The 53,382-nt window shown below is 51.8% G+C and carries 73 protein-coding genes and 2 other RNA genes (2 of these 75 running past the window's edge); 32 read left to right on the top strand and 43 right to left on the bottom strand.

What is annotated here, in order from left to right; translation table 11 throughout:
* The 11 genes from F5I99_RS03595 to F5I99_RS03550 all read right to left on the bottom strand — a co-directional run.
* Window positions 1–1,566 carry the 5' portion of a terminase large subunit domain-containing protein gene (locus F5I99_RS03595; RefSeq protein WP_151053689.1) on the bottom strand. 3 nt of this gene lie to the left of the window's left edge, so the window shows 1,566 of its 1,569 coding nt (coding positions 1–1,566); its start codon is at window positions 1,564–1,566; the stop codon falls past the left edge of the window.
* Window positions 1,563–2,135 (bottom strand): DUF3486 family protein, encoded by a 573-nt coding sequence (locus tag F5I99_RS03590; RefSeq protein WP_151053688.1) that lies wholly within the window; start codon window positions 2,133–2,135, stop codon window positions 1,563–1,565. The genes F5I99_RS03595 and F5I99_RS03590 overlap by 4 nt, the downstream gene beginning before the upstream one ends.
* Window position 2,136: 1 nt before the next feature.
* The gene (locus F5I99_RS03585; RefSeq protein WP_151053687.1) at window positions 2,137–2,433 is read right to left on the bottom strand and encodes a VpaChn25_0724 family phage protein; all 297 of its coding nucleotides are present in this window, start codon (window positions 2,431–2,433) and stop codon (window positions 2,137–2,139) included.
* A gap of 7 nt (window positions 2,434–2,440) precedes the next feature.
* The gene (locus F5I99_RS03580) at window positions 2,441–2,749 is read right to left on the bottom strand and encodes a DUF2730 family protein (protein WP_191905940.1); all 309 of its coding nucleotides are present in this window, start codon (window positions 2,747–2,749) and stop codon (window positions 2,441–2,443) included.
* Entirely contained in the window at window positions 2,739–2,960 is a 222-nt protein-coding gene (locus F5I99_RS03575; protein WP_151053685.1) for a TraR/DksA C4-type zinc finger protein, read from the bottom strand. The genes F5I99_RS03580 and F5I99_RS03575 overlap by 11 nt, the downstream gene beginning before the upstream one ends.
* On the bottom strand, window positions 2,957–3,145 hold the full coding sequence (locus F5I99_RS20005) for a hypothetical protein (RefSeq protein ID WP_456093918.1): 189 nt from the start codon (window positions 3,143–3,145) through the stop codon (window positions 2,957–2,959). Before F5I99_RS20005 ends, F5I99_RS03575 begins: the two co-directional genes overlap by 4 nt.
* Entirely contained in the window at window positions 3,078–3,470 is a 393-nt protein-coding gene (locus tag F5I99_RS03570; protein WP_151053684.1) for a hypothetical protein, read from the bottom strand. The genes F5I99_RS20005 and F5I99_RS03570 overlap by 68 nt, the downstream gene beginning before the upstream one ends.
* Window positions 3,455–4,069 (bottom strand): transglycosylase SLT domain-containing protein, encoded by a 615-nt coding sequence (locus F5I99_RS03565; protein WP_151053683.1) that lies wholly within the window; start codon window positions 4,067–4,069, stop codon window positions 3,455–3,457. The genes F5I99_RS03570 and F5I99_RS03565 overlap by 16 nt, the downstream gene beginning before the upstream one ends.
* A 1-nt stretch (window position 4,070) precedes the next feature.
* On the bottom strand, window positions 4,071–4,322 hold the full coding sequence (locus F5I99_RS03560) for a putative holin (protein ID WP_225307535.1): 252 nt from the start codon (window positions 4,320–4,322) through the stop codon (window positions 4,071–4,073).
* Window positions 4,323–4,571: 249 nt separating this feature from the next.
* Window positions 4,572–5,030, bottom strand: coding sequence for a hypothetical protein (locus F5I99_RS03555; RefSeq protein WP_151053681.1), 459 nt, complete (start codon window positions 5,028–5,030; stop codon window positions 4,572–4,574).
* Window positions 5,031–5,053: 23 nt separating this feature from the next.
* Window positions 5,054–5,278 (bottom strand): hypothetical protein, encoded by a 225-nt coding sequence (locus F5I99_RS03550; RefSeq protein WP_151053680.1) that lies wholly within the window; start codon window positions 5,276–5,278, stop codon window positions 5,054–5,056.
* A gap of 73 nt (window positions 5,279–5,351) precedes the next feature.
* Between F5I99_RS03550 and F5I99_RS03545 the strand changes: the two genes are divergently transcribed.
* Window positions 5,352–5,654, top strand: coding sequence for a hypothetical protein (locus F5I99_RS03545; RefSeq protein ID WP_151053679.1), 303 nt, complete (start codon window positions 5,352–5,354; stop codon window positions 5,652–5,654).
* Between the two features lie 115 nt (window positions 5,655–5,769).
* Here the strand turns inward: F5I99_RS03545 and F5I99_RS03540 are convergent, their stop codons facing one another.
* The 3 genes from F5I99_RS03540 to F5I99_RS03530 all read right to left on the bottom strand — a co-directional run bounded on the left by F5I99_RS03540 (window position 5,770) and on the right by F5I99_RS03530 (window position 6,943).
* Complete coding sequence (locus tag F5I99_RS03540; RefSeq protein WP_151053678.1) at window positions 5,770–6,189, bottom strand: PH domain-containing protein; 420 nt, start codon at window positions 6,187–6,189, stop codon at window positions 5,770–5,772.
* Window positions 6,190–6,316: 127 nt separating this feature from the next.
* On the bottom strand, window positions 6,317–6,562 hold the full coding sequence (locus tag F5I99_RS03535) for a hypothetical protein (RefSeq protein ID WP_151053677.1): 246 nt from the start codon (window positions 6,560–6,562) through the stop codon (window positions 6,317–6,319).
* Window positions 6,563–6,568: 6 nt separating this feature from the next.
* A complete protein-coding gene (locus F5I99_RS03530; protein ID WP_151053676.1) occupies window positions 6,569–6,943 on the bottom strand; it encodes an XRE family transcriptional regulator in 375 nt (124 codons plus the stop codon).
* 100 nt (window positions 6,944–7,043) lie between these two features.
* Here F5I99_RS03530 and F5I99_RS03525 point away from each other — a divergent pair, with 100 nt between their 5' ends.
* Window positions 7,044–7,253, top strand: a complete 210-nt coding sequence (locus F5I99_RS03525; RefSeq protein WP_151053675.1) for a DNA-binding protein — start codon at window positions 7,044–7,046, stop codon at window positions 7,251–7,253.
* Window positions 7,254–7,368: 115 nt separating this feature from the next.
* Here F5I99_RS03525 and F5I99_RS03520 read toward each other — a convergent pair whose 3' ends face one another.
* On the bottom strand, window positions 7,369–7,638 hold the full coding sequence (locus F5I99_RS03520; protein WP_151053674.1) for a hypothetical protein: 270 nt from the start codon (window positions 7,636–7,638) through the stop codon (window positions 7,369–7,371).
* A gap of 123 nt (window positions 7,639–7,761) precedes the next feature.
* Here F5I99_RS03520 and F5I99_RS03515 point away from each other — a divergent pair, with 123 nt between their 5' ends.
* The 18 genes from F5I99_RS03515 (at window position 7,762) to F5I99_RS03435 (ending at window position 17,414) form a co-directional block, all read left to right on the top strand.
* Window positions 7,762–8,229: a hypothetical protein gene (locus F5I99_RS03515; RefSeq protein WP_151053673.1), complete on the top strand. Its 468-nt coding sequence runs from the start codon at window positions 7,762–7,764 to the stop codon at window positions 8,227–8,229.
* Window positions 8,230–8,231: 2 nt separating this feature from the next.
* The gene (locus tag F5I99_RS03510; RefSeq protein ID WP_151053672.1) at window positions 8,232–8,480 is read left to right on the top strand and encodes a hypothetical protein; all 249 of its coding nucleotides are present in this window, start codon (window positions 8,232–8,234) and stop codon (window positions 8,478–8,480) included.
* A complete protein-coding gene (locus F5I99_RS03505; protein WP_151053671.1) occupies window positions 8,477–8,785 on the top strand; it encodes a helix-turn-helix domain-containing protein in 309 nt (102 codons plus the stop codon). The genes F5I99_RS03510 and F5I99_RS03505 overlap by 4 nt, the downstream gene beginning before the upstream one ends.
* 10 nt (window positions 8,786–8,795) lie before the next feature.
* Entirely contained in the window at window positions 8,796–9,788 is a 993-nt protein-coding gene (locus tag F5I99_RS03500; protein ID WP_191905939.1) for a hypothetical protein, read from the top strand.
* Complete coding sequence (locus tag F5I99_RS03495; RefSeq protein WP_225307534.1) at window positions 9,788–11,572, top strand: integrase catalytic domain-containing protein; 1,785 nt, start codon at window positions 9,788–9,790, stop codon at window positions 11,570–11,572. The genes F5I99_RS03500 and F5I99_RS03495 overlap by 1 nt, the downstream gene beginning before the upstream one ends.
* The gene (locus F5I99_RS03490) at window positions 11,566–12,711 is read left to right on the top strand and encodes an ExeA family protein (protein WP_151053670.1); all 1,146 of its coding nucleotides are present in this window, start codon (window positions 11,566–11,568) and stop codon (window positions 12,709–12,711) included. The genes F5I99_RS03495 and F5I99_RS03490 overlap by 7 nt, the downstream gene beginning before the upstream one ends.
* Before the next feature lie 10 nt (window positions 12,712–12,721).
* The gene (locus F5I99_RS03485) at window positions 12,722–12,988 is read left to right on the top strand and encodes a hypothetical protein (protein WP_151053669.1); all 267 of its coding nucleotides are present in this window, start codon (window positions 12,722–12,724) and stop codon (window positions 12,986–12,988) included.
* Entirely contained in the window at window positions 12,985–13,257 is a 273-nt protein-coding gene (locus tag F5I99_RS03480; protein ID WP_151053668.1) for a hypothetical protein, read from the top strand. Before F5I99_RS03485 ends, F5I99_RS03480 begins: the two co-directional genes overlap by 4 nt.
* Window positions 13,254–13,889, top strand: coding sequence for a DUF3164 family protein (locus F5I99_RS03475; protein ID WP_225307533.1), 636 nt, complete (start codon window positions 13,254–13,256; stop codon window positions 13,887–13,889). The genes F5I99_RS03480 and F5I99_RS03475 overlap by 4 nt, the downstream gene beginning before the upstream one ends.
* Window positions 13,890–13,899: 10 nt before the next feature.
* Window positions 13,900–14,070: a hypothetical protein gene (locus tag F5I99_RS19415; RefSeq protein WP_191905938.1), complete on the top strand. Its 171-nt coding sequence runs from the start codon at window positions 13,900–13,902 to the stop codon at window positions 14,068–14,070.
* Window positions 14,070–14,132, top strand: an RNA gene (locus F5I99_RS03470) — hammerhead ribozyme type II. The genes F5I99_RS19415 and F5I99_RS03470 overlap by 1 nt, the downstream gene beginning before the upstream one ends.
* Window positions 14,133–14,147: 15 nt before the next feature.
* Window positions 14,148–14,441: an HU family DNA-binding protein gene (locus tag F5I99_RS03465; protein WP_151053667.1), complete on the top strand. Its 294-nt coding sequence runs from the start codon at window positions 14,148–14,150 to the stop codon at window positions 14,439–14,441.
* Window positions 14,440–14,509, top strand: an RNA gene (locus F5I99_RS03460) — hammerhead ribozyme type II. The genes F5I99_RS03465 and F5I99_RS03460 overlap by 2 nt, the downstream gene beginning before the upstream one ends.
* 9 nt (window positions 14,510–14,518) lie before the next feature.
* Window positions 14,519–15,247, top strand: a complete 729-nt coding sequence (locus tag F5I99_RS03455) for a DUF2786 domain-containing protein (protein WP_151053666.1) — start codon at window positions 14,519–14,521, stop codon at window positions 15,245–15,247.
* On the top strand, window positions 15,247–15,720 hold the full coding sequence (locus F5I99_RS03450) for a hypothetical protein (protein WP_151053665.1): 474 nt from the start codon (window positions 15,247–15,249) through the stop codon (window positions 15,718–15,720). Before F5I99_RS03455 ends, F5I99_RS03450 begins: the two co-directional genes overlap by 1 nt.
* The gene (locus F5I99_RS03445) at window positions 15,717–16,277 is read left to right on the top strand and encodes a gp16 family protein (protein ID WP_191905937.1); all 561 of its coding nucleotides are present in this window, start codon (window positions 15,717–15,719) and stop codon (window positions 16,275–16,277) included. Before F5I99_RS03450 ends, F5I99_RS03445 begins: the two co-directional genes overlap by 4 nt.
* Before the next feature lie 2 nt (window positions 16,278–16,279).
* Complete coding sequence (locus tag F5I99_RS03440) at window positions 16,280–16,639, top strand: Mor transcription activator family protein (RefSeq protein ID WP_225307532.1); 360 nt, start codon at window positions 16,280–16,282, stop codon at window positions 16,637–16,639.
* Entirely contained in the window at window positions 16,623–17,414 is a 792-nt protein-coding gene (locus F5I99_RS03435) for an NAD(+)--dinitrogen-reductase ADP-D-ribosyltransferase (RefSeq protein ID WP_151053664.1), read from the top strand. The genes F5I99_RS03440 and F5I99_RS03435 overlap by 17 nt, the downstream gene beginning before the upstream one ends.
* 83 nt (window positions 17,415–17,497) lie before the next feature.
* Here the strand turns inward: F5I99_RS03435 and guaA are convergent, their stop codons facing one another.
* On the bottom strand, window positions 17,498–19,078 hold the full coding sequence (gene guaA / locus F5I99_RS03430) for a glutamine-hydrolyzing GMP synthase (RefSeq protein ID WP_151053663.1): 1,581 nt from the start codon (window positions 19,076–19,078) through the stop codon (window positions 17,498–17,500).
* 108 nt (window positions 19,079–19,186) lie between these two features.
* The gene (gene guaB / locus F5I99_RS03425; RefSeq protein ID WP_151053662.1) at window positions 19,187–20,656 is read right to left on the bottom strand and encodes an IMP dehydrogenase; all 1,470 of its coding nucleotides are present in this window, start codon (window positions 20,654–20,656) and stop codon (window positions 19,187–19,189) included.
* Between the two features lie 138 nt (window positions 20,657–20,794).
* On the opposite strand from guaB, the gene xseA reads away from it, so the two are divergent.
* Together xseA and F5I99_RS03415 are read left to right on the top strand one after the other, a co-directional pair.
* Window positions 20,795–22,147 carry an exodeoxyribonuclease VII large subunit gene (xseA, locus tag F5I99_RS03420; protein WP_151053661.1) on the top strand — a complete coding sequence of 451 codons (1,353 nt, stop codon included), beginning with the start codon at window positions 20,795–20,797 and terminating at the stop codon, window positions 22,145–22,147.
* On the top strand, window positions 22,144–22,908 hold the full coding sequence (locus F5I99_RS03415; RefSeq protein WP_151053660.1) for an alpha/beta fold hydrolase: 765 nt from the start codon (window positions 22,144–22,146) through the stop codon (window positions 22,906–22,908). The genes xseA and F5I99_RS03415 overlap by 4 nt, the downstream gene beginning before the upstream one ends.
* On the opposite strand, the gene F5I99_RS03410 is transcribed toward F5I99_RS03415, so the two are convergent.
* From F5I99_RS03410 to bioB, 7 genes are all read right to left on the bottom strand, one after another.
* Window positions 22,905–23,867 carry a putative metalloprotease CJM1_0395 family protein gene (locus tag F5I99_RS03410; protein WP_151053659.1) on the bottom strand — a complete coding sequence of 321 codons (963 nt, stop codon included), beginning with the start codon at window positions 23,865–23,867 and terminating at the stop codon, window positions 22,905–22,907. The two genes, F5I99_RS03415 and F5I99_RS03410, sit on opposite strands and share 4 nt — an antisense overlap.
* 53 nt (window positions 23,868–23,920) lie before the next feature.
* Window positions 23,921–24,172, bottom strand: a complete 252-nt coding sequence (locus F5I99_RS03405; RefSeq protein WP_151053658.1) for a hypothetical protein — start codon at window positions 24,170–24,172, stop codon at window positions 23,921–23,923.
* Between the two features lie 103 nt (window positions 24,173–24,275).
* The gene (gene bioD / locus F5I99_RS03400) at window positions 24,276–24,959 is read right to left on the bottom strand and encodes a dethiobiotin synthase (protein ID WP_151053657.1); all 684 of its coding nucleotides are present in this window, start codon (window positions 24,957–24,959) and stop codon (window positions 24,276–24,278) included.
* A gap of 14 nt (window positions 24,960–24,973) precedes the next feature.
* The gene (gene bioC / locus F5I99_RS03395; RefSeq protein ID WP_151053656.1) at window positions 24,974–25,780 is read right to left on the bottom strand and encodes a malonyl-ACP O-methyltransferase BioC; all 807 of its coding nucleotides are present in this window, start codon (window positions 25,778–25,780) and stop codon (window positions 24,974–24,976) included.
* The gene (locus tag F5I99_RS03390; protein WP_151053655.1) at window positions 25,774–26,538 is read right to left on the bottom strand and encodes an alpha/beta fold hydrolase; all 765 of its coding nucleotides are present in this window, start codon (window positions 26,536–26,538) and stop codon (window positions 25,774–25,776) included. The genes bioC and F5I99_RS03390 overlap by 7 nt, the downstream gene beginning before the upstream one ends.
* Window positions 26,522–27,694: an 8-amino-7-oxononanoate synthase gene (gene bioF, locus F5I99_RS03385; RefSeq protein WP_151053654.1), complete on the bottom strand. Its 1,173-nt coding sequence runs from the start codon at window positions 27,692–27,694 to the stop codon at window positions 26,522–26,524. The genes F5I99_RS03390 and bioF overlap by 17 nt, the downstream gene beginning before the upstream one ends.
* Complete coding sequence (bioB, locus tag F5I99_RS03380; RefSeq protein WP_151053653.1) at window positions 27,694–28,752, bottom strand: biotin synthase BioB; 1,059 nt, start codon at window positions 28,750–28,752, stop codon at window positions 27,694–27,696. The genes bioF and bioB overlap by 1 nt, the downstream gene beginning before the upstream one ends.
* Window positions 28,753–28,868: 116 nt before the next feature.
* On the opposite strand from bioB, the gene F5I99_RS03375 reads away from it, so the two are divergent.
* Window positions 28,869–29,573, top strand: a complete 705-nt coding sequence (locus tag F5I99_RS03375; protein WP_151053652.1) for a ComF family protein — start codon at window positions 28,869–28,871, stop codon at window positions 29,571–29,573.
* A 72-nt stretch (window positions 29,574–29,645) separates the two neighbouring features.
* Window positions 29,646–31,496, top strand: a complete 1,851-nt coding sequence (locus tag F5I99_RS03370) for an ABC transporter ATP-binding protein (RefSeq protein ID WP_225307531.1) — start codon at window positions 29,646–29,648, stop codon at window positions 31,494–31,496.
* Window positions 31,497–31,549: 53 nt separating this feature from the next.
* On the opposite strand, the gene F5I99_RS03365 is transcribed toward F5I99_RS03370, so the two are convergent.
* The 4 genes from F5I99_RS03365 to F5I99_RS03350 form a co-directional block, all read right to left on the bottom strand.
* Window positions 31,550–31,705: a DUF3096 domain-containing protein gene (locus tag F5I99_RS03365; protein ID WP_151053650.1), complete on the bottom strand. Its 156-nt coding sequence runs from the start codon at window positions 31,703–31,705 to the stop codon at window positions 31,550–31,552.
* A gap of 155 nt (window positions 31,706–31,860) precedes the next feature.
* On the bottom strand, window positions 31,861–32,910 hold the full coding sequence (locus tag F5I99_RS03360) for an extracellular catalytic domain type 1 short-chain-length polyhydroxyalkanoate depolymerase (protein ID WP_151053649.1): 1,050 nt from the start codon (window positions 32,908–32,910) through the stop codon (window positions 31,861–31,863).
* A 91-nt stretch (window positions 32,911–33,001) separates the two neighbouring features.
* A complete protein-coding gene (locus F5I99_RS19515) occupies window positions 33,002–33,142 on the bottom strand; it encodes a glycine zipper 2TM domain-containing protein (RefSeq protein WP_225307530.1) in 141 nt (46 codons plus the stop codon).
* A gap of 237 nt (window positions 33,143–33,379) precedes the next feature.
* Window positions 33,380–34,291, bottom strand: a complete 912-nt coding sequence (locus F5I99_RS03350) for a LysR substrate-binding domain-containing protein (RefSeq protein WP_151053647.1) — start codon at window positions 34,289–34,291, stop codon at window positions 33,380–33,382.
* An 88-nt stretch (window positions 34,292–34,379) separates the two neighbouring features.
* On the opposite strand from F5I99_RS03350, the gene F5I99_RS03345 reads away from it, so the two are divergent.
* Window positions 34,380–35,444, top strand: a complete 1,065-nt coding sequence (locus tag F5I99_RS03345) for a tartrate dehydrogenase (RefSeq protein ID WP_151053646.1) — start codon at window positions 34,380–34,382, stop codon at window positions 35,442–35,444.
* Between the two features lie 569 nt (window positions 35,445–36,013).
* Window positions 36,014–36,565, top strand: coding sequence for a DUF3087 family protein (locus tag F5I99_RS03340; protein ID WP_225307529.1), 552 nt, complete (start codon window positions 36,014–36,016; stop codon window positions 36,563–36,565).
* Between the two features lie 24 nt (window positions 36,566–36,589).
* On the opposite strand, the gene F5I99_RS03335 is transcribed toward F5I99_RS03340, so the two are convergent.
* Entirely contained in the window at window positions 36,590–37,150 is a 561-nt protein-coding gene (locus tag F5I99_RS03335; protein ID WP_151053645.1) for an LOG family protein, read from the bottom strand.
* A gap of 183 nt (window positions 37,151–37,333) precedes the next feature.
* On the opposite strand from F5I99_RS03335, the gene tsaA reads away from it, so the two are divergent.
* Genes tsaA through F5I99_RS03320 form a run of 3 tightly spaced genes read left to right on the top strand, consistent with a single transcriptional unit; the run spans window position 37,334 to window position 39,855 of the window.
* Window positions 37,334–38,038, top strand: coding sequence for a tRNA (N6-threonylcarbamoyladenosine(37)-N6)-methyltransferase TrmO (tsaA, locus tag F5I99_RS03330; RefSeq protein ID WP_151053644.1), 705 nt, complete (start codon window positions 37,334–37,336; stop codon window positions 38,036–38,038).
* A gap of 40 nt (window positions 38,039–38,078) precedes the next feature.
* The gene (gene bioA / locus F5I99_RS03325; protein WP_151053643.1) at window positions 38,079–39,374 is read left to right on the top strand and encodes an adenosylmethionine--8-amino-7-oxononanoate transaminase; all 1,296 of its coding nucleotides are present in this window, start codon (window positions 38,079–38,081) and stop codon (window positions 39,372–39,374) included.
* Between the two features lie 49 nt (window positions 39,375–39,423).
* On the top strand, window positions 39,424–39,855 hold the full coding sequence (locus F5I99_RS03320; RefSeq protein ID WP_151053642.1) for an acyl-CoA thioesterase: 432 nt from the start codon (window positions 39,424–39,426) through the stop codon (window positions 39,853–39,855).
* Between the two features lie 2 nt (window positions 39,856–39,857).
* Here the strand turns inward: F5I99_RS03320 and dnaB are convergent, their stop codons facing one another.
* From dnaB to F5I99_RS03275, 9 genes are all read right to left on the bottom strand, one after another.
* Window positions 39,858–41,243, bottom strand: coding sequence for a replicative DNA helicase (gene dnaB / locus F5I99_RS03315; protein ID WP_151053641.1), 1,386 nt, complete (start codon window positions 41,241–41,243; stop codon window positions 39,858–39,860).
* Window positions 41,244–41,369: 126 nt separating this feature from the next.
* Entirely contained in the window at window positions 41,370–41,816 is a 447-nt protein-coding gene (rplI, locus tag F5I99_RS03310; protein WP_151053640.1) for a 50S ribosomal protein L9, read from the bottom strand.
* Between the two features lie 37 nt (window positions 41,817–41,853).
* On the bottom strand, window positions 41,854–42,684 hold the full coding sequence (locus F5I99_RS03305; protein ID WP_225307528.1) for a hypothetical protein: 831 nt from the start codon (window positions 42,682–42,684) through the stop codon (window positions 41,854–41,856).
* A gap of 40 nt (window positions 42,685–42,724) precedes the next feature.
* A complete protein-coding gene (rpsR, locus tag F5I99_RS03300) occupies window positions 42,725–42,952 on the bottom strand; it encodes a 30S ribosomal protein S18 (protein WP_036547161.1) in 228 nt (75 codons plus the stop codon).
* A 23-nt stretch (window positions 42,953–42,975) separates the two neighbouring features.
* The gene (gene rpsF / locus F5I99_RS03295; protein WP_151053638.1) at window positions 42,976–43,398 is read right to left on the bottom strand and encodes a 30S ribosomal protein S6; all 423 of its coding nucleotides are present in this window, start codon (window positions 43,396–43,398) and stop codon (window positions 42,976–42,978) included.
* Window positions 43,399–43,517: 119 nt separating this feature from the next.
* Window positions 43,518–43,916: an OsmC family protein gene (locus tag F5I99_RS03290; RefSeq protein WP_151053637.1), complete on the bottom strand. Its 399-nt coding sequence runs from the start codon at window positions 43,914–43,916 to the stop codon at window positions 43,518–43,520.
* 29 nt (window positions 43,917–43,945) lie between these two features.
* Window positions 43,946–44,755, bottom strand: a complete 810-nt coding sequence (trpC, locus tag F5I99_RS03285) for an indole-3-glycerol phosphate synthase TrpC (RefSeq protein WP_151053636.1) — start codon at window positions 44,753–44,755, stop codon at window positions 43,946–43,948.
* Window positions 44,752–45,795: an anthranilate phosphoribosyltransferase gene (gene trpD, locus F5I99_RS03280; RefSeq protein ID WP_151053635.1), complete on the bottom strand. Its 1,044-nt coding sequence runs from the start codon at window positions 45,793–45,795 to the stop codon at window positions 44,752–44,754. Before trpD ends, trpC begins: the two co-directional genes overlap by 4 nt.
* A gap of 16 nt (window positions 45,796–45,811) precedes the next feature.
* The gene (locus tag F5I99_RS03275) at window positions 45,812–46,408 is read right to left on the bottom strand and encodes an anthranilate synthase component II (RefSeq protein ID WP_151053634.1); all 597 of its coding nucleotides are present in this window, start codon (window positions 46,406–46,408) and stop codon (window positions 45,812–45,814) included.
* A gap of 193 nt (window positions 46,409–46,601) precedes the next feature.
* Here F5I99_RS03275 and F5I99_RS03270 point away from each other — a divergent pair, with 193 nt between their 5' ends.
* On the top strand, window positions 46,602–47,423 hold the full coding sequence (locus F5I99_RS03270; RefSeq protein ID WP_151053633.1) for a M48 family metallopeptidase: 822 nt from the start codon (window positions 46,602–46,604) through the stop codon (window positions 47,421–47,423).
* A gap of 69 nt (window positions 47,424–47,492) precedes the next feature.
* Here the strand turns inward: F5I99_RS03270 and F5I99_RS19870 are convergent, their stop codons facing one another.
* Complete coding sequence (locus F5I99_RS19870) at window positions 47,493–47,942, bottom strand: cold-shock protein (RefSeq protein WP_151053632.1); 450 nt, start codon at window positions 47,940–47,942, stop codon at window positions 47,493–47,495.
* Between the two features lie 208 nt (window positions 47,943–48,150).
* On the opposite strand from F5I99_RS19870, the gene F5I99_RS03260 reads away from it, so the two are divergent.
* Window positions 48,151–48,357, top strand: a complete 207-nt coding sequence (locus F5I99_RS03260; RefSeq protein ID WP_151053631.1) for a SlyX family protein — start codon at window positions 48,151–48,153, stop codon at window positions 48,355–48,357.
* Window positions 48,358–48,364: 7 nt separating this feature from the next.
* Window positions 48,365–50,638 carry a 1-acyl-sn-glycerol-3-phosphate acyltransferase gene (locus tag F5I99_RS03255; protein WP_151053630.1) on the top strand — a complete coding sequence of 758 codons (2,274 nt, stop codon included), beginning with the start codon at window positions 48,365–48,367 and terminating at the stop codon, window positions 50,636–50,638.
* Here F5I99_RS03255 and F5I99_RS03250 read toward each other — a convergent pair.
* The 4 genes in view from F5I99_RS03250 to F5I99_RS03235 are tightly spaced (at most 1 nt apart) and all read right to left on the bottom strand, a layout consistent with a single transcriptional unit that may run on beyond the window.
* The gene (locus F5I99_RS03250; protein WP_225307527.1) at window positions 50,635–51,438 is read right to left on the bottom strand and encodes a class I SAM-dependent methyltransferase; all 804 of its coding nucleotides are present in this window, start codon (window positions 51,436–51,438) and stop codon (window positions 50,635–50,637) included. The genes F5I99_RS03255 and F5I99_RS03250 overlap by 4 nt on opposite strands.
* 1 nt (window position 51,439) lies before the next feature.
* Window positions 51,440–52,261 carry an undecaprenyl-diphosphate phosphatase gene (locus F5I99_RS03245; protein ID WP_151053628.1) on the bottom strand — a complete coding sequence of 274 codons (822 nt, stop codon included), beginning with the start codon at window positions 52,259–52,261 and terminating at the stop codon, window positions 51,440–51,442.
* Entirely contained in the window at window positions 52,261–52,947 is a 687-nt protein-coding gene (gene tsaB, locus F5I99_RS03240; RefSeq protein ID WP_151053627.1) for a tRNA (adenosine(37)-N6)-threonylcarbamoyltransferase complex dimerization subunit type 1 TsaB, read from the bottom strand. Before tsaB ends, F5I99_RS03245 begins: the two co-directional genes overlap by 1 nt.
* Window positions 52,944–53,382, bottom strand: the 3' portion of a protein-coding gene (locus F5I99_RS03235) for a flavin prenyltransferase UbiX (RefSeq protein WP_151053626.1). The gene runs 185 nt beyond the window's last position; 439 of the gene's 624 nt are visible here — the last part of the coding sequence; its start codon lies beyond the right edge, outside the window — the gene reads right to left on this strand; its stop codon occupies window positions 52,944–52,946. Before F5I99_RS03235 ends, tsaB begins: the two co-directional genes overlap by 4 nt.

Genomic DNA, 53,382 nt, shown 5'->3' with positions numbered 1-53,382 from the left:
CCAGGCACCGCCTTTGTAGCTGTTAAAGTTGTCGTCGTCGGCATCGGTTGAGTCGGCGCGTCGATTCGGTAGCGCCATAAATTCGATAGGTGCACCTTCCATATAGCTTGCACGTACCATCATGCACAGCGCCACGGCTGCATCCCCATGGCGCTGTTTACCGTCAGCCCCTTTACCACTGCCTTTCTCGATCTGGGGCACACCCCGATTCATCTGGATTTTGCGCAGGTCTGTCAACACGTCATCGTTTTTGGGGATCTCGATATCGGCATCTTCAAACTTGGCCTTGAACTTGGGCATCCATTCCCGGTACCAGTTGAGGCTGAGCTGCACTTGTTCCACCAGCTCGGTGCCGTATTTTAGTGCCGCCTGTTCAGCCAGATAGCCACCGTTACCCGTAGCATCAAAGGACGCGCCAATCAATCGCGGCAGGCCATCCATGATGTAGAACACCACCTGGCGCTGTTGTTCGTAGGTCAGGTTGCGTAACTCCACCAGGAACGCCGTGCGGATCCGGGTGTCTTTCATGATCATGCCGGGGGACAGTACGGTCAGGTCACCACTGCGGGCAAAGTCTTCACCGAAGACATGATTGAGTTCTGGGTTCAGCTCGGCCAGGTGTGGCGCTATTTCCTCATAACAGAAGGCTTTCATTTCGGCTTCGCGCTGTGCCTGGCTCCACTGGGTGAAATCGCCTGGGGCCTCATAACGCAGAATAGGAATGTCTGGACGCATGGCCCGCTCGATCAGGCCACGCGGGATGTAGGCACCACCGCCTTGTTTGGGTACGCAGTAGTACTCTTCCAGGGCGTCCTCTTCAGTGGCGGTATCTTTAAGCAGATCTGCTTTCCACTTGTCTTCGGCTTCCTGTGTCCATTCTTTGCGCGTTATTTGGCAGATACGACGGTAGAGACCATCAGCACAAGCGTCGTCTAGCGTGGTTGTATGAATGCTGTAGCGCTTGCGCCCGGCTAGGCTGTCCTGGATGAGTTGATTAAACAGGTTGTCGATGCCGTTGTGGGTGCTGATCAGGCGAACCTTTGAACCCCACATGGTCAGTGCCAACGCAGCTTTTAGTACTTCAGCAAGACGATCATGGAAAGCGGCCTCATCGATTGTGACGTTCCCTTGCATACCGCGCAGGTTGCTGGGGTTGGAGCTGAGCGCTTGCACTTTAAAGCCGCTGGCAAAGTAGACCACGAAGGTGAGGATATCTTTGTCGTCGTCCTGGAGTACTTCCTCCTGGATCTCGCCAGCCGCACGGTCAAACGCTCTGGCCCACATAGCCACCGCGTCGATAAACTCCCGTGCCATCTCTTTGTTTGAGCCAACATAGAAGTGATTGCAACCGCCCTCGCTCTTTGCGGCACCGGCACACAGCGTTGCATCAGCCGCCTCTGCCCAGGTAATACCTGTACGGCGTGACTTCTGATGAATCTTTAATGGTGAGTCATCTGCAATCCAACGCTTCTGATAACCGAGCAGCACTTCGTCTGCGCTGAACTGTTGTAGATCTGCGAGACTGGTGGCGACAGCTTGACTGATGGCGGTTTGTTGGAGGTTCATACAATCCCCAGTATCTGCTGCTTGATCTGTGACACGCTTTCAGCGGTTAAGCCCTGCGCCTTGCCCACGGTTTCAGCGGCGGCAGCGGCTTCTTCAGCGAATGCCTGACGGATCTCTTTCTCACGCTTGTGGGCATTCATGGCAGTGGATTCCAGGCGCTGAGCGGCCAGCATCGCATCTTTCAGCATGCCGATATCGACTGACTCTTCCGGGTTAAGCATCTGGTCACGCATGGCTTTGAACAGCTGGGTGCGGGCAATCTCCAATATCAGTTTGGTGGTTTCACCCTGGGGGGCTTCGCCCAGATCGGCCACCAGTGCACTGGTCTGCTCACGCAGTTCGCGTAGATCCTTGCCGATCTGCTCCATCTCGGTGGCGTAGCGGTTCAAACCGGAGCGGGACAGTTTCTGCTCTTCGGGCAGCCCGTGCTCTTCAATGACTTCATTGATGGCGTCCAGGATCTCGGCTTGTGTCCACTTACCGTTGCGCAGCATTTCATCCAGGGATTTCCGGACAGGGGCTGGCAGCAGGTCAATCTTGGAACGTCGGCCTCGCGTGACTTTTGTCATGTCAGGCTCCTGCAGACGGACGCTTAATGCCTGGCAACGTAGCCAGACCCCTTGATACATCTTGACCACGCTGGGTGATACTGGCGATGGTAGTGCTGCCCAGTTGTTCTGTAGTGATCAGACGCTGTTCAGCCAGCCAGGCAAGCTGGGTACGGAGCGCATCACGAGACAGGTCCAGCGCATAGCGGCTCAGCACGTCCATCAGAAACGACTCGTTGGCGCGATATCCAGTCTGCTCATTGAGCGTGCGCAGGATGCACAGGCGCTGGTGTTGCTCTCGTTCTTCTTGATAAGTCATGGCATCCTCACTTCTTGTTCAGTAAATAGTCTTCGATGCGACGCAATGTCATAGTTGCGGTCTCCATCTGCGCCTTCACAGCGGACATTTCACTGCGCAGCTGTGATACATCTTCATGCGTGGGCATGTGAGCCAAGGCCTCTTCAACGCGTGTTACACGCTTGCTGATACCGTCAATGTCCTTTTTGGTTTCTGATATCACTGTTCTGTGGTCGTTGCGCACGCGGTCAACGGCGACGTATAGAGCAACCCCGAGGGTGATGATCCATTGCAGGACCGAAAACCAAAAACGCCAGGCGCTGTAATCAATTTCCATTGCGTCGCTCCCAGGTTGTTTGGCAGTGGATGCAACGGGCGGCGTTAGGTTTCGCTGCAAGCCGTTCTTGGCTGATCTGATCACCACAGTCGATGCAGTACACAACGCCATCGAACACATCTTGCATTGGTTCGAATACGACGCGCCTAGCCAGCGCCTGATCCCTTTGTTGTTGCTCTCGCTCAGAGGCGTGGTCGACTATATCTGTCACGGCCTGCGCTCCATTATCCAGTTAATTAAATCGACCTTTTCCCCGGCACATTTGCCGTATTGGTCGTACAAAATTTTCAAAGCTTCGACGGCATCGTCAGCATGGCTACCCCTGCGCTCAATTGGCTCCGGGCACGGCAGCACCAGTGCCGCCGGAAGCGGCTGCGGCGGCACGTGCTCTGGCATCGTCAACGAGCCGCATGATGTCGTTGCTGTACTCACAATGAGCACGCATATGAGCCGTTTGAGCGAGTACATTCTGCAACTCCTGTGTTGTCTGCCGATCAATTCGGTCTCGCGCTTGCTGTGCGCTGTATATCAGCTTGCTGGCTGCATGCGCTTCCTGAGCCATCTCTGCCAGCTGATCTAGCGCCGTGCGGGCTGAGTCAGCATTGGCGGCTTGGCATTCTGCTTGTGCCTGCTGATGGCCAGCCTGCCATGCAAACCAGTGCGACGCGCTGACAAACAGCAGCGCAGCACCACCTACAAGCAGCGTCAGTGAGAGGCGCATACACTTGGCCCCCATGTTGCGTAGTGAGACTGGTGGCGGTGGATGATGCGCTGTACGTAGTCGCGGTTTTCACGGAAGTTGGCGGCAGATCGTCCGGCGTTGTAGCGCTCGGTATGATCCCAATAGAGCCACCGACTATCGCCGTTTTCTGCTGCACGAGCCTTGTCTCTCAGCACCCAGCCCAACCCGCCGTTGTATGCGCTGAGCGTGAACGCCCAACGGTCACAGTCGGTGTCGGCCTTAATGCGCTGAAAGTGCCAATAGTTGTAACGGGCCAGCGCTCTGAACGACCATGTGGGGTTGAATGGTTGCGGATTGGCCAGTGATCGGTCGATATCCGGCATCCATGCGGCTGTTGCTGGCATAAACTGAGCCAGCCCCTTAGCACCAACCGGACTGACAGCACGCACGTTCCAGGCACTTTCTTGATGCACTTGTGCCGCAAACAATGCAACCGGCGCATTCAGCCCCCAGATCAGTCGCGCTTGACGAGTCAGGTCGTTGCGGTACTGGTGCGCACTGTGAGGGATCTGAGCCTGTGCTGGCTGACAAGCAACCAGTAGCAACAGCAGGCACAGAATCATAGCCAGGGAACGCATGCTATGCTCCCATCGCCACGGCAAGGATAGTTGCACCCACGATGATTGCTCGGCGTAGCATGTACCAGCAGGCGTTGGGTGCTAGTTCCGTATGCTCTCCACCTGGCAACACCATGTGTGGGCGTGCATACGGGAAAATCCAGCGGTCTAGCCAGTAGCCCAGCCAGCCACCAAGGGTGACAACGCTCAGCTTATAGAGGGTTACCATCAGCTGGAAGGGGCTCATCCAGATGATGGCCATGCTGAGCAGCATGACGATCAGCCCGAGGCCGGAAAGCCGTGGCGCGGTTGGTTTGTCCATAATAAAAATCCCCGGTAGTTTGGCTGGAATCGGTTGCTTTCGCTAAGGATTCCAGACTACCGGGGATGTTTAGATGGGTCTTTTGAACAGGGGCAAAAGATCCAGGTTGTGACTAAAAGCTACATTAGCCATGTTACATAAATGGCATGTATCCAGGGGCACATATGATAGAGCATGACCGAGCAATTACTACAGCAAAGCTTAGCGATCCGGGACTACAACGTCAGGTTCAAATGAAGATCGATCAGCTACTTCAAAGGGGAGCGTCATTTGTTGAAGCAAAAACAGAATTGCAGCCCCTGTTCTTGCCTCACTCCGTAAGCGATCAGGAACAGACATAAGCGGATATCCCGCCGCTTCATTTAAAAGCGCCACATTTAGAGACTGCTGGTGGCGTTCAAGTATCACTCGCCAGGTCTCAATACTGACAACACCCCAATTCCCGCTGAAAACAAACCTTTTCTGTGCTGCATCAGCCTGAGTCTCAAATGCGGGATCATAAGGCAGAGTACAAAAGTTGCGATAATATCTTTTAAAATACTTGTTCAATGGCCATAAGGCCTCTACAACTTCCCAGCCGCTGAGCTTTATCGGATCTGAAGTTTGCCAATTAGGCCCGATAACTCGATCATAAAACTGAAACAGTAATTCGCGATCCATAAGACATTCCTTGTCTGGCTCCATCACTCACCATAGTGCCGCACTGCCCAAAGGCCGTTTGCATTACCAACAATCAACAAGTGATCGCCCATATCGTACACAGCAACATCATTATCATAGTCTGATGCAGCCTTGATTAGTGAACCACCAATATCGTCGGCCAGTTCGTTGATGTCAGCATCCTGATCACCAATTTCAAAGCCCAGACCCTGGTCGTTCAGACCTCTATAAATCTCTTCATAGTCCATGATATGCCTCATCTTTTGGTAATATTAACTGACTCAGCTAAACTTAAACCCTATTAATCGAATGGAGATACATATGAAATATATTATTTTAGTGTTGCTGCTGTTGTTTGCAAGCGTCAATACCAACGCCAGCACAATGCAGCTTAGGGGTGGCCAGGTATCAGTCAGCGCGGGCAGTCCTGCACACTTAATTACCGAGAGTCTAGGAGAACCTCGCTCTAAAGGTGTAGAAACTGTATGTAAAGACCGCGCCAGAAACGGCAAATGTAACTCATGGGTCGAAAGAGAAACATGGTTTTATCGATACCGCGATTTGAACTGGACCATCATTGTTCAGGAAGGCATCGTTCAAGACATTAAGTGGAGCCGTTTTTAGTAATTTATCCACCTCTTCAATAAATCCCCAGCAGTCTATAGACGCTCAAGTTAAAAGAGCCACTCTAGACTTCTGGAGATTTTTAAATGTGCTTGATCATTAGGCAACAGCAGATTTAGGCTGCAACACGTTGCCGATCAATGTACTCCATAAAAGAGCGTCTAAAGACCATCGGCATAGAGATGCCAGGGATAGGGGCTTGTGGGTTTCCTGCCCCTGATATTATTAGCGTTCCATAATCAAAAATTCGACCTATGATGCTTTGATCTACCTGCATGCTTTCTACTTTTGGCAGACTTAACTCAACTGTACGCCTGCTGATGAATCCAAACTTGGCTATGACGCGCTTATTGGTAAACGCCAATTCAGTGGTTTTATAACGGAGATATGCAATCACCCAGAAGATAGGGCCAATGTATAAAAACAATGTAATAAACCCAAGTAAAATCAGCGGCAGCAAAGACCACTTACTAACTCGGCCTTCGTAAATCACTTTCTCATCACTAATCAGCGTGCTTTCAATGTACTTTGCCATGCGGCATCTCCTTGCATCATCACCAAACCCCAAACCGTTTGGAGTTTTTATATTTCTGAATATATAAATAATTGATTTTTATATACTTATGTTTTTATAAATACCAAACCGTTTGGTATTTTATCAATCAATCGTCATTAGCAGCATTATTTTCTAACATCCAAAGCAAAGCAATGTCTGCCAAAATAGCTAAAATAGAAGCCTGCCGCGCATCTCCAACCGAACGAAAGTGGTACAGCAATGCTTTCTCTCTAGGCGTCAGCATCTCCATATTCGCAAGCTGCGAGAACAGTAATTCAGATGCTTCCGGCGACAATCGCACGTCGTAGTAATCACGCCCGGCAACACGATTGAAGTCTCCCTGAATCTCCATGCAATACTACTCCTTTTCACGATAATCCCTTCCCGCTACACGGTTACCTACTCCAGTTACACTTATATCTGCTCCACCTTTAGCATCCTGACCCGCCGTTAAAGCCCCCAATACAGCGGCTTTAACGGCAAGAGGGGCTGTTTTAAAAAGCTCAAGCAACTCCTGCTCATCAGAGCTTAAGCTGGTAGTAGACCTTTCCCCACTCACAATGTAATGAACGTCCGCACCGAACCCTTTCAGTGCAACCAAATAATTTAATGGCACATTAGCCTTAGCCAGCCAGTTATAGATCGTGTTTCTAGCTACTCCAAGGCCTGTTGATATGGCTGTGACGCCTATCTTATTTATCTCTTCCTCAAGCCTGTCGCGCGCGCTGCTCATATTTTTGCACTCATAACCTTGTATTGCTCAATATTTTTAGCAATACTTACACCCAAGAAACACCAATTAACTTTAGTAAACACACAAGGAGGCCACTGCCATGGCTACCAAGATACTCACCCCCGATCAAGTTAAAGCCAAATTCCGTGAGAATGGCATCACCATCTCACAGTGGGCCAAAGACAACGGTTATCAGCGCAATGCTGTTTATCGTGTCCTCAATGGATTCGATAAAGGTTTTTATGGCCAGTCTCACGAGATCGCCGTGAAGCTGGGCATAAAAAAACCTGCCGAATCCATTGCCGCCTAATTACTGGAGATCGCCGCCATGTCTCATACACCCCCGGCCATGCACCCATTATCGCCAACTGACGATCAGTGCAAACACAACCGCCAACCAATGACGCTCGCTCAGGCCAAAATGATCACTCCTGCTTTGGAAGACTCTCGTCTAAAGCGCGAAGAATTTCTGCGGTCGCTATCAGCGCCGTCTGCCACTTCTGGTCTGACCGCACCAGGCATAGCTGATCAAGATCGTCGCACAGCTCAGGAATGTAGAGCTGGTTGCCCTCTGCGAAATACCGGGTCAGCGCGACAAACAGTGAGCGATTCACCTCCACCTGAATATCCATTAATGAGAGCTGCTGCTGCAGCTCGGCGACTTGTTGCTTCAGTGCTTGGATCTCGGCGTTCATGATCGTTTTTGCTCCTATTCAGAATGTACCTGAAATAGTAGGAGTTTTGAAACACTTTTGCCCAGAGGCAAAACAGTTTTTTGTTTGGAAGCGGCGATCAGTCCGCGATTAAAGGAGGGTCCAATGGCTAAGCGACGTTGGAAACACTATCAGCCCAGCACACTGCGTGACGCCCTGAAAGGCTGCAAGGACTATGCACGTGAGCGCCATAACCTGAGTTCTGAGCAGATCGCAGAACGTATGGGGTTGGTGGATCACTGGGTGCTGTACAAGTGGATTCAAACCGGACGCATGCCTATTCCTTTATTGCCTGTATATGAGCAGGTGTGTGGGATCAACCTGGTATCGCGCTGGATCGCTGCAACGGCAGGTAAGTTATTGATCGACATTCCCAGTGGACGCAGTGCCGATGCAAAAGACATTCAGGAATTGCAACTGCAGTTGCACCATGTGACCGGCATGCTGATGGCCTTTTACAACGGCGAGAGCAATGCAGAGGAAACCCTGGGCGGCATCCAGTCAGCGCTGCAGAGCCTGGCGTGGCATCGGGGAAATGTTAAACAGCATGCACAACCACAACTGGAGTTTTAGCCATGAAAACACCGTTGCAAATTTTCAATGAACGCTTTGATAGACCGCATGAACCCCGCAGCAAACCCTACAAAGAGGGTGTGCTGTACATCCTGTGCCTTAAGGCTGGGGAGATTGAACGCCAGGCATGCTGGTATCCGATCGGTTCAGCTGAGGCAGACGCTTTTTTCGCCGGTATGGATGAGGGTCTGTTGATGTGGCGTATCGCCGAACCCCCCCTGAAAGCCTATGCAGTAGGAGTTGAAGCATGACAGATAAGACCCGCAAAAGTGACTCTGGTGGCCGTGTGCTACGTGTCATGAAAGCGTTAAAGGGGCACAGCCTGGTGGGGTTAAGCAATGGCGAGTTAGCCAAGGCACTGGGTGAAAGCCCGGCAACGATCAACCGCTGCGTTAATACGCTGATTGCTGAGGGTATGGCGGTGCGGCTGGATACCGGGCGCTTTGCATTGAGTGTGGCTGCCCTGCAAATTGCCCAGGCGCACGCTACAGAGATGAGCCGTGCCAGTGATCGACTTAATGAACTAACACAGCGCGTGGCCGCTGGCAGCTACTGAGGAAAAGAGCATGGAAACAACACAACAACCTAACGATCTACCGGAACTAGATACTGGTAAAGTGCATGAACTGCAGAACACTGCGGCTCTTATGCAACAAAACACCCAAGAGCATGCGTTAGTCAACCAGCTGCTGGGGCAGGCTCAAATGGCTGATGCTTTCGGCAAATTTTCAAATACTGTTTTCACTTCCAAGCTGGCATATGTAAAGGAAAACAAACTTTACAAAGCCCTTTCCGGCCAGGTAAATGCCGATAATCTTCAGCTGTCCGGCACTTGGCAGGAGTTCTGTGCACTACTGGGGATGTCTGACGAAAAAGCAAACCAAGACATAGCCAATCTAAAAGCCTTCGGCGAGGAAGCTCTTGAGTCCATGTCACGCATGGGTATCGGCTACCGCGAAATGCGCCAGTTCCGCCGCCTACCTGATGATGAAAAATCAGCATTGATTGAGGTTGCCCAGTCGGGCGACAAGGAAGCATTTGTCGAGATTGCTGAAGAGTTCATCAGCAAACATCACAAAGAAAAAGAACAGCTAACACTGCAGCTGGATGAGTCACAGGCTGACTATGAAGCGATTCAGCAGATCACGCAGCAGAAAGACCAGAAGTTGAATGAACTCGCCCAGGAGCTGGAGAAGACCCGCAAGCGGGTACAGACCATGCCTGCTGACGAGATCACCAGCGAACTGCGGCAGATCGCCACCGCCTCGGCATACGAGGCCGAAGTGGCTGTGATGGGTAAGCTGCGCAACACCGTGGCCGCTTTGATCGAACACAGCGAGTTGACCGCCTCTCTTGCCGATAGCCACACCCAGCGTGTGTTCCTGGCTGACCTGGTACGGCAAGTTGAGGTGCAGCTGATTGCCATCCGTGAAGACTACGACCTGCCCGATCAGCCGCTATTTACTGAACCTAGCTGGATGCAACCTGGTGCGGCTGATGCGGCGGCGGATTCTTTGGGTATTACTGAAGAGCAACTGACGCTGGTTGGAGCAGAGTAATGAAGAATGCCGTGATGACCGAACGCCTGGTTGCCGTCATGCACGCAGTGAGATCTGCGGATCACGGCAGTAAACAATCCATTTACGATGCCGCCTGTCAGGATTTGCAGATATCCAGAGCCACGCTGCACCGCAATCTGAAGAGGTTGACCGTGAAAACAACAACCCGAAAACAACGCAGTGATGCCGGTAAATCATGCCTGACGCGGGATGAGGCGCTGATTATCAGCGGCACCATTCAGGAATCTATTCGCGGCCAGGGTAAGAAAATGTTCAGCCTGACCGATGCCGTGGCGGCGCTGCGTGCTAATAATTTTATCCGCGCTGAACGGATTGATGAAACTACCGGTGAAATTATCCAACTGAGCGACAGCGCTATATACCGGGCACTGCGCAGCTACGGCCTGCACCCGGATCAATTGGCAGCACCAGACCCTCACCTGGAGATGCGCAGCAAGCACCCTAACCATGTGTGGCAGATCGATGCGTCGCTGTGTGTGCTGTATTACCTGAAGCCGCAGAAGAACAGCGCGAATGGCCTGCATGTTATGGCCCAGGATGAGTTTTACAAAAACAAACCTAAGAACCTGCAGCGCGTGATGGCTGACCGTGTGTGGTCGTATGAGATCACCGATCACGCCAGTGGCTGGATTTATGTTGAGTATGTGATGGGGGCCGAGAGTGGCCTGAACCTGTGTAACGTGCTGATCAACGCCATGCAGGAGCGCGGCCGTGCGGATCTGATGCATGGTGTGCCGCAGATTCTGTATATGGACCCTGGTAGTGCGAACACAAGTAGCATGACGCTGAACCTGTGTAAGTCGCTAGGCATTAAAGCCATTGCCCACGCCGCTGGTAATGCAAGAGCTACGGGGCAAGTTGAGAATGCCCGAAACATTATAGAGCGCAAGTTCGAGAGCGGCCTGCGGTTCCGGCCAGTGGCGGATCTGGATGAGCTGAATAGTCTGGCGGCGCAGTGGCGTGCTGTGTTTAACGCCACGGCTGTGCATCGTCGACACAAGAAGAACCGCAGTGCGATGTGGTTGAGCATCACTGCTGAGCAGTTGATCAAGGCCCCGAGCATTGAGGTGTGCCGAGAGCTGGCCGTGTCTACGCCGGTTGAGCGCAAAGTAACAAGCAATCTGCGTATCAACTTCCAGGGTAGTCAGTTCAGTGTGAAAGATATTCCAGGGGTGATGGTTGGCGAGATGGTGATGGTTACACGCAACCCCTGGCGTGATGATGTTGCGCAGCTGGTACTGACTGACCTGGATGGTGCTGAGGTGTTCCATGTTATCCCTGAGATTAAGAAGGATGAGTATGGATTCGATGAGCAGGGTCCGATTTATGGCGAAGGTTATAAGCAAATGGCCGCTGGCCCGGCTCAGATCGCTAAAGCGGCTATTGAACAAATCATGACTGGCACCGAAACCCAGGGGGCTGCGGAAAAAGCCCGTAAAGCTAAAGCCCTGCCGCTGGGTGGAAAGTTCAACCCTTACAAGCCTATGCAGGACACCTCGCTGCCAGAGTATATGCCGCGTCGCGGTACCGAACATTCATTGATTACCCCAACCGTTGAAGTGCCACGGCTGACGCTGGTGCAGACAGCTATGCGGTTGCGCACTCGCATGGGCGATGAGTGGAAACCAGAGGAGCACTTTGGCTGGCTGCAGCAGCGCTACCCAGACGGTGCTCATGAGCATGAACTGGATACGATCGCTGAGCAGCTGGCTAAGCCGCAATCCAAAACCCTGCGCGTTATGAATGGAGGCACCGCATGCTGAAGTTAAAAAGTTTGTTGGGGCGACTCGGTAAAAAACAGGCTGAGTTAGCCAGAAATGTAGACCTGAGCCAGGCATCCATTGCTCAGATTATTAATCACGATATTTGGCCTGCATCACTGAATCAGGAGGATATAAAGGCTGGTATACGGGAATTTTTACTAACGGCAGGAGCCACGGAAAACGATCTGAAAGACGCTTTTGAATTGGCGGGGGCTGCCACTAACAGCCCCACGCCGGATAAAACATCCATAGAGGACGACATTATGTTACTACGCAAACAGCAGTTAACGCCAGCCGCACGGCGTGCATTCAACCTGGTGCGCGATCCCTTCGAGGACGTTCGTCAGTCAGACGATGTCTTTATGACACCAGATAGCCGCTATGTGCGCGAGTCGCTGCGCATGGCGGCCAAGCATGGCGGCTTTATTGCCGTGGTGGGTGAATCAGGCGCGGGTAAGTCGACACTGCGCCGCGATCTGATTGACTGGATCAACCGTGATCATCAGTCAGTTATTGTGATTGAGCCTTATGTTTTGGGTATGGAAGACAACGACATTAAGGGTAAGACGCTGAAGGCCAGCCATATCGCGGAAGCAATCATGGCTGAAGTGGCCCCCGGCGTGCTGCCAAAGCGGAGCCCCGAAGCCAGGTTCCGCCAGGTGCATCATGCGCTGCGGGAATCACAGCGTGCCGGTAACCGTCATCTGTTGATCATTGAAGAGGCGCATGGGATCCCGATCCCTACGCTGAAGCACCTCAAGCGGTTTTTCGAGCTGGAAGATGGCTTTCAGAAATTGCTGGGCATCGTGCTGATAGGACAAACCGAACTGGCTGAAAAGCTGGATGAGCGCAACCCTACTGTGCGCGAAGTGGTGCAGCGGTGCGAGGTTGTCACGCTGCGTCCGCTGGATCTGGAGCTGGAAGGCTATCTCCAGCACCGCTTCAAAATGGCAGACAAGGTGCTGGCAGACGTGATGGACAACAACGCTATTGAGGCGCTGCGTGCAAAGCTAACTGGCCGGGGCTCATTCTCAGTGCTGTATCCGTTGGCAATTCATAACGTACTGACAGCGGCGCTGAATGAAGCGGCAGCGATCGGTATCCCTCGTGTGACATCTGACCTAATTAGTGAGGTTTAAGGAGATGGCTATGGCTATTAATAAACTGGACCAGATTATCAACGAGCAGATGCTTCGCGCCAACATGGCCGTGAAAACACTACATGCCATGGGGTTGTCAGTCACCAATATCAGTATTGGTGAAAGTTGCCATCCAATGATTCAAATCACTCCAGGGATTGCCTGTAGCACTCTGCCCAATGCGTACTCAAAGCGCATGACCCGATCAGGTCGACGCATTATTGAGCGCGTTGCGTTCGTAGCGGACTGCGAGATTAAGTGGGAGGAGTTTTCATGAATGACTATCTGATCATTAATCTGCTGGCTACGCGTGCCGCTGGGTGCCTGATGTATTTTGGACTGGGTCTGCAGCAAGCCCCGATCTATAGCACCCCAAACCATAACGACGGGTTGATCGTGTCTGAGCAAGATCTCAACCTCTTTCTGGACGTGTACGACAACGGCACCACTACACGTGCCGTGCTGCGTAGTGTCGTCATCAACAAGCCGTGGGAAGTGAAAAACATCCTGCTCAGCATTACTGGTAAACAGGAGAACGCCGCATGAACACCATGCCTCATCAAGTACAAAAGAAAATCCCCGAAGGTTACCTGGAAGATCAGGCAGGCCGCTTGGTACCCATCGATATGATTAGCGAGATCGACTTAACCCGCGATGAGCTGGTGAATGAGATCGTCAACAAGGCCAGAGAGCTGCAGGCAAAAATGCGCGAGTTCAAGCTGGCTTTGTTGGGTGATATTAATGCGTTTGTTGAACTGAGTGCAGAGCGCTACGACGTCCAGCTAGGGGGGCGTAAAGGTAACGTCACCCTGGTTACGTTTGATGGTCGCTACAAAGTCCAGCGGGCCATCAGCGACAGCCTGGTCTTTGATGAGCGCCTACAGGTTGCTAAAGAGCTGATTGATCAGTGTATCCACCGCTGGTCAGAGGGCTCACCCGCTGAACTGAAGGTGATTGTGGATGATGCATTCCAGGTAGATAAAGAAGGCAAAATTTCAACCGGTCGCGTATTAGGCCTGCGACGCTTGAAAATCACCGACCCTATCTGGCTGCAGGCGATGGATGCTATTGCAGACAGCATCCAGATCACTGGCAGTAAGACCTATGTCCGGCTGTATCAACGCACGGGCGATGCTGACCAGTGGCGTCCGATCGCGCTTGATTTAGCCAGTCTTTAAGGGGGCCGCTATGTCATTAACAGTAAAAGTTGAAGAGACGGAGATTCAGGAGGTGCTGGCTTGGGCCTTTGAACACGGCGAACAAATGACAACAGACCATGAAGAGGGAACTTATGAACAAGGCGTCTTTGACGCAATCAATTGGATCCTCGGATACATATCAAGCAGACCGGATCATTAACGCGAAACGCCCTGATCGGGCGTCTGCAGACATGGCACCCCTGCACTGATGAGCAGCCACTATATATAGGTATCAACATGAAAAAGACTGAACTTATTGAAGCCGTAATGCAAAAAATGAAGTTTACCCATGACCGTGCTGTTAGCAAAGCAGACGTGAACGCACTACTGGACAGCCTGGGCGACGTCTGTTCTGAAGCGCTGCAGACAACCGGTGAGTTCACGCTACAAGGTATCGGCAAGCTGAAGGTTTCCGCTCGCGCCAGCCGCACCGGCCGCAACCCACAAACCGGCGCACAGATCGAGATAGCTGCCAAGCGCGTGGTGAAGTTCTCGACAACCAAAACCCTGGATGAAGCCCTGAACAAATAAGCGAAACCGGCAGGCCAGCCCTGCCGGTCTGCCGAGCGTAGTGGTTTGGTACTGATGAGCAGCTAAAGGGGTTAGAGATGGACCGTAAAATACTAGAAAAAATCAAAAAGTGTTTGCGCTTAGCAAAGTCTAGCAATGCCAACGAGGCAGCAACAGCTATGCGCCAAGCACAGAAGCTGATGGAAATGCACGGCATCACTTCAGATGATATATCAATCAGTGATGTGGAAACCGCTACAAGTAATGCGGGCGCAGGGAAAAATCCGCCAACGTATATTGCCATGTTGGCAAACATGATTGCAGACGCTTTTGGTGCAGAGCTTGTCTATGGTGCAAAGCATGATGGCTATAAGTGGAGCGGCTATTTTGAGTTTTATGGTCTTGGAGGAAATGCTGAAATTGCCGGATATGCATTTGAAGTACTAGGCCGTCATCTCAAGCGTGACCGGAGCAACTATATGTCTGGCTTGAATAAAAGAATTAAACGAACCACAAAAGTACGCCGTGGAGATTTATACGCCGAGGCATGGATATATGCGGTAGCGATGCAGGTATCAAAACACCAGCGCAGTGAATCTGAAAATAGCATCATTGCTGCCTATAAGGCTAAGCGCTGGGACAAGCCACTTGAAAACCTCAAAACGCGAGATAACACAAAGGGCAGAAGCAACCACGACTATGATGCGTTGCGTCAAGGGGGTCGAGATGGCCAAAAAGTCAGCTTTCACCAAGGCGTTAAAGGTGACAAAAGAACCGGTATAGGCCGTGACAAATTGGCATTAGCGCATAGCGCTGGAGGGTATTAATGAACCTTAGCCGTTGCCCCGTATGCCACAGCCGCCTGCACCTGGATGCGTTAGTGCAGGATGAGTCTGGCCGTGACCTGCTGGCGTTGCTGGCCAAGCTGGATCGTAGCGCCGGTGCTGCACTGGTCAGCTATCTGAGTCTATTCAGAAGTAAACAGCGGGATCTAGCAAATGACCGCGCATTACGCATCGCTAACGAAGCGTTAGCACTGGCTCCGCTTAACATACTGGTTCCAGCATTAGTGCAAACGGTGGAGCAACTGCGTAGCAAACAACAAGCCGGTGACTTCAAACCATTAAGTAATCATCGTTATCTGACAAGGGTTTTGGAGGGATATGGACACAGCCAGGCCCAACCCGAGGGCGACATCTTACAACTTCCATCTGACATGCAGACTGAAAATGTAACTCGTGCCGGAAGGCGCTCAGCAGTTAGCGCTGCAGTAATGGACATAAAGGATACTGACTGGTGAACAATAAAATAAAGCTGATAAAAGTCATCCATGTTGCCAAGCGTGAACTAGGCATGGATGACGACACCTATAGAGCGTTTTTGGGCTCCATTCCTGAATTGGAAGGAGCTACCTCAAGCGCCAATCTGAGTATTCCAAAACTGAAAGCAGTATTGGAAGCCATGAAAAAGCTAGGCTTCAAGGTTCGTCCAAACAACAAAACCAAGGGTAAACCACATAACTTTGACCATAGTGCCATGCCAGTAATGATCACAAAAATTGAAGCGCTCCTGGCTGACATGGGCTTGCCCTGGGCTTATGCGGACAGCATCGCTAATCAGATGTTTGGCATAGAGCGCTGCGCGTGGATACGTACTGAAAAGCAACTGAAAGCTATTATAGCTGCCCTCGATAACGAGCATAAAAAACAGTGCTTAAAGGTCGGCTGTGAAGAGCTAATGGCAGCTCTGTGTGAAAGCGATCGCAACCAGGTTATAGCCCAGCTGCCTGATAAGTGGGACCGCAATATTAGATTCATGCAGAGCCTGATTGTTTATCTACAAAGCCGAGGGGTATGACTATGTCCAGTTATATGGAGCATCGACGCCACGAACTATTAGAAGATGTTGCGGATCACGCTAGTAGAATAGTGACTGACCACGGTATCGATACAGAGACTGCTACGCAGGTCGGCGCTGCAATTGCTGATCATCTATGCCAGCACTGGGGCGGGCAGATGATCACAATCCCAAAGGACTACCGCTTCGGTATCGCTAAACGCGATGCTGAGATCTGGGCCAAGTTTAATGGCCGCAATCATTCTGAGTTGGCCCGTGAGTTCAATATGACTACGCGTGGCATATATAAGGTGGTTGAACGGATGCGCCAAAGGGACAAAACCCAGCCAGATTTTTTCGCGCCAAATGATTGCCAAGATTGAAAACGTTTTTCAATCACCCTCCCATTTGTTTCAGCCAATTCCCATCTGTTCCCACACTTATCACGCTTTCACTGGTATATTTATCTCACTCTCTCTCATTTTTACCACGCTGAATGCCTTGGCAGAACCCGCCGTACGGGCGCTGCACTTTCGCCAGTACATGTGTTCAGCTTTTTTGCTGGATCACCTGGATAGTGCAGGTGCGAATCCACAGCGCCAACGCCTGAAACGACACAAGGCCGATTATCTGAGACTTTTGCGTGGCTGGATGTTTAATGCCGATGGTATGGAAGCGGCAGTACTGAAACATTGGGTCGAGTCACGCTTCGGGCTCTTGCCGCGTAACCATCGGGGGTCACTCAAAGACGTCAACAGCCCCTGTTATGCCGCCTATCTGGCCGATGTTTCACGAGGACTGTACAACGCCAATGCCCTGGAGGCACAACTGGATCTGCTTTACAGCTTCTGCCAATACGAGCTGGAGCGGCGTTATCCAGAACAGCAACACTGGCGGCTTTATCGTGGAATCAATCGGATTGAAGCTCACGAACTGCTAAACCCACCTGAAGCCGGTCATTATCAGTTGGTGCTAAATAACCTCAGCTCGTTTAGCAGTGACCGAGACACCGCCAGTGCCTTCGGCGATGCCATTCTGGAAACCCAGGTGCCCGGTCCAAAGCTCCTCTACTTTCCCGGTCTGCTACCCGGTATTTTACAAGGAGAGCAGGAGCATTTGGTCATAGGTGGGGTGTATGAGGTTCAACTGGGCTGGTGATGATTCATAAACGGAAAAGCCCAGCGAAGACGCTGGGCTTTGAAGACTTTTCCTGCTGCTAGGCTTAGCTAGATATCAGTATGTCATTCCCACTCAATCGTAGCCGGTGGCTTACTGGACACATCATAGGTCACACGGGAAACCTGCGCGATTTCATTGATAATACGTCCAGACACGGTTTCCAGAAAGTCATACGGCAGGTGTGCCCAGCGGGCGGTCATGAAGTCGATGGTTTCTACGGCACGCAGTGCAATAACGTATTCGTAACGACGACCGTCACCCACTACACCGACTGATTTGACGGGCAGGAAGACGGCAAAGGCCTGGCTGGTTTTATGATACCAGTCGGCTCTGTGCAGCTCTTCAATGAAGATGGCATCGGCTTCACGCAGGATATCGGCGTATTCTTTTTTCACTTCACCGAGGATACGCACACCCAGGCCAGGGCCGGGGAAAGGATGGCGGTAAACCATATCGTACGGCAGACCCAGTTCCAGGCCTATCTTGCGGACTTCATCTTTGAACAACTCACGCAGTGGCTCAACCAATTCCAGATTCATATCGTCTGGCAGGCCACCGACGTTATGGTGCGATTTAATCACATGCGCTTTGCCGGTTTTGGAGGCGGCGGATTCAATCACATCCGGATAGATGGTGCCCTGTGCCAAAAAGCGGCACTCGGTCAGTGTCTGCGCTTCTTCATCAAACACTTCAATAAAGGTGTTACCGATAATTTTACGCTTGGCTTCAGGATCAGCCTGGCCGGCTAAACGTCCGAGGAAACGCTCTTCAGCATCGACACGAATTACATTCACCCCCATATTGCGGGCAAACATCTCCATCACCTGATTGCCTTCTTGCTTGCGCAGCAAACCGTTATCGACAAACACACAAGTGAGTCGATCACCGATCGCCTGATGCAACAGCGCCGCCACAACAGATGAATCGACACCACCGGACAAGCCCAGCAGCACCTTGTTGTCGCCGACCTGTTCACGTACCTTACTGATCAGATCATCAATGATATTCTGCGCTGTCCACAGGGCTTCAGCACCGGAAATTTCACGCACAAAACGCTCAAGAATGCGCATACCCTGTTTGGTGTGGGTTACTTCAGGATGGAACTGCACGGCATAAAAATTACGCTGTGGATCACACATAGCTGCAATCGGTGCGGATTCCGTAGATGCGATGACATGAAAACCCTCAGGTAGCTCAGTTACCTTATCGCCATGGCTCATCCACACATCCAGCGACAGCGAACCGTTATTGCCAATATGATCTTCAATACCTTCCAGAAGACGACTGGGGCTGTCGGCCAGTTTGACGCGGGCATAACCAAACTCGCGTTTTTCAGAACAACTGACCTTGCCACCTAACTGCTCCGCCATGGTCTGCATGCCATAGCAGATACCCAGCAACGGAATCCCCATTTCAAACACTTCAGCCGGGGCACGCGGTGAATCCAGCTCAGTCACTGACTCAGGTCCACCCGCCAGAATAATACCCTTGGGAGCAAAGTCACGAATCGCGTCCGGCGTCATATCCCAGGGATGGATTTCACTGTATACACCGATCTCCCTGACACGGCGCGCAATCAGCTGCGTATACTGGGAACCGAAATCCAGAATCAGAATACGTTGCGCGTGAATATCTTTACTCATCTTTGCTCACTCCGGCAAATGGTCTGATGGGACAGTGCAAAAATCAGACCTCTGTAAAACGAAAAATGGGGCGGCAATCGCCCCACTGATCAATACGTTTAACTAGGCTTAACTGACGCGGTAATTCGGTGCTTCTTTAGTAATACTGACATCATGTACATGACTTTCAGTAATGCCAGCACTGGTTATGCGCACAAAAGAGGGCTTGGTACGCATTTCTTCTACTGTCGCACAACCGGTATAGCCCATGGAGGCACGCAAGCCACCCATCAACTGATGCACCACATTATGCATTGGGCCTTTACAGGGGACACGCCCTTCAATACCTTCCGGTACCAGCTTTTCAACACCGGCTTTTGCATCCTGAAAATAACGATCAGAAGAACCGGTCAGGCCGGACATGGCACCCAGGGAACCCATACCCCGGTAAGACTTGAATGCCCGCCCCTGGAACAGCTCCACTTCGCCAGGTGCTTCATCGGTACCCGCCAGCATGGAACCGACCATCACAGCCGCGGCACCCGCTGCAATCGCTTTAGATAGATCACCAGAGAAACGTATGCCGCCATCAGCAATCAAGGGCACACCGTAGTCTTTTAACGCCGCCGCCACATTCGCTACGGCACTGATCTGTGGTACACCGATACCGGCAACGATTCGGGTGGTACAGATAGAGCCGGGGCCGATCCCCACTTTAACGCCATCTGCGCCCGCTTTCGCCAGATCTACCGCGGCATCAGCCGTAGCAATGTTGCCGCCAATCACCTGCACCTGTGGGAAATTCTGTTTGATCCAGGCCACGCGGTCGATTACACCTTTGGAGTGCCCATGCGCGGTATCCACAACAATCACATCAACGCCAGCATTCACCAACGCTTCAACTCGTGCAGGTGTTTCTGGACCCGTTCCTACAGCCGCCCCAACAATCAACCGAGCCTTACTGTCTTTCGCCGCATTCGGGAAAGCCTGGGCTTTATTCATATCCTTGACTGTCATCATGCCGGTCATGTGGAAGTTATCATCCACCAGCAGGATTTTCTCAATGCGATGTTCGCGTAATAATTCGCGAATGGTTTGTGGATCGTCGCCTTCTTTCGCTGTCACCAGATGCTCTTTGGTGGTCATAATACTGGAAACACGCGCGTTCATATCACTTTCAAAACGTACATCACGACTGGTGACGATACCCACCAACTCATCACCTTCAAGTACCGGGAAGCCAGAAAAACCGTGGCGCTGGGCCAGGTTTCTCACTTCACCTACAGTAGTGTTAGGTGTACAGGTTACCGGCTCAGAAACCACACCGGATTCATATTTTTTAACCCGACGCACTTCTTCTGCCTGCTGTTCCGGCGTCAGGTTTTTGTGAATAATACCTATGCCGCCTTCCTGAGCCATGGCGATCGCCAGACGCGCTTCTGTGACAGTATCCATTGCGGCAGAAACCAAGGGTACATTCAGCACGATTTCTTTTGTCAGGCGGGTTTTAAGTGACACGTCTTTTGGCAGTACTTCAGAGTACCCCGGAATCAGTAGTACATCATCAAAAGTGAGCGCTTCTTCAACGATTCGCAACATGATCAGCCAGCCTGTTATCTTGGAAAATTAAGCAAGTCATTTTACACCAAAGCTGGACTTCTCTCAATCTGAACACTCATATCAGCAACGCTTAATCCAGGGTTTTACTCCACCCCCTGGAGACACTACTATAGCGGCATGAATAATCAATCCAACACCGCCTTATCCGTCAGTCAGTTAAACCGCGAAGCGCGTCGTTTACTGGAGCACAGCTTTTCCATCATTCGCGTGGAGGGTGAATTAAGCAATTTTGCCCGGCCAGCCTCCGGGCACTGGTATTTTACCCTCAAGGATAGCCAGGCGCAGGTTCGCTGCGCCATGTTCAAAAATCGCTCTCAATTGATCGGTTTTCGTCCTAAAGAAGGTGATCAGGTGATTGTCACCGCCAAGGTCAGTTTGTATGAAGGGCGAGGTGATTTTCAGCTGATTTGTGAACAGATGATGCCTGGGGGTGAGGGTCAGTTACAGAAAGCCTTTGAAACGCTTAAGCTAGAACTCAGTGCCCGCGGTCTGTTTGCCGAGGAACGCAAAAAACCACTACCGGCTCACCCGAGGTGTATCGGCGTGATCACCTCGGCGTCTGGCGCCGCTATTCATGATATTTTGCATGTTCTGAATCGACGTTTCCCTGGCTTACCGGTTAACCTCTATCCGGCGGCGGTACAGGGAGCCGAAGCCGCTGATCAGTTGGTCAAGGCATTAGCGTTAGCTAACCGGCACGATGAGTGTGATGTATTGATCATTGGGCGCGGTGGCGGTTCACTGGAAGACCTCTGGCCCTTCAATGAAGTGCGTGTTGCCGAAGCCATTGTGGCATCGAACATCCCGGTCGTATCGGCTGTGGGCCATGAAACCGATACCACTATCAGTGATCTGGTGGCTGACTACCGTGCCCCCACGCCATCAGCCGCAGCGGAAATCCTCAGTCCGGACCAGACGCTGTTGCGCCAGCGCCTGCAACAAACCGCCGCCACACTGCAGTGGCACCTGAGCCGAACCCTGCAGCAATCGAAGCTGCAACTGCAGAACTACCGCAAGCGCCTTAGACATCCAGGTGAACGATTACAGGACCAGTACCAGCGACTGGACCGGCTTGAAATACAGCTGAGCAAACAACTCAGCAGTCGTCTGCAGCAAGAAGAACAACGCTTGAATGGCTACTCCCGACGCTTGCTGCGCCGTAATCCGGCTCAACAATTACCTGAGTGGCAACAGCAGCTACAGCAGTTGCAGCAACACCTGGTGTTACGCATGCACCGCTCTCTGGTAGCTCAACAGACCCAGCTTAAACAAGCAGCCTTACGGCTAAATGCGGTCAGTCCACTGGCTACATTGGAGCGTGGTTTCAGTCTGCTATTGGACCAGGATGAACAAATCATTCGTCACTGCAATCAGGTAAAACCTGAGGATCTGATCACAGCACGCTTGCAGGACGGCGATATTATCTGTCGGGTTATCGAACACAAACCCTCTGAGAGTCACTCACTATGAAACTGCATTTTCAGCGCAGCGGACAGGGCAACCCCCTGGTTATCCTGCATGGATTATTTGGCACCCTGGAAAACTGGGGTGCCCAGGTCAAACTACTCACCGAGCATTTTGATGTCATTGCTGTTGACCTGCGTAATCATGGCCGCTCACCACACAGTGCGGAGATGAGCTACCCGTTAATGGCCGCCGATGTGCTTGAGCTACTGGATGATCTCGGACTTGATCGAGTGGATATGATCGGCCATTCCATGGGAGGCAAGGTCGCGATGCAACTGGCGATGCACCAGCCAGAGCGACTCAATAAATTGATGGTGGTCGACATAGCGCCGGTCAGCTATGCACATGATCATGATGAGGTGTTCAGCGGGCTGTTCAGTGTCAAACTTGATCAATTGCACTCCCGCAGCGATGCGGATACGCAACTGAAACAGCATATCGACAACCCGGCAATACGCGCTTTTCTGCTGAAAAATCTTTACCGTAATCAGGATAAAGCTTTCACCTGGCGGATGAACCTGAATGCCTTGAAAAATAATTATGATGCTATCGCTGCAGCCCCCGAAGGCTCACCCTTCAGTGGACAAGTTCGCTTTATCAAAGGTGGGCAGTCACACTACCTGCAGCCGGAATATAGTCAGCAAGTGAAGCAGTTGTTTCCAGAAGCGGATGTGAAGGTGATTGCGGATGCAGGACACTGGCCACATGCAGAAAAGCCAGCGATCTTTTTTCGTTTGGTGATGGGTTTTTTTTTGGCAAGTTAAATTTGCTGATCCAGTAAGCTTCCCGGTGTATTGAAGTTTTGCACAGCACCGGTTTCGAACAGACGCTTATTCAATTCACTCAGTTTATCCTGAATTTCGGCAAGATCCCGGGCAAATTCCCGCAAAGACTCAGCCGTTTGTTCTCGACGCTCACGCTGCTCTTCCGCGATTTCTTCCCTGCGAGCCTTTTGCGCTTCGAATTCATCATTCACACTTGCCATGCGATCAGTGGCGCTATCTTCTTCGGTGACCTTATCTGCGATTTCATCTGCCACAAAAGCGTCATCAACATTAGCGACAGCAACGGGTTCTTGCTGCTCTGAAGTCACTGAAGTAGCGACCGTATTGCTATCAGCCAAATCGCTCGATTTCTGTTCTAGTGGCAACGCACCTGAGGATACTTCATCGCTCTGGGCCACATTTTGCTGCTCACGCATAAGCTCTACACGGGCTTCAGCGGCCATTGCACGCGCCGAAGCGGCGACTTGCTGATCCTGAGATGATGGATCAGCCGGAGCCATAGCCGCTTGTTCAATCATTTGTGCTTTTTGTAAGGTTGCTTCAGGATCACCGGGTACAGGTGAGGTATCGATACTAACCTCCCCTCCTACGGCATACATTACGCCATCAGGACCCCGTTCAAAAGTATAGGTCGCACCACCGGCATGTTGACCACCCGACATCTGATGCGTCATTTCGTGCTGTCGTACTTCACGATCTCGTGCCGCCAGCTGACGTACCACAGCCTGTTCCAGTTCCTGTTGTTTACTTTCAGTAGATGAAGCCGATGTGCCAGCCGCTACTCGACGTCCGGAATCTGATTGGGTAGTAGAGTCAGCAGCTGTAACTGGCCCGGTTGTAGCGGTAGTTTCGACCAATGCAGTGCGCTCACGCGACATAGCGCCGAGTGCACTCAGTCCTGATGTGGTGAGTGGATTGGAAAAGCCATTGATTTGCATGCAATAGCCCTCACTAAGTATCGACAACAGCCTCTAAACGAAGCTGTTATCCGTTATGCACGAGTGTCAATTAAAGAACCCAGTGCTTCATCCACTTCCCGAACAACTTGGGTGGATGCTGTGGATTCATTTTGACTGACTGCGGCCTGACTGACAGCCTGATCTTCTCCTCGTCCTGACGCAAGTTCAGGACGATCAGGCGCACCGCTACCCTGTACATCGCCAGCAGCACGTGCTGAATTGTCCAGTCCACGGTTTACATTCATAAGACCACTGGTTTGCGCAGCAATACCATTAATATTCATAAATCACCTGTCGTCTTGAGTTATAACAGCTTTTCAACTGCAGTTAGTAGTATAGCACTTAAGACAAAACTGTACATAATTTGTTCAACCTTTCCACCTGGATTTATGGTGTTGGCATGAGTATCGACAGATCCAGATAATCAGACGCAACGACGGGGTCGGGTTGCTCAAGCCAGGGAATGACCCCCAGCAAGGGGGCACGGATGCGTTGCCGCAAGCTTGCCAGATTTTCATTAAGACACTGCATCTCCGCATTAGTCTGACAAGCCACCCAACCCGCCAACTGCACGCCATCACGGGCAATAGCCTCTACTGTCAGCAACGCATGATTCAGGCAACCCAGCTTCATTCCCACCACCAGAATCACCGGCAGTTCCAGCAACTGCGCTAACGAAGACAGATTCTCGCGCGAGTTCAGCGGCACACGCCAACCTCCAGCCCCCTCAACCAACACCAGATCCGCTTTCTGCATTAAGGCACCACGACAATAAGCGGCTAGCCTATCAGCACTGAGCTGCTGCCCGGCTGCTGCGATATGCGGGGCCACGGCAGCCTCCAGTGCCACCGGGTTAACCTGGTCATAACTCAATGGGACACTGGCATAGCGTTGCAGTAACAAGGCATCGGCATTACGTAGTCCCTCTGAGGTCTGCTCGCATCCAGCGGCCAGGGGTTTCAAGCCAATGGTCTGCAGTTGCAGCTGGCCAGCCTGATATAGCAAAGTGGTGGTTACCAGGGTTTTACCAACATCGGTATCCGTACCCGTTATAAAATACGCATGTTTCAATACTGACTCCTTGGTTAGTCCTTGCACCACTGCAAGTAATAGACTTCATAGCTGACCGGTAAACAACCCTCTTGCTGACGAAAATTATCATACGCAGATGCCAGCTGTTGCAGCCGCTCACGACCACCCAATCCAGCGATAGATTGACGCCCTTCAACTGCGGACGCACCCAGCATTTTCAACGCTTTCATCACCGCTCGCAAGTCTGGATAGGTGAGTGTATAAAAGGCCGACTTTGATTTGAGCAGACGCAAGCCATCTGGTGGCATTACCAACAACTGATCCAGTGGAGCAAAGCGGTTCACATGGGGCAGTTGATCGACACTTTGCCAGGCCTCTCTCATCTCAAACAGACTTTTTGGCCCCAAGGTAGCCAGCATCAAGCGCCCTCCTGGCTTTAGCACCCGACAGCACTCAGTAAACAAGCGCGGGTAGTCACTACACCACTGCACTGCCAGACTACTCCAGATCAGATCAATCTGCTCATCCGCCAACGGCAAGGCCTCAGCATCAGCACACAAGGGCACCAGGTCCAACTCAGCATGAATGGACTTCACCTGCTGCAGCATTCCCTGGGCAATATCCAGCGCTAACAATTGGCTAGAAGGGTAATGATTACGTAAAGTCGGCAAGCCGTAGCCGGTACCACATCCCAGGTCTACAACACGCTCGAACGTTTGTAATGGCAAATCGGACAACAGCGTATCGGCCACTTCTCGCTGTAGATCAGCCACTGAGTCATAGGTTGTAGCGGCCCGACTGAAGCGAGTGGCTATATCCTGCTTATAGGCCTGATTAGGGGTAAAACCACCTGTCAGCATCGATCTGCCTCCCAGCACAACACATCTTTCATAACCTTGTCAGTTGCTGAAATAAAAGGCAGATGTGATGCCCCCGGATAACACTGCACGCTGGCATCACAGCTCAACAATGGCAGCAACTCAGCGAGAGGGGATGCAGGTACCAGCGCATCCGCGTTACCGAGTAAATGCAACACAGGCAGTTGCAGTTGAGCCAGCGCCGGGCGGACATCTTCAAGCAGCAGTGTCAGCAAATCACTCAGATAAGCCGTTGATAAAGGGCTACAAGATCTATGCAGCAAATCAAGCAGATGGCGCTTATCCGGCGCACCCAACACCTGTAACGCCTGAAAACGTTTCAACGTCGCTTCAGGATTTATAGAAAAATCCGTCTGAAAACGGCTAAATTGAGCCTGAGGCATAGCGCAGTGCCAATCATCACGCTGTACAAAACAGGGATTAAATGCCACAGTAATCAAGCCTTTGACATGCTCGGGCACCTGGGCAGCCAGTTGTGTTGCCAGTAAACCACCCAGCGACCATCCCATCCACACGGCCCGTTTCGGTGCTTGACGCCGCAGACATTGAATCAGTGTGTACTGCAGCGCAGCGGGTGAGCTTTTACACCAGCCACTAGGATCAAAAATCACACGGTGTACCCGGAACTCCGCCGTAAGTTTATCAATCAGCGGATCGAATATAGCAGCACTGCTGCCCCAACCCGGTACTAATACCAGATCCCGCCCCTTGTCATTCAAGCATTCAATGCGCAACATCATGTGACTCCATCACCTGCTTCAACCCGCTTACCAGTCTGTCTACCTGCTCAATAGTGTGTGTTGCGGTCAGGGTCACGCGCAATCGGGCGCTGCCTGCCGGTACCGTCGGGGGGCGGATAGCGGTCACCAAGAGTCCTTGTGACAGCAACTGCTCACTAATGCGTACCGCCTTGCCTGCACAGCCTATCAGCAGTGGCTGAATGGCTGTTTCAGAAGGCAGTAAACACATCCCTGCTGCTGTACAAGACTGACGGAAGTGCTGAATCAACTGCTGCAAGTGCTGACGACGCCAGTCTTCTGTCTGCACCAGTGCAAGACTGGTACGGGTCGCTTCAGCCACGGCTGGCGGCAAGCCTGTGGTATAAATATAGCTCCGGGAAAACTGAATCAGGGTTTCAATCAGTGCCTCCGAACCGGCCACAAAAGCACCCGCTGTGCCAAAAGCTTTGCCTAGTGTCCCCACTAAAACCGGTAGCGCTTCAGGCATCAGCCCACTGACAGCAGCACTGCCGCCGCCCTGGGCACCCAACACACCAAAGCCATGCGCATCATCAACCACCAACCAGGCCTGATGCGTCTGACACAAGGCGGCCAAAGCGCCAAGGTCAGCCTGATCACCATCCATACTGAACACCCCATCGGTGACCACCAACCGACGTTGTGACTGACTAGTCTGCAACATGCGCTCCAGCGACGTTGTATCCAGATGCGGGAAACGGCGAAAACGAGCACCACTCAGCAACGCGCCATCCAACAGTGACGCATGGTTAAGCCGATCATGGAATACCGCATCACGTCGGCCTGCCAAGGCGGTCATTACACCCAGATTAGCCATATAACCCGAACTGAACAACAACGCACGTTCACGCCCGGTGAAAGCCGCAAGTTCCAGCTCCAATTGATGATGTGCATCCGTATGACCCGCGGTTAGATGTGAAGCACCACTGCCGACACCATAGCGCTGGGTGCCCTCAATCATAGCGTCAGCCACTCGGGGATCAGCGGCCAAGCCCAAATAATCATTGCTGCAGAAACTCAGCACTGGCTGATGGCCCAGCATTCTTTCCGGCTGCTGAGATGAGTGTATTACCTGGCGCTGACGATATAGCTGCTGCTGGCGACGATCCTCCAGCGCCAGTCTAAGCACACTATCCATCACTGACCCGACTCGGCCGCATTGTAAAAAAAGGCTTTATCCTGCTCGGTTGCGATACGCTGCATCAGCGCCGTTTCACAATCATCATCAGACACCATCTCCACAGCTTCCGGATATAGTCCTAACTTAGCGAAAAGGGCTTTATCCGCCTCAGCCTGTGGATTCTCTGTTGTCAGCAGACGATCACCATAAAAAATAGAATTGGCACCTGCCATAAAACACAAGGCCTGCATCTGTTCATTCATTTCGGTGCGGCCAGCCGATAACCGCACATGTGATGCTGGCATCAGTATTCGAGCAACCGCCAGAGTGCGAATAAATTCAAAGGCATCCAGTTCCGGCGCATCAGCCAACGGGGTTCCCGCCACTCTCACCAGCCGGTTCACCGGCACAGATTCCGGGTGTTCAGGAAAGCACGCCAGGGTTTGCAACAGACTGACTCGATCCGTCCGCGATTCACCCAGCCCCAGAATACCGCCACAACAGACTTTCATTCCAGCCGCCCGAACATGCCCCAGTGTATCCAGCCGATCCTGATAACTCCGGGTGGTGATAATATTGCCGTAAAACGCCTCAGAGGTATCCAGATTGTGGTTGTAATAATCCAGACCCGCGGCCGACAAGGTCTGCGCCTGCTCCGCTTTGAGCATGCCCAGAGTCATACAGGTTTCCAGCCCCAGTGCTTTGACTCCCTGAATCATCTCCAGTACGTAAGGCATATCCTTGGCACGCAGATGTTTCCAGGCGGCGCCCATGCAGAAACGGCTGGCGCCCTGTGTTTTAGCTGCTTGAGCTTCTTCAAGCACCGCTTGTACCTGCATCAGCTTTTCTGTTTCCAGCTCAGCGTTATGATGGATACTTTGTGGGCAATATTTGCAGTCTTCCGGACAGGCACCGGTTTTGATCGATAATAAGGTACTGATTTGCACGGCGTTAGGGTCAAAAAACTGCCGATGGACAGTCTGAGCTCGGTACATAAGCTCGGTAAAAGGCAAATCAAACAGCGCACTGATTTCGGCATGCTGCCAGTTATGTCGAACGGAAACCTCGGTGGTCATAGCATCACCCTACACAAATGTTTTACAGTAGACTGGCTTAAAGCCAGTAAAAGAAGAGCCAGGAAAGCTCTGATACTGGGCAATGATAGTAAATTGACACAGGGACTTGTCAACCTATGATTTTTAACAAAGTTAACTATAGTTTATTTTTTAACCAGCAATGTTCGCTTTGCCAGCTTCAACCTGCTGAGATTAGTGGCTTGTGTGAAGACTGTCATGCCGATCTGCCTTGGCTACTGCTGGGCTGCCCAATCTGCGGCCTGCCACGATCCTCTCCCGATCAACCCTGCAGCCTCTGCCAGCAAAAATCATTCAAGTTCGATCGCACCGAAGCACCACTTGAATACCGTTTCCCAATCAATAGCCTGCTGCCGGGAATCAAATATCAGCGCCGCATCCAGGCACTTGGCTGGTTGGCTGAATTATTGGTCCATCACCTTCAGGATCGCTGTGAAACCTGGCCGGATCTACTCATACCCGTTCCCATGCACCCCATTGATGAAGCCCTGCGTGGCTTCAATCAGGCCGAACTGCTGGCCGAAAGACTCAGTCGAAAGCTGCAGATTCGTTGTCATTCAGGACAGCTTCGCAAGGTACACCGCCGGGCGAAACAAATGACACTGCATGCGGCGGCCCGACGGTCGAACCTCAAAGGTGCTTTCAGTATTCACGGTGAGCTACCAAAAAGCGTTGCACTGATTGATGACATCATGACCACAGGGGCTACTGCTGATGAAATTGCAGCCTTGTTGAAAAACCAGGGCGCCAGCCAGGTTCAAGTCTGGGTCCTGGCGCGCACACCAGAGCCTGACCGTGATTGAGAATTGCAAGTGATAATCCTGTAATATTGATGCAGTTTCATGATCTTGCTGACAGACTCTGAGGATAGCGACTTGGCTGCAAAACCTGACTGGCCCACCAAAACCACTAGTAAGCTGCGCGACTTTCTGTCCGTGTTTCAATACAGCCAACGGGCCTTACAGCTAGTCTGGAGCACCTCGCGTCCACTGACCTGGGGGCTGATGCTGTTGACACTAATCGCGGGTGTCATGCCTGCCTTGGCTGCTTACCTGGGCCAACTGATCGTCGATGGTGTGCTCGCGGCAATCAACACCTATCAGCAGCAGGGAGCTGTTGATTACTGGCCGATTATGAAAATCGTTGCACTGGAAGGGCTGGTTATTACGACACTGGCTGCTGCACAGCGCGGCCTGTCAGCACAGCAATCACTACTAAAGGCACTGATGGGTCAACGTGTCAATGTGATGATTCTGGAAAAAGCCCAGACACTGTCATTAGCCCAATTTGAAGATTCAGAATTTTACGATAAATTAACGCGGGCAAGACGCGAAGCCTCGACCCGACCACTGGCTTTGGTGAATAAAACCTTCAGCCTGATCCAGAACTCCATTGCCCTGGCCAGCTTTGCAGTATTGCTGGTGCAGTTCTCACCCTGGGCTTTACTGGTGCTGTTTATCGCGGCTTTACCGGTATTTATTTCCGAAGCGAAATTTTCCGGAGATGCATTTCAGTTATCACGTTGGCGTTCTCCAGAACTACGCAAGCAGATGTACCTGGAAACACTACTGGCACGTGAAGACTCGATCAAGGAAGTTAAGCTATTTGGACTCGGCACCCTGTTGCTGGATCGCTACAAAGCCATTTTTAACACGCTCTTTAGTGCAGAAAAACGCCTGATTATTCGTCGTGATCTCTGGGGGTTTGCGCTGGGCCTGTTAGGGACACTTGCTTTCTACGCCGCTTATGCCTGGATAGTAGTTGAAGCTATTCAGGGATTAATTACCCTCGGAGAAATGACCATGTACTTGCTCATTTTCAAGCAGGGACAAGCGGCCATCAGCACCAATCTGACCGCTATCAGCGGCATGTATGAAGATAACCTCTACCTGTCCAACCTCTATGAGTATCTGGAGCAACCGGTTGAAACCGAATCCGGCAGCGCGCAACTAGGCCCCTTACCGAATGACGGCATACGCTTTGAAGCTGTCAGCTTCACCTACCCCGGCGCCAATAAACCAGCCATCAAGCGTATATCCTTACACCTGCCTCCGGGACAAAGCCTGGCATTAGTGGGCGAAAATGGATCAGGGAAAACCACCCTGATCAAATTACTCACACGTCTCTATCGCCCTGATGACGGTCGCATTCTACTGGATGGACTGAACCTGAACGAATGGGATCCTCAAAGTCTGAGGGAGCGTGTGGGGGTTATTTTTCAGGATTTTGTCCGCTATCAGTTTTTGGTCGGTGAAAACCTCGGTGCCGGTGATGTTTCTGAATTCAACAATGAAGCACGCTGGCAAGAAGCGGGTCGTCTCGGTCTGGCAGATCCGTTCATCAACCAGTTGAATGATCAGTACCATACCCAACTGGGACGCTGGTTTAAGGGAGGTCAGGAGCTCTCAGGCGGCCAGTGGCAAAAAATTGCCTTGGGACGCGCCTTTATGCGCTCCAAAGCAGACATACTGGTACTGGATGAACCCACCGCCGCTATGGATGCCGAAGCTGAAGCCCAAATTTTTGAGCATTTTCGCAGCCACGCCAGACAACGTATGGTAATTTTAATTTCACACCGTTTTTCCACGGTCAGAATGGCCGATAATATTTTGCTACTGCGCAATGGGGAAATTATCGAGCAAGGCAATCATGCGTCACTCCTGGCAGAAAACGGACGCTATGCTGAGCTATTTCATCTGCAGGCCAAGGGCTATCGGTTGGACTAACCCTGTTTTAACAAGGGCGCAGACCCATGCGCCAGAAAGCACAGGTCATACATTTAACGAAAGTTGAGACTGCCCACGCCGAATAGACCGATCACACCGATAACGATCAGATAGATCGCGACGATGTAATTGAGCAGCCGCGGCATGATTAGAATGAGGATCCCGGCGATCAGGGATATCAGTGGCGCTAGGGCTAGATTGATATTCATATGCATACCTTTAGATTGATTTGGATCGATTCACAGGCTACGCCTTGAACAAACCGGGTTCTGTGTGTTGACGCACACGGCAGGATAAGGATGCATTATAGCACAAGCCTTGCACAGCAAGGCTCATTCAGCACTCGACACGCCACTACCGGGCATCATGCACGAAATTGCTGCGCGACAAACGCCCACACCATGCGCGATGCATCAGGCCCGCGCGCGTCACTAAACTCGCCACTACTGGCGGCGCCACCGCTCCACGCATGCCCGAGAGATTCAATGCCAACCAGCGTCGCCACCGTTTTCACGCCACACTTGAAGTCTGTTACAGTCATCGGGTAGCGTTTGCCGCGCTGTATATTGCGTGATGCACATGTGCGTGCACCAGCGGCTTTGGCCCAGGCGTTTACTGCTGCCTGTCCATTACTGGCAGCCACCACGCTATCCCCATCACCGTGAATCACCATCAAGGACGGCCAGGACTCAGCCATAACTGTTGGCGAAGCATCCAGACGTCCTGCCCCCAGGAATCCATTCATCGCACCGACTGCTGTCAGCGTGGAATGTGCAGTGCCGGTGGGTATGCCGGAATGCATCACCACTGCCCTGAAGCGCTCCGGGTGACGAGAAACCAGCAGCACCGCCATGCTGGCCCCGGCGGACAGGCCCGCTACCGCAACCCGAGCAGGATCCACCGGATAAAGCAAGTTGACCTGATCAATTGCATTCATGATCAACTCAACTTCTCCAAACGCACGCCCGGTGGCCATCGTATCAAACCAGTTCCAGCAGCCCTGCGCATTGGACAGGCGATCCTGTTCAGGGTAAAGCACCAGAAAGCGCTCACGATCTGCAATTTGATTCATGCGAGTACTTACCGCAAAGCTGCGGGCATCCTGGCCACAACCATGCAGCATGACCAGCAGAGGCACGTGCTCATTCGCACGGATGCCTAGCGGACGATACACGCGGAAGCGGCGCGCTCCAGCTGTCCCTACAGCAAGCCCGCGGATCCAGCGGCCCGCACCTGGTGGTGGCTTGGTCGCGTCCACGCGCCGCTTGATCGCTTTGGTAACTGTGTGGGTAACTGTGCGAGTACTCGCTCGCTTGACTGCTCGGGTTCCTGCGCGCAGCGCCTTTTTCGTAGCCGTCGAGAGTCCACGCGACATGATCGTGTTCCAGCTTGGTGCGCGATAACGTTTAGGCATATTTCGCACTCCAGTGCTTGAACGAACTGAACGAGCCAGACCCATTCCACCGACAGCCTGCCACACTCAAGCTTGACTGACTGTTTAACACCTACTTACTAACTTCACGGCCGATGAGGCCACCGACGGCGGCACCACCCACTGTTCCGATCGCACTGCCGCCGGTCAACACCGCACCGCCAACTGCACCAATACCGGCACCGGCCGCCGTATTTTTGTCCTGGTTCGACATCCCAGCACAACCGCCGAGACCGAGCAGTACCGCGATGGTCGCCACACCAAGAAAAAGCCTGGGCGATGAATTGATAGAACGATTGTTAAAGATGCTCATGATAATACCTCGATGGGGAGACTTGGGAAGCATGACACTACAACTGTCTGCGATAACCAAGCATACCGGAGGGTCGCGATTTCATCTGTCCGTTGCCACACATACCAGCTACCCACGCGGGGTGACGCGTGTACCGAATTACCTGTATAGGGGCTCTAATGGCGCAAACCACTGCTGCAAGTGTTCGACACAGGCACGCACTTTAGCTGAGTCTGCTAAGCGCTGCGGATAGACGGCCCAGACATTGGCAGTTTGCCAGTATTCCGGCAATATTTGTCGCAACTTTCCAGCCTCGATCAATGGCGCCACCTCCCATGCCGAGCGCAGCAGTATGCCCTTTCCCTGAAGCGCCCACTGCAAAGCGATTTCACCATGATTGGATGACAAGCGCCCCTGTACCCGTATCTGCTTTTCACCCTGCACTGATTCCAGGCGCCACAAGCCAAATGGGTGGTCCCGTTCTTTGATCACCAGACATTCATGTGCTGCCAGTTCGGCCAGGGTTTGTGGTTCCCCTCGCGTATCCAGATAGGTAGGAGCCGCGCAGAGCAGCCGCTGGTTATCTGCCAGCTTACGTGCGATCAGGTGGCTGGCTATCTCTTCACCAATACGCACATCCAGATCAAAGCCCTCACCCATCACATCAATCAGACGGTCAAACACTTCAAAACGCACAGCCAATTCCGGGTATTGTTCAGTCAAGGCAGCCAAAGCCGGGGCAACCTGCTGACGACCAAAACCAAAGCTGGAACTGATGCGCAGCACCCCGCTTGGCGTTTGTCGTGTCTGAGCAACCTCTTCATAGAGCTGGTCAATATCATCCAGGATCTGCTTAGCCCGACGCAGCACCTTTTCACCTTGCTCTGTCACACTCACACGACGTGTTGTACGGTGCAATAAACGGGTATTCAATGCCGATTCAAGGCTACGTATGCGCTTGCTGATATAAGCCACTGACACACCCAGATCGACCGCCGCCGCGGCAAAACTGGCTTTTTCAGCCACTTGTATAAACACTCGCAAATCATCATTCGATGGACTTTTATGCATGATATGGAAACAGTAGGTTAACTGGAAACGGTATTGTATTCATTTTGTACACAATTAATATAGCCATATTAACTTAGGAGAATCGAATATGAATCAGTCATTCAATATTGCAGTCATCGCTGGGGACGGCATAGGTAAGGAAGTGATGCCCGAAGCGCTGCGTGCCCTGCAAGTGGCCGCTGAGCGCTTTAATATCAACCTGAATTACACCCCTATTGAATGGGCCAGCTGTGACTATTATCAGCAACATGGCCAGATGATGCCGGATGACTGGAAGGCCCAGCTTTCTGGTATGGATGCGATCCTGTTCGGTGCCGCAGGCTGGCCGGAAACCGTACCTGACCATATTTCGCTTTGGGGATCGCTACTGAAATTTCGCCGTGAATTTGACCAATACATTAATCTGCGCCCAGTGCGTCTGTTTGAAGGTGTGCCCTGCCCTTTGGCTGGCCGTAAAGCCGGTGATATCGATTTTTACGTGGTGCGTGAAAACACCGAAGGGGAATACACCAACCTGGGTGGTCGCATTTTCGAAGGGACAGAGCGTGAGGTGGTGATACAGGAATCCGTCTTTACCCGCTACGGCACTGACCGGGTACTAAAATATGCTTTTGAACTTGCCCAAAGCCGCGCCAGAAATCACCTGACCGTCGCCACCAAAAGCAACGGCATTGCCATCAGCATGCCCTGGTGGGATGAGCGTGCCGACGCCATGGCAGCGCATTACCCGGACATTAGCATCGACAAGCAGCATATCGACATTCTCTCTGCCCGCTTCGTACTGCAACCCGACCGTTTTGATGTCGTAGTCGCCAGCAACCTGTTCGGCGACATCCTGTCAGATCTCGGGCCAGCCTGCACCGGCACCATCGGCCTGGCGCCCTCAGCCAACCTGAATCCTGAAGGCCTTTTTCCTTCCCTGTTTGAACCTGTACACGGCTCAGCACCGGATATCTATGGCCAGAATATTGCCAACCCCGTAGCCATGATCTGGTCTGCCGCGTTGATGCTGAATTTCCTCGGCTGTACCGAGGCCCATGATGCCATGCTCAACGCCATCGAAACGGTCCTGGCGAAAGGACCACGTACACCTGATTTAGGTGGTACCGCCAGCACCACCGAGATGGGCGAAGCGATTGCAGCACTGATCTGATTATGCTGTTCTGTGACTTGGGCTCATAGGCGGCCTTGGCTATGAGTGACCTTGGGCTAATGGGATCGGATCTGGCTGACACGCCGTAAACCCATCCCTGGGGGCTCCAGTGCGCCATCCATGGCGCACTGGGTCAGCCAAATCCGATCCCATCAGCCCCCATCAACTTGGGTGCCTGCGTAAAGTCAGCTTAAAATCGGTGTTTGTCGAAAACCCTTACAATACTGCCGAATCCTGACCTTAATTCGGTGGTCTATGCTACAACCCAGCTGTTTGCTCTGAGGCTAGCACAGGACTGTAGGCGGGGTGGTGGTATCGTTTTGGTGGGACCGTCTGGCGCCAGGGACGGCGCCAGTCGAGCGGTCATGGATGACGAAAAGCGTGTCACACCAAAGCGATACCACCACCCCAGCATGGCACTAACCTAGCTAGCCAAAACCCTCACAAAAAACACTAAAACAAGGACTTGCCCCACAAAAAAATGTTAATCTTGCTAGCCTTGCTAGCAATTTACTCATGCGCATTATGAGACATGCCAGAGCGTTAGAAACAATAAACAGGAGACCCGTGTGTCAGACATTTTTGAACTGGAGCAGCGTGATCCAGACACCTATCGTAAAGAAACCCGGAAAAACACCCTGATCCTGATCGTTATTTTTGTGGTTCTGGCAATGGGACTGTCAACCCTGAGCGTATCTTTCTTCGGCAAGCCCGATGGCAATAACTTTGTCTGGAATGTTGCCGGAGTATTTACTGGCTTCATACTGACAACGCTGATTTTTAAAAGAATTCTCTGGTATCAACCCTGGATGAATGCCTCCGTGTATGGCTGGGAACTCAAACGCTGCCTGATGAGTATCACCAACATTATGCATCATGTTGAAAACGGTATAGAGCAGAACGACATTACCGCCATCAAATTGCTGCGTTTTTACCATCTGGGCCTGATGCAGATGCACCGTCTGGAAGGTAACGACGGCGGCATCAGTGAATTGCAGAAACCAGTTCAGGCACTGTTACAAAAAATTGAGGCGCTTGAACTGGACCCACAACAGACCCGCTTTGATCCAGCCTGGATTAATGAAGTCAAGCAAAAAGAGAAACAGACTCAAAAGCTTTAAGGAGGACAACCCCCCCCTTAGCTACTAAGACCATTTATGCTGAGGCGGCTGATACTGCTGTAATTCCTGCAGCAGTGCTTCGGGCTGATCAGCCCGAATCAGCATATTGGCATGCACAGGCTTCAGAAAACCGGCCTCTGTCATGTTTGTTATCATCTGCAGCAGCGGATCATAAAAGCCGTTCACATTGTAAAAAGCACAGGGCTTGCTGTGATACCCCAGTTGCGCCCAGGTCCAGGATTCAAAAATTTCTTCAAGCGTTCCAGCACCACCTGGCATGGCAACGAAGGCATCAGCCAACTGGGCCATTTTAGCCTTGCGCTCATGCATATCCGCCACCACAAATAACTCCGTTAAGCCAGTGTGTGCCAACTCCTTGGATTGTAGCGATACCGGAATAACACCATACACCTGCCCACCAGCATCCATGACGGCGTCAGCAATGACGCCCATCAGACCGACTTTACCGCCACCATAAACCAACGCAACCTGCCGCTCAGCGAAATACTGTCCCAGCGCTCTGGCTGCATGGGTATACACCGGATCAAGGCCTGCACTGGAGCCGCAAAATACCGCAATTTTCATAAACTCATTCCTTTAGCTTCATACAAACTGGTATGGGTCTCCGGCTTTGGCCAGCCTACCCAATGGCGAATTATCTAAGCATGTGGTTCAGTTGAAATCAACACAGACTTTGTCTCCCGACAGCAAGCCGGTTATCATCCTGCCAGCTATCCCACCATCACCAGCCTGCAGGAGAGATACCCGGTGTTTCAGTTCGATGCGATCGGTTATGTTCACAGCCCGTTCAAGGAAAAGTTTGGTATTCCCAGACAACCTGGCCTGACGCAGTCACTTCGCACCCGCATCCACCTGCAGCCCCCCTATAATCACCCGGATACCACCAAAGGGTTAACCGACTGCAGTCACATCTGGATTATTTTTGTATTCAATGCCACACAGGATCAGGGCTGGCATGCAACGGTACGTCCTCCACGACTGGGGGGGAATAAGCGCCTGGGCGTCTTTGCCAGCCGCTCCACTTTTCGCCCCAATCCTATCGGCCTTTCGGTGGCCCGGCTGGTAGGTATCACCTACGAAGGTGATGAGCTGATACTGGAAGTGGCGGATGCCGACCTGCTCGATGGCACACCCGTGCTGGATATCAAGCCTTATTTACCCTATGCCGACAGTCTGCCAGAGGCCCACTTCTCCCTGGGCAGCAAGCCCGACCCCCTGGCACTGCCGGTACTATTTTCACCACAGGCCAAAGCCTTCTGTCAGCAGTACCAACAGACTCAAGGTGAGCCACTGCAGGAACAGATCACTGAACTGTTACGCTGCGACCCTAGGCCTGCTTATCAAACCAGCAGTGAGCGTGTTTATGGCATGCGTTTGCATGAGCTGAACCTACGCTGGTCTGTCAGTGATTCAACCATTCAGGTTATCGACATCCTGCCCGTCACTGCTTAAGCTAGGCACAGGATTACTACCCGCTAATTTCGGAGCACCTATGCCCCAGCCATCTATTCCACTTCAGCAGTTGCTCGACTATGACCGCGAGCATATCTGGCACCCCTACTCATCCATGACCCAACCCACACAGGTGTATGCCGTCAGTTCCGCCTCCGGTGTCAGGCTTCAGTTGAGTGATGGTCGCGAATTGATTGATGGCATGGCCTCCTGGTGGTCGGTGATTCATGGCTATAACCACCCTCGACTGAATCGGGCAGCAAAGAACCAGATCGACTGCATGGCGCATGTAATGTTTGGCGGACTGACACATCAACCCGCCGTAGAGCTGGCACGACGACTGGTAGAGATCACCCCGGAGGGGCTGGAAAAGGTGTTCTTTGCCGACTCCGGCTCAGTCAGTGTGGAGGTGGCGATCAAGATGGCACTACAATACCAGCAGGCCCGTGGAGCCGCACACAAGCAACGCATCATCAGCCTGCGCCGTGGCTATCATGGTGATACCTTTGCCGCCATGTCGGTTTGCGACCCGGTCACAGGCATGCACCAGCTGTTCAGTGGCGCATTGACACAACAGATATTTTTACCCACTCCACAAACCCCGTTTGGCCAGCCCCTGTATGCAGAAGATCTGCAGGCACTGGAGCAAACATTAGCACAACAGCATGATCAGGCGGCGGCGCTGATACTCGAACCGATTGTACAAGGGGCTGGCGGGATGCGTTTTTATTCAGCTGAGTACTTACAAAAAGCCAGAGCCCTCTGTGATCACTATGGGCTACTGTTGATCGCTGATGAGATAGCTACAGGCTTTGGCCGGACCGGCGAGCTGTTTGCCTGCCAACATGCTGATATCAGCCCTGATATCCTCTGCCTGGGCAAGGCGCTGACTGGCGGGTATATGACCCTGGCCGCCACCTTGACCAACCGTCACGTGGCCGAAACCATTTCTAACGGCGGAGCCGGATGCTTTATGCATGGCCCAACCTTTATGGCTAATCCTCTGGCCTGTGCCGTGGCCTGTGAATCGATCGACCTGCTGCTGGAACAGGACTGGCGGGCTACTATTCAACGCCTTGAGCTGGGTTTACGCCAGGGACTGGCTCCCGCCGCTGAGTTTGATTCGGTCGCAGAGGTTCGCTGCCTCGGTGGCATAGGTGTGATTGAACTCCACTCGGCGGTGGATATGCAAACGCTGCAACCGCGCTTTGTTGAACAGGGCGTCTGGGTACGCCCCTTTGGTAAACTGGTGTATATCATGCCCCCCTACATCATGGATGATGCCGATCTGAAGCAGCTATGCTGCGCCATCATTCAGGTAGTGAGTGAGCTATAATATAACCAGATTAAATCGTGTAGTTTTATAGAACTCTGAAGGACACATCATGCCTCGCATTAAAATCGACATGCCTGAAAATTATCTTTTCACCACGGAAATTCCTGTGCGTATTAGTGATATCAATTACGGTGGCCATTTAAGCAATGACGCCATGCTTTCAATTATTCACGAAGCCCGTATCCGTTTTTTAAACCAGTATCAGTATTCCGAACTCGACATTGAGGGCTTCGGTATCATCATGACCGATTCAGCCATAGTTTATAAAGCGGAAGGTTTTCACGGTGATGTTTTACAGGTCAATATAGCGGTAGCCGACTTTAACAAATACGGTTGTGATCTCTACTATCTGCTGGCTAACAAGAAAAATGCCAAAGAAATAGCCCATGCCAAAACCGGCATTGTCTTTTTCGATTATCAGGCACGCAAAGTGGTACCTGTACCAGAAGCCTTCAAAGACCGTATGCTGAAAGAGGCCTGAGCTTATTCATCACCATAGTCATAATGGATATGACTGAGATTTTCAAAGCGGGTGTACTTACCAATAAAGGCCAGGCGCGAAGTCCCTATTGGACCGTTACGCTGCTTACCAATGATGATTTCGGCCACACCTTTCTCGGGGCTATCCTCGTTATAGACTTCATCCCGGTAGATGAACATGATGACGTCAGCATCCTGCTCGATCGCGCCGGATTCCCTGAGATCTGAGTTGACCGGGCGTTTATTGGGGCGATTCTCCAGGCTTCGGTTCAACTGCGACAGCGCCACTACCGGGCACTCCATCTCTTTGGCTAACGCCTTAAGTGAGCGGGATATTTCGGAAATTTCAGCGGTACGCCCCTCTGATTTACCTGTCTTAATCTGCATCAATTGCAGGTAATCGACCATGATCATGCCCAAATCACCCTGTTCACGAAACACGCGACGGGCACGGGTACGCATCTCATTCGGACTGATCCCTGCCGTGTCATCAATAAACAGTGGCTTGCCCTTAAGCATATTCACCGCCGTGGTCAGCTTAGGCCAGTCCTCTTCCAGCAACTGGCCGTTACGTACACGCGTCTGATCAATTTTACCCAGCGATGACAACATACGTGTCACCAGCTGATCGGCGGGCATCTCCAGGCTGAATACCAGCACAGGTCGCTGCGTGCCCATCAGCGCATTTTCAACCAGGTTCATGGCAAAGGTGGTTTTACCCATTGAGGGTCTGGCCGCTACAATGATCAGATCTGACTTTTGCAACCCGCCAGTACGGGTATCCAGTTCATCAAATCCAGTGGTGACGCCCGTCAAAGCGTCGGCATTATTGAACAGGTGGTCAATACGTTCAACTGCACGCTTGAGCAGGGGGTTAATCGGTTCCGGACCACTTTGATTCGGGCGATTTTCAGCAATTTGAAAGATTTTCTGCTCAGCTTCGTTGAGAATCTCATCAGAAGCCCGGCCCTGGGGCTGAAAAGCGCTGTCGGCAATTTCATTGGCCACATGGATCATCTGACGCAACAAGGCCCGATCACGTACTATTTCAGCATAAGCACGAATATTGCTGGTACTGGGTGTATTACGCGCCAGTTCGACCAGATACTCTAAACCACCTGCACGCTCCAGCTCGCCACCACGATCCAGCTCTTCTGACAGGGTGACTACATCGAATGGACGACTGTCATCGACCAGTTTTTGCAGCATCCGGAACAGCATGCGGTGCTCGGAACGATAAAAGTGGCTGTCGACAAGAATTTCGGAAACGCTATCCCATGCCTGATTATCCAGCATCAAGCCACCCAGCACAGACTGCTCGGCTTCTAGCGAAAAAGGTGGGGTTTTAGCCTGGACGAGAGCGTCCTGGTGCTGTTCAGCAAAATCCATAGTCTTATCTATACCGGTAGGCGGTGAAAACAAGGCTGCATTTTAGCTGGATTGGTTTCGCGGGTACAGCGAACTAAGGCAGAAACGCCTGTCTGGATAAACCAGACAGGCATTCAGTAAGCAGAATTACTCAGCAGCAACTGTCAGGGTAATAGTGACAGTGACTTCTGGGTGAAGCTGCAGATCAACGGCGTATTCACCGATATGACGGATCGTACCTTCCGGTAAACGCACTTCACTTTTATCCACGGCATGACCGGTTTCAGTCAGCGCGTCAGCAATATCACGTGTGCCGATAGAACCGAACAGCTTGCCTTCTTCGCCAGCTTTGCTGACCATAGTCAGGTGAGCTTCGTTCAGGGTTTCACCACGCTCCTGCGCTTCAGCCAGCTTAGCAGCAGCGGCAGCTTCCAGCTCAGCACGACGCTCTTCAAACTTTGTCACGTTAGCAGCCGTAGCCGCAACCGCTTTACCCTGGGGCACCAGGTAGTTACGTCCGTAGCCGCCTTTTACAGCCACTTTGTCACCCAGCTTACCTAACTTACCAATATTTTCGAGCAGAATAACTTCCATCTCGTAAACCTCTTGTTTCTGCAGTAATTGCAGTGTCTTAATTCTTTGCTGGTAGCCTTGCCCGAAGATCCATCAGTGAATCAATCAGCGCAAGAATCACCAACAATGTAACCATATAGGGACCGACAAAAATCAGTGACAGGTAAAATGCTGCCAGCCAGCTGTTGCTCAATCCCCGCTTAGAAACCAGTCCATGTATCAGTGCAATGCCTGCTACCAATAAGGGCAACAGCAGTAATGTAAACCAGCGCGACATATCCATTCCGGTAACCTGTCCGGACAGCAGCAATGCAATCAGTGCAATCGCAGCAGCCGACGGCAGCCTCAACTGGTGAAACTCCTGCCGAAAACCACCCGGATTAAACAAGGTGGCTTGCCAGCTTCGCGCCAACATCAGACAGCCCAACATGGTGGCGGTCTGAAAGGCACTAACCACGCCCAGCAACAAAGTACGGATATCTATATCCGACCAGGCCTGCAAGGCAATTGCATTCGACGCACGGCGCTCGTTGACCATCTCCTGAACAGTGATAGCAATCTGATTTAACAAATCACCCAACCCGACATCCAGAATAACACTGACTACGACCCCTATGGGCAGCAACGCCAGCACTACCTTTTGCCAGGACACTGTCTGTCGCAGTAAGACAGCCAATAGATATGTCCCGGATATGACCACTAGAGCCGAGGGATCACCGGATAACATCCAGAAAAAACTCGGCAATAATGCCCAGATCAACAGCTTTACACCCTCTGAGACACCCTTACGCAGGGTGATCAGAGCAACCCCGGCTGCACTAATCCAGTAAAGCAGAGGCAACATGGCAGTAATCAGTACCACCATGACCGCCTGACTGCGGCCCCTCATCAGCGTTTCAGCCAGGGCTCGCACGACGGTTACCCGCTACTTACTCGTGACCGTCAGTGTACGGCAGCAACGCAATGTAACGGGCACGCTTGATAGCGGTTGCCAGCTGACGCTGGTAACGTGCTTTAGTGCCTGTAATGCGGCTAGGTACAATCTTACCGGTTTCAGTAATATAAGCTTTCAGAGTTTCCAGATCCTTGTAATCGATCTGAGAGACGCCTTCTGCGGTGAAACGACAGAACTTGCGACGACGGAAAAAACGTGCCATTTCCTTTCTCCTGTTAATTCAAATTAATCTTCAGCAGTTTCCTGCTCTTTCTCATCAGCAGACTCGTCATCTTCACGAGGCTGACGTTCAGAGCGCTCTTCACGGCGAGGCTTACGCTCTTCGCGTGACTCAGCTGCCTTGACAGGAGAAACTTCAGTTACGGCTTCCTTACAACGCAGAATCATGCTTCTTAGCACCGCATCGTTGTAACGGAACAGACTTTCCAGCTCATCCAGGGTTTCCTGGTTGCATTCAATGTTCATCAGAACATAGTGGGCTTTATGAGCATTATTGATCGGGTAAGCCATCTGACGACGACCCCAGTCTTCAAGGCGATGAATCGTGCCTTCAGCACCTTCGATCAAGTTTTTGTAGCGCTCCAGCATAGCTGGAACCTGCTCGCTCTGATTCGGATGAACCAGAAATACGATTTCATAATGACGCATTTTTGCTCCTTACGGTTTTGCAGCCCCCAGATCATTTCATATGATTGAAAGCAAGGAGTTGAACAAATAAAACGGAGTCAGGATTATACGCGTCTATTGACGCAACCACAATCCCGTGTTTAGGCTATTTCATAACTATGTGTGATCTCCACACCGCCACGCTCCAACATCAAGGACGCAGAACAGTATTGCTCAGCAGATAGGCGAACGGCACGCTCCACCTGTGTCGGTTTCAAATTCTCACCCGTCACCACAAAATGCACATGAATTTTAGTGAACACGGCGGGCACTGTATCGGCCCGCTCCGAGGTAATTTCAGCACGACAGTCTGTAACCTGCTGACGGGATTTCTTCAAAATCTGCACCACATCATAGCTGGTGCAACCACCCAGCCCAAGCAGCATCAGCTCCATCGGACGCGGACCCTGCTGCTGATCCGCATCGATCATTACCTCAAAACCACTGCCACTAGTGCCTTTAAAACGCAGTTCACCATCCCACTGTATACTGGCTTTCATTGATCACTTATCCTCTTAAATCGACCCGATCAGTCAAACAGCGCCCGTAGTTTTTCGCCTGGATCGGTGGCACGCATAAATGCCTCCCCAACCAGAAAGCCTTGTACGCCACGCTCGCGCATTTGCGCCACATCATCAGGTGTATTGATACCACTTTCAGTAACCACCAGACGATCTGCCGGAATAGACTCTAGCAGATCAAAGGTATTATTCAGCGTCACATCGAAACTATGCAGATCCCGGTTATTAATACCTAACAGACGGGTATTCAACGGCAAAGCTCGCTGTAATTCATCAGCCCCATGGACTTCAACCAGCACATCCATTCCCAACTGCTGCGTCAGATCAGATAGCTCACGCAACTGTACGTCACTCAACGCGGCAACGATTAACAGAATACAGTCAGCACCTAACGCCCGAGCTTCATAGATCTGATAGGGATCGACAATAAAGTCCTTGCGGATTACCGGCAAGGCACAGGCTGCCCGAGCCAACTGCAGATTACGGTCCGATCCCATAAAAAAGTCCTGATCCGTCAGTACCGATAAACAACTGGCACCTGCCGCAGCATAACTTCGGGCGATCGCAGCCGGATCAAAATCTTCACGAATAACACCTTTGGACGGACTCGCTTTCTTAGCCTCGGCTATGATGGCCGCACGCCCTTGCTCAATAGCCGCTTCCAGTGCCGCTACAAAACCCCGCGGATCAGTTTCACTGCCACGTTGCGCCTCAATACGCGCTTGTAGCTGCGCAATAGAAATTTGCGCGAGCCGCTCCGCAACCTCTTCATGTTTACGGGCAATAATTTTTTTCAAAATAGTAGGAGTCGCGTTCATGAGCCTGCCTTAACATACTGCTGACTGAAGTGCGCCAGTGCTTCCATTTTTTTCAATGCACAACCATTCAACATAAGTTCCATCGCCCTGGCAACACCCGCTTTATGAGACTCAGCCTCTCCGGCCAGCCAGATGGCGGCGCCGGCATTTAATGCAATAATTGACCGTGCTTTTTCAGCTATAGGCGACATATCTCCGGAAAAAGCCGCACGTATCAGGTTCAACGAATCCAGGGCCGTGTCAACTTCCAGCCCGATCAGACTCTGACTATTAACGCCCAGTTTTTCCGGTGTAATGCTGTACTCGATTATAAATCCATCTTTCAACTCAGCCACATGCGTCGCCGTAGCCAGACTGATCTCATCCAAGCCATCATCAGCATGCACTACCATCACCTGCTCGGCGCCCAACTGCTGCATCACTTCCGCCATCGGACGACACAAGGGCTTACTGAATACCCCAATAACCAGCCGCTTAACACCTGCCGGATTGGTCATAGGCCCCAGAATATTGAAGATTGTCCGGATACCCAAGGCCTTACGCACACCTATAGCATGACGCATCGCTCCATGATGCGCAGGCGCAAACATAAAGCCCACCCCAACCTGATCTATACAGGCCGCAACCTGAACGGCATCCAGATTCAGATTGACGCCAGCGGCTTCCAACAAATCGGCACTGCCGCTACTGGAGGAAACGGCACGATTACCATGTTTGGCTACACAGGCACCCGCCGCTGAAGCCACGAAGGCCGAAGCAGAAGAAATGTTGAACAGATTGGCACCATCACCACCAGTACCCACAATGTCCACCAGATTCGGCGACTCAGGCTTAACTGGTGTTGCCAGTTCGCGCATCACCTGCGCGGCACCGGCAATTTCATCAATCGATTCACTTTTCATGCGCAAAGCCACCAGGAAAGCACCCATCTGCGCTTCATTACACTGACCGGTCATGATCTGACGCATGACATCCACCATCTGCGCACGACTGAGATCCAAGTGATCCACTACCCAGCTCAGTGCTTCTTGTATATGCATCTTTCTATCTCTCCTATCAGGAAACAGCAGCAACAGGCTGCTGTAGAAAATTGGCCAGTAGCGCGTGCCCCTGCTGCGTCAAAATAGCTTCAGGGTGAAACTGCACACCTTCAACAGCCAGATAGTTATGTCTGACTGCCATAATTTCATCCCTTCGCCCGTCATCATGCTGTGTCCAGGCCGTCACTTCCAGGCAAGCTGGCAAACAATCAGGATCCAATACCAGTGAATGGTAACGGGCAACCTGAAATGGATTGGGCAACCCCCGAAACACACCTTGACCGGCATGATATACAGCTGATGTTTTACCATGCATCACCTGCCGCGCCCGTATAACTTGTCCACCGAAGGCTTGTCCAATACTCTGATGCCCGAGACAAACCCCAAGTACGGGTATTCGACCAGCAAAGTGCTCTATCGCAGCCACAGAAATACCCGCTTCGGTCGGGGTGCAGGGTCCGGGTGAAATCAACAGACAGTCAGGTGAACGATCCGCAATGCCCGACAGGGTGATTTTATCATTACGAACCACCTCAACCGTCTGACCCAGTTCACGCAGGTAGCGCACCAGGTTCCAGGTAAAACTGTCATAGTTATCGATCACTAGCAGCATGCTTGCACCATCAAACCACCACCTACAAAATGCTGAAACAGCCCTGCCTGAACTGAAACACGCTAGAATAGTGCAAACGCTGTAACACCGAAACCCTTTACACGCTTTTGCGCTGACTGGTTCATGTTACAGTCAGCTAACTTATTGATAATTTATTATAGCAATTTCTTCTTACAGTGAGCAGGACCTTCTTATGTCAGCAATACTTCCCCATGCCAAACGTCAACAGGCAGGCTTTTACATTACGCTCTTGCTGCTCCTGCTATTGAGCGGCTGCACAACCTCGCCCACCGGACGCTCACAATTCACCATGTTCAGTGAGCAGCAGATGGCCAGTATTGGCCAGGCTAACTTCGAGCAAATGAAGCAAGAAGAAAAAATTTATCGCCATTCGCCGACACAGAACTACGTACAATGTGTTTCAAATGCACTTTTCGCCGTCAGTGGCACTCCAGGCAGCTGGGAAGTCGTAGTGTTTGACGATGACAGTCCAAACGCCTTCGCGCTACCTGGTCAGAAAATTGGCGTCTATCGCGGCATGTTCAGCGTAGCGGACACCCCCGCCAGACTCGCCGCGGTTATCGGTCACGAAATTGCACATGTACAGGCAAGGCATGGTAACGAGCGCGCCAGCTCAAACCTGGCAACGCAAATGGGGCTGACTCTGGCAAGTGCGGCTCTAGCAACTCAGGATGGATCGGATGCCCGCATTATGGCGGCATTGGGGCTGGGAGCTCAAGTGGGCATTTTGCTGCCCTTCTCCCGTCAACATGAGTCTGAAGCCGACCTGATCGGACTGGACTTAATGGCCAGAGCGGGATTTGATCCGCGTGAAAGCATCACACTGTGGGAAAATATGCGCAGCAAAGCCAGCAACAACTCGATCGAATTTTTGTCTACGCATCCAGGGCACGCTTCTCGCATTCGCTCTTTGCAGAATGCTATGCCAACTGCATTACAAACCTATCAAGCCGCTTTACGCCAAGGTCGACGTCCCCAGTGCTCTGCACCATGACACCAACCCCTAACAAAACGACCGCCACAAGGGCGGTCGTTTTAACTGCTAAGCGGATGTATACTTCTATCAATCACGCAAAATGGATACGTCTTCAGCCTGCAAGCCCTTATCGCTTTGACGCACATAGAACTTAACTCGCTGACCCTCATTCAATGAACGATGACCCCGTCCGCGGATATTTCTAAAATGTACGAAGACATCATCACCATTTTCACGGGTGATGAAACCAAAGCCTTTAGACACATTAAACCACTTAACACTACCCGCTTCACGGTCGTCATTCTCACTGATATAGTCATCGTCCTCATCATCCAACTGGGCATTAGCCGGACGAGTGGATTGAGAAACAGACCCTAAACTGACAGATGCACTCAGTATAAAGCCAGCAATCAGTGCCAACACAAAAGCAACCGCAGTAACAACCCACAGATTACCTGAATACGCCTGTGCAAGACCGGCACCGGCTGCGACAATAACAGCAAAAATGATCGTTTTTATCAATTGATTACCACTCATTTATCTTATCTCTTTCACTTTTCACAACAGATTAATTATATTCATCAAGCGGCCAGGGCAAGATTCCTTCTTTACTAACAAAACTTCCTTAAACCGCCAAACGAACAAGATATATATTATTTTGCGCTTTTTTTCAATGCGTTATACATAAGAAGCCAGACTTAGTACAATATTAGCCCAGCCATCCCTGACACAGGAGAGCCATACCATGTCAGATTCAACGCCGCTACACAACCTGGAAGCCCGTGTCGCCTTTCAGGAAGAGGCCATAGATCAGCTCAGCAACACCTTAGCCAGACAGGAACTGGATCTGGAAAAAATGTCGCGCATGATTCATCATCTCAGTCAACGGATCAAAGAACTCAGTGACGGCAACCCGCTGGGTGAAGATAACCAGCCACCCCCGCACTATTGAGCTCAACATGACAATCCGCACCACAATCTACCGTTTACTGCTGAAGCTCCTGATCCGTGATCGGGTAACCGGCAGCGGCATATTAAATCAGCATCCGGACACCATCTATGTGTTGGAAAAACCCTTCACAGCAGACAGATTGATACTGGAAAACCGCTTCAGAAAACTGCACAGCAATTACCGTGCAGAGCAATTGACAGCCGTAGACAATCAGAATCCCGAGGCACTGCGCCTGCAGATCGAGAATCTCACCGCACTGCAACGTAATGAACCAGACCGCGATATTCGCCTGCAACCGGTCATGGTGCTGGCAGGCCACATGCCGGCTAATGACAAGCCATTGTTCCGATCATCCCTGTCTGAAAGCTGGGCCAGCAGCGGCAGCGCTCTGCGCTTATTTAAACTGTTGATCAATGGTCGCTCCACCCTGGTTCGCATTGATGAACCCCTGGTATTAAGCGACTTAATTAAACCCGGCATCAGTGACAGCGAGGTTGCCCGACGAGCAGTCTGGGTTTTGCGGACACATTTTCAGCGCTGTCGCCAGGCCATTCTTGGCCCGGACCTCTCACACCGCCGCACCCTGATGCAGCAGGTGCTTGACGCAGCAGATGTTGGCCAGGCCATTACTGAAGCCGCCCTGCGCCAGGGTATCTCACCGCTGAAAATGGAACGGCAACTGACCGAAGTCCTCAGCAAGATCATGGCTGACTTCAACCCACCCACTGCTCGAATCCTTAATCGCTTGATCAGTTTTTTGCTCGGACGCCTGTTCAGCCGCATCAATATTCAAGGCACAGAACAGATTCAGCAACTGGCGCTGACCCACAACCTCGTTTATCTGCCCTGCCACCGCAGCCATCTTGACTACATTCTGCTGTCCTGGTTGCTCTATCGTCATGGCCTGATGGTGCCCCACGTTGTTGCCGGTGACAATCTGGATATGCCACTTATTGGCAATCTACTGCGCCGTGGCGGGGCTATATTTATGCGCCGCCGCTTCCGTGATGACCCGCTGTATACCACCGTATTCAGGCGCTATATGATTCTAATGATGCACCGTGGTCATAGCATAGAATATTTCATGGAGGGCGGTCGTAGCCGTAGTGGACGCTTACTCTCGCCCAAAGCTGGACTCCTTAAAATGACCCTGGAAGCCTGGACACAAGACCCTGCCCGCCCCATAGCACTCATTCCGGTTGCCATCAGCTACGACCGGCTGGTAGAGGGCCGCAGCTATCAGCACGAGCTGTCAGGCGCCGGTAAGGTTCGGGAAAACCTTCTGAGTACGATCAAATCATTACGTATCCTGTTTCAGCGCTATGGTGAAGTAAGCATCAGTTTTGCCCAACCCATCAAACTCGAACAACACCCGGACACCTCACTGGATCTACAGGTTCATCATTTGAGCCAACAAGTGATGGAACGTATTAATGATACGTTTATGCCATCACAAATCTCTCTGATCGCCAGCCTGCTACTCTCTGCGCCTGGACAGCAAATGCGGGAAGCCGACCTGCTGGTACGGCTGGAAGAACTCAGCAGGCTACTCAAACAAAGTGGCTCAAACTTACCCAACAGCCCTCCCGGAGACTGGATCAAAGCTGCGGTACAGCGCAAACAAATTACCCGGGGACAGAATGCCGTTTCCTTGTCGCCAGAACAGGCCACCGAGCTCACTTTTTATCGTAACATGCTGATACACAAGCTGATTATACCTGGCCTGGTGTTGCTGTTTCAGCGCCGCTTACGCCACTCTGGCACCAGCACACAAACTCGCCTTATCAGAGCACTTTATCCTTATATCCGCGCAGAACTAAGCCTTCCTGATCCACATCAGAATCAGGATCTGCTACTGATCCGAAAAACCCGTGAAAACCTAATTCAACAACAACTTATGTCGACTGTAGATACATCGCCACCACCGCTGAGTGCACACTTGATACGCCTCGCAGAACCGGTATTGTTACGTCAATATTTACTTATACGGGTACTTGTTCAACTGCAGCAAACGACCGAGACAGAGCTGATGGAAACCACCCGCGAACTGGCTCTGCACTTGCATCAGGAATATGGCTATGCGGCACCGGAATATGCCGACCGAAGAGTATTTGAAGACATCACAACGCAACTGCTCAATCAGGGCCTGATACTGGGAGAGACGGATAAATTAACGCCGGCTCACCAACTCAGTAGCTTGATACGGCTGGGTAAAAAGCTCCTACCGGATAGTCTGATAAACAAAGCGGATAACTGGCTGACTAAAGGACGACTGGTTTAGAAGAGTTTTTTCAGACTATAAATATCGTAACGACTGCTTTTTCCTTCCAGCCGATAGGCGGGTTCATGCTCCATCAGACAAGGGGCTTTACGTGGGCGCTTCACCACAACACGGCACTGGGCTATCGCCAGTGCCGCGTCCAGCAATCCATCGGCATCAGCATCATCACCCACCAAATCCCTGAATAGCAACATCTCTTTCTTGACCAGCGCTGCTTTTTCCCGATGTGGAAACATGGGGTCGAGATAAACCACCTGCGGTCGTTCAGATGCTGGCAACCTGGCCTGGTGACCTAGCCAGTCCAAAGCATCCGAATGCACCAAAGCCATGCGTGCGATAATATTCTGCAGATCAGGATGCTCAGCTGCACGCACCAGTCCATCGTCCAACAACAGATGTACCAGCGCAGAGCGCTCGACCATCTGCACCTGACAGCCAAGGCTTGCCAACACAAACGCATCACGTCCCAGACCCGCAGTGACGTCAGCCACACTCGGCCGAATACCTTTGGCGATGCCACAAGCCTTGGCAATCATCTGTCCCTGACCGCCGCCAAATTGACGACGATGCGCCACGGCACCACTGACAAAATCAGCCCGTACTGGCCCCGGAGGTTTTTTACCACACATCTGCAAGGCAAGGCCCGATGCATCACAAAGCAACAGGTAAGCGAAGGGTAGATCCTGCAAAGACACTACCTGAACCACAGGCACCTTAAGCTGAGCAGCCAGAAGTTCAGCTCGGGCAGCAAAGGCAGGCTCCTGCCAGCCACAGGCGAGCAAGGCTTGATCTAATTGCACTCTAAGCCAGCTCGGGCAAGTTAAAATAAACTAATAGCAACACGACGCCAAGCACCAGCCTATAGATCACAAAAGGCATCATACCTATACGGGCTATCCACTTCAGAAACAGATGGATACATGTCCAGGCACTGATTGCGGCAATTACCGCACCGGTAAACAGCATCTCCAATGGCAGAATACTCTGACCTGACGTAATTCGGGTGGCCATCATCACACAAGCCCCGATCGTCACGGGTATAGAAAGCAAGAATGAAAAGCGTGCAGCTGAGGCGCGATCAAAACCGAGCATCAGAGCAGCGGTAATCGTCGCTCCGGAACGCGAAGTACCCGGGATCAACGCCACGGCCTGTGCCAGACCTATCCAGATAGCATCCCTGACTTTCAGATGACCTATATCACGCTGCTCTTTACGCTGCATATCAGCCCATCCCATTACCGCAGCAAACAGCAAGGTTGTCGCTGCAATCACCAGTATTGAGCGACCCCAGGTTTCAACCCAGCCGACAAACAAGAATCCGGCAATCACCGCCGGTATCGTAGCGAGAATAACCAACCAACTTAAAGTCCCGTCCGCACTATGGCGCCCCTGGATAGACTCCACCCAGGCGAAGAACATTCGCGCCAGATCATGGCGAAAATACACCAGCACCGCACACAGCGTACCTAAATGCACACCGACATCAAATGCTAACCCCTGGTCTTCCCAATTAAGTAATTGAGCCGGCAGGATCAGATGCGCAGAACTGGAAATCGGCAGGAACTCTGACAAACCCTGTATTAAAGCCAGTACGGCAACCTGAATCCATTCACTAATAGGCATTATTGATCCCTCTTTTTCCAGGCAACTTGATCTCTGAGGTAAACAGGCTGTGCATCCTCTGGAGCCAGAGTACTACCTGCCTGCAAGTCTATCGCCGCCAGTCTCAACATACTGGCGGCGTGAGGATAGCATTCACTGTCCACTGTTTGGAACTGCTTAATGCTTGCGGAGTGCATTTGCTGTAGATAACGCAAACCACTCCCCACAGCAACCAAAGTCTGCTCGAACTCATTAAGCCGTATCACTGACGGAGGTGACACGGCCTCAGCTTGCAGCACTTGAATACCATCACCTTTACGAGCACAGACCGACCAGTAAACTTCATCCATACGTGCGTCCAGTGCCGCCAATACGATAGCCTCAGGGTAACGATCTGTTGCGTCCAACGCCAGTGCACTGAGTGTTGAAACAGGAATCAGGGGTAAGTCAGCGGCCAAAGCCAGACCTTGCGCAGCACCCGTCGCGATACGGATACCCGCAAAAGAGCCGGGGCCCCGCCCGAAGGCAATCGCATCAAGATCCTGGACGCGTATTCCTGATTCAGCCAGTAGTGCATCCACCATGGGCAGCAACAGGTGCGTATGCCGACGCGGCTCGATGCGAAAATCCTCGCGCACCGATTGCCCGTCCATTAGCGCCACAGAACACGCATCTGTTGAGGTGTCCAGAGCCAGTATTCGTGTCATAAAAGCGTTTCTCCCCAGCGCGGCAGCAACGCCTGCTCAATGCCCAATTGATTCAGAATACGAGCGACTACAAAGTCGATCATAGCTTCAACACTGTCTGGTCGATGATAAAAACCGGGCGAAGCCGGCAGAATCACAACCCCCTGCTGAGATAGTTTCAGCATATGCTCCAAATGAATAGTGGAATAGGGTGCCTCGCGAGGCACCAGAATCAGTTGCCGCCGCTCTTTCAGAGCGACATCGGCGGCCCGCTCAATTAAATTATTACTGGCGCCCGTTGCTATAGCCGACAAGCTGCCGGTACTGCAGGGACAAACCACCATAGCAGACGGTGCACCTGAGCCCGAAGCTACAGGCGCCAGCCACTGCTCACGACCAAACACTCGCAACTGGCCCGGTTGTGCTTGATAGTGTACTGACAAAAAAGCCTGCTGA

Source organism: Nitrincola iocasae, assembly GCF_008727795.1.
Taxonomy (GTDB): Bacteria; Pseudomonadota; Gammaproteobacteria; order Pseudomonadales; family Balneatricaceae; genus Nitrincola; species Nitrincola iocasae.
Note: the sequence above shows the minus strand (reverse complement) of the source record. Positions and strands in the feature narration are given on the sequence as shown.

Bases quoted from the DNA above. Each gene is read 5' to 3' on its own strand.
- F5I99_RS03590 (WP_151053688.1), bottom strand. From the start codon at position 2,135: ATGACAAAAGTCACGCGAGGCCGACGTTCCAAGATTGACCTGCTGCCA.
- F5I99_RS03585 (WP_151053687.1), bottom strand. From the start codon at position 2,433: ATGACTTATCAAGAAGAACGAGAGCAACACCAGCGCCTGTGCATCCTG.
- F5I99_RS03580 (WP_191905940.1), bottom strand. From the start codon at position 2,749: ATGGAAATTGATTACAGCGCCTGGCGTTTTTGGTTTTCGGTCCTGCAA.
- F5I99_RS20005 (WP_456093918.1), bottom strand. From the start codon at position 3,145: ATGCCAGAGCACGTGCCGCCGCAGCCGCTTCCGGCGGCACTGGTGCTG.
- F5I99_RS03570 (WP_151053684.1), bottom strand. From the start codon at position 3,470: ATGCGCCTCTCACTGACGCTGCTTGTAGGTGGTGCTGCGCTGCTGTTT.
- F5I99_RS03565 (WP_151053683.1), bottom strand. From the start codon at position 4,069: ATGCGTTCCCTGGCTATGATTCTGTGCCTGCTGTTGCTACTGGTTGCT.
- F5I99_RS03560 (WP_225307535.1), bottom strand. From the start codon at position 4,322: ATGCTGCTCAGCATGGCCATCATCTGGATGAGCCCCTTCCAGCTGATG.
- F5I99_RS03555 (WP_151053681.1), bottom strand. From the start codon at position 5,030: ATGGATCGCGAATTACTGTTTCAGTTTTATGATCGAGTTATCGGGCCT.
- F5I99_RS03550 (WP_151053680.1), bottom strand. From the start codon at position 5,278: ATGGACTATGAAGAGATTTATAGAGGTCTGAACGACCAGGGTCTGGGC.
- F5I99_RS03545 (WP_151053679.1), top strand. From the start codon at position 5,352: ATGAAATATATTATTTTAGTGTTGCTGCTGTTGTTTGCAAGCGTCAAT.
- F5I99_RS03540 (WP_151053678.1), bottom strand. From the start codon at position 6,189: ATGGCAAAGTACATTGAAAGCACGCTGATTAGTGATGAGAAAGTGATT.
- F5I99_RS03535 (WP_151053677.1), bottom strand. From the start codon at position 6,562: ATGGAGATTCAGGGAGACTTCAATCGTGTTGCCGGGCGTGATTACTAC.
- F5I99_RS03530 (WP_151053676.1), bottom strand. From the start codon at position 6,943: ATGAGCAGCGCGCGCGACAGGCTTGAGGAAGAGATAAATAAGATAGGC.
- F5I99_RS03525 (WP_151053675.1), top strand. From the start codon at position 7,044: ATGGCTACCAAGATACTCACCCCCGATCAAGTTAAAGCCAAATTCCGT.
- F5I99_RS03520 (WP_151053674.1), bottom strand. From the start codon at position 7,638: ATGAACGCCGAGATCCAAGCACTGAAGCAACAAGTCGCCGAGCTGCAG.
- F5I99_RS03515 (WP_151053673.1), top strand. From the start codon at position 7,762: ATGGCTAAGCGACGTTGGAAACACTATCAGCCCAGCACACTGCGTGAC.
- F5I99_RS03510 (WP_151053672.1), top strand. From the start codon at position 8,232: ATGAAAACACCGTTGCAAATTTTCAATGAACGCTTTGATAGACCGCAT.
- F5I99_RS03505 (WP_151053671.1), top strand. From the start codon at position 8,477: ATGACAGATAAGACCCGCAAAAGTGACTCTGGTGGCCGTGTGCTACGT.
- F5I99_RS03500 (WP_191905939.1), top strand. From the start codon at position 8,796: ATGGAAACAACACAACAACCTAACGATCTACCGGAACTAGATACTGGT.
- F5I99_RS03495 (WP_225307534.1), top strand. From the start codon at position 9,788: ATGAAGAATGCCGTGATGACCGAACGCCTGGTTGCCGTCATGCACGCA.
- F5I99_RS03490 (WP_151053670.1), top strand. From the start codon at position 11,566: ATGCTGAAGTTAAAAAGTTTGTTGGGGCGACTCGGTAAAAAACAGGCT.
- F5I99_RS03485 (WP_151053669.1), top strand. From the start codon at position 12,722: ATGGCTATTAATAAACTGGACCAGATTATCAACGAGCAGATGCTTCGC.
- F5I99_RS03480 (WP_151053668.1), top strand. From the start codon at position 12,985: ATGAATGACTATCTGATCATTAATCTGCTGGCTACGCGTGCCGCTGGG.
- F5I99_RS03475 (WP_225307533.1), top strand. From the start codon at position 13,254: ATGAACACCATGCCTCATCAAGTACAAAAGAAAATCCCCGAAGGTTAC.
- F5I99_RS19415 (WP_191905938.1), top strand. From the start codon at position 13,900: ATGTCATTAACAGTAAAAGTTGAAGAGACGGAGATTCAGGAGGTGCTG.
- F5I99_RS03465 (WP_151053667.1), top strand. From the start codon at position 14,148: ATGAAAAAGACTGAACTTATTGAAGCCGTAATGCAAAAAATGAAGTTT.
- F5I99_RS03455 (WP_151053666.1), top strand. From the start codon at position 14,519: ATGGACCGTAAAATACTAGAAAAAATCAAAAAGTGTTTGCGCTTAGCA.
- F5I99_RS03450 (WP_151053665.1), top strand. From the start codon at position 15,247: ATGAACCTTAGCCGTTGCCCCGTATGCCACAGCCGCCTGCACCTGGAT.
- F5I99_RS03440 (WP_225307532.1), top strand. From the start codon at position 16,280: ATGTCCAGTTATATGGAGCATCGACGCCACGAACTATTAGAAGATGTT.
- F5I99_RS03435 (WP_151053664.1), top strand. From the start codon at position 16,623: ATGATTGCCAAGATTGAAAACGTTTTTCAATCACCCTCCCATTTGTTT.
- guaA (WP_151053663.1), bottom strand. From the start codon at position 19,078: ATGAGTAAAGATATTCACGCGCAACGTATTCTGATTCTGGATTTCGGT.
- guaB (WP_151053662.1), bottom strand. From the start codon at position 20,656: ATGTTGCGAATCGTTGAAGAAGCGCTCACTTTTGATGATGTACTACTG.
- xseA (WP_151053661.1), top strand. From the start codon at position 20,795: ATGAATAATCAATCCAACACCGCCTTATCCGTCAGTCAGTTAAACCGC.
- F5I99_RS03415 (WP_151053660.1), top strand. From the start codon at position 22,144: ATGAAACTGCATTTTCAGCGCAGCGGACAGGGCAACCCCCTGGTTATC.
- F5I99_RS03410 (WP_151053659.1), bottom strand. From the start codon at position 23,867: ATGCAAATCAATGGCTTTTCCAATCCACTCACCACATCAGGACTGAGT.
- F5I99_RS03405 (WP_151053658.1), bottom strand. From the start codon at position 24,172: ATGAATATTAATGGTATTGCTGCGCAAACCAGTGGTCTTATGAATGTA.
- bioC (WP_151053656.1), bottom strand. From the start codon at position 25,780: ATGCTGACAGGTGGTTTTACCCCTAATCAGGCCTATAAGCAGGATATA.
- F5I99_RS03390 (WP_151053655.1), bottom strand. From the start codon at position 26,538: ATGATGTTGCGCATTGAATGCTTGAATGACAAGGGGCGGGATCTGGTA.
- bioF (WP_151053654.1), bottom strand. From the start codon at position 27,694: ATGGATAGTGTGCTTAGACTGGCGCTGGAGGATCGTCGCCAGCAGCAG.
- bioB (WP_151053653.1), bottom strand. From the start codon at position 28,752: ATGACCACCGAGGTTTCCGTTCGACATAACTGGCAGCATGCCGAAATC.
- F5I99_RS03375 (WP_151053652.1), top strand. From the start codon at position 28,869: ATGATTTTTAACAAAGTTAACTATAGTTTATTTTTTAACCAGCAATGT.
- F5I99_RS03365 (WP_151053650.1), bottom strand. From the start codon at position 31,705: ATGAATATCAATCTAGCCCTAGCGCCACTGATATCCCTGATCGCCGGG.
- F5I99_RS03360 (WP_151053649.1), bottom strand. From the start codon at position 32,910: ATGCCTAAACGTTATCGCGCACCAAGCTGGAACACGATCATGTCGCGT.
- F5I99_RS19515 (WP_225307530.1), bottom strand. From the start codon at position 33,142: ATGTCGAACCAGGACAAAAATACGGCGGCCGGTGCCGGTATTGGTGCA.
- F5I99_RS03350 (WP_151053647.1), bottom strand. From the start codon at position 34,291: ATGCATAAAAGTCCATCGAATGATGATTTGCGAGTGTTTATACAAGTG.
- F5I99_RS03345 (WP_151053646.1), top strand. From the start codon at position 34,380: ATGAATCAGTCATTCAATATTGCAGTCATCGCTGGGGACGGCATAGGT.
- F5I99_RS03335 (WP_151053645.1), bottom strand. From the start codon at position 37,150: ATGAAAATTGCGGTATTTTGCGGCTCCAGTGCAGGCCTTGATCCGGTG.
- bioA (WP_151053643.1), top strand. From the start codon at position 38,079: ATGCCCCAGCCATCTATTCCACTTCAGCAGTTGCTCGACTATGACCGC.
- F5I99_RS03320 (WP_151053642.1), top strand. From the start codon at position 39,424: ATGCCTCGCATTAAAATCGACATGCCTGAAAATTATCTTTTCACCACG.
- dnaB (WP_151053641.1), bottom strand. From the start codon at position 41,243: ATGGATTTTGCTGAACAGCACCAGGACGCTCTCGTCCAGGCTAAAACC.
- rplI (WP_151053640.1), bottom strand. From the start codon at position 41,816: ATGGAAGTTATTCTGCTCGAAAATATTGGTAAGTTAGGTAAGCTGGGT.
- F5I99_RS03305 (WP_225307528.1), bottom strand. From the start codon at position 42,684: ATGAGGGGCCGCAGTCAGGCGGTCATGGTGGTACTGATTACTGCCATG.
- rpsR (WP_036547161.1), bottom strand. From the start codon at position 42,952: ATGGCACGTTTTTTCCGTCGTCGCAAGTTCTGTCGTTTCACCGCAGAA.
- rpsF (WP_151053638.1), bottom strand. From the start codon at position 43,398: ATGCGTCATTATGAAATCGTATTTCTGGTTCATCCGAATCAGAGCGAG.
- F5I99_RS03290 (WP_151053637.1), bottom strand. From the start codon at position 43,916: ATGAAAGCCAGTATACAGTGGGATGGTGAACTGCGTTTTAAAGGCACT.
- trpC (WP_151053636.1), bottom strand. From the start codon at position 44,755: ATGAACGCGACTCCTACTATTTTGAAAAAAATTATTGCCCGTAAACAT.
- trpD (WP_151053635.1), bottom strand. From the start codon at position 45,795: ATGCATATACAAGAAGCACTGAGCTGGGTAGTGGATCACTTGGATCTC.
- F5I99_RS03275 (WP_151053634.1), bottom strand. From the start codon at position 46,408: ATGCTGCTAGTGATCGATAACTATGACAGTTTTACCTGGAACCTGGTG.
- F5I99_RS03270 (WP_151053633.1), top strand. From the start codon at position 46,602: ATGTCAGCAATACTTCCCCATGCCAAACGTCAACAGGCAGGCTTTTAC.
- F5I99_RS19870 (WP_151053632.1), bottom strand. From the start codon at position 47,942: ATGAGTGGTAATCAATTGATAAAAACGATCATTTTTGCTGTTATTGTC.
- F5I99_RS03260 (WP_151053631.1), top strand. From the start codon at position 48,151: ATGTCAGATTCAACGCCGCTACACAACCTGGAAGCCCGTGTCGCCTTT.
- F5I99_RS03255 (WP_151053630.1), top strand. From the start codon at position 48,365: ATGACAATCCGCACCACAATCTACCGTTTACTGCTGAAGCTCCTGATC.
- F5I99_RS03245 (WP_151053628.1), bottom strand. From the start codon at position 52,261: ATGCCTATTAGTGAATGGATTCAGGTTGCCGTACTGGCTTTAATACAG.
- tsaB (WP_151053627.1), bottom strand. From the start codon at position 52,947: ATGACACGAATACTGGCTCTGGACACCTCAACAGATGCGTGTTCTGTG.